The sequence below is a fragment of the Rhizobium esperanzae genome, from assembly GCF_002204185.1.
In the GTDB taxonomy this organism is placed as follows: domain Bacteria; phylum Pseudomonadota; class Alphaproteobacteria; order Rhizobiales; family Rhizobiaceae; genus Rhizobium; species Rhizobium esperanzae.
In genome coordinates, this window is sequence record NZ_MXPU01000013.1 from 111815 (window position 1) to 168663 (window position 56849).

Genomic DNA, 56849 nt, shown 5'->3' on the forward strand with positions numbered 1-56849 from the left:
GCGGCTTGGCGCCGAGATGGGCGAGCCCGGCCGTCACCTTCTTCCATTGCCGGTCGATCCAGGGCTGGTGAACCTTTTCTTCCTCGCGGAAGCGGCGCTCGTAGACGATCGTCAGCAGGCAGTCGCAGATACCGTCGCAGAGCGCTTCGAGAACTTCCGCATCCGTGCGCTTGCCCTTTTTGGAGGGGTAGAGCCGGCCCTTCGTCAGCCTGTCGAAATAATGCATGATCGCGACGCTGTCGAAGATCGAGGCTCCGTCATCGGTCAGAAGCGTCGGAATCTTGCCGAGCGGATTGTTGTCCACCAGGATCGCCGGTCCGGTATTGGTATCGACCCGGATGGCGTCGATCTCGATATCCAGAAAGTGCGCGGCCATCCGCACCTTGCTGGAATAGGGCGAGGCGGGTGAGCAGAGGAGCTTCATGGGACACCTGGTGAGGCTGTGGGGCTGTGGGACGGACTATCCCCGATGCGGATAACCCGGTCAATCGCCCTTGACCGTCTTGTTCTCGCCGCGCAGCCAGAAGGCGCGGTGCGAGGCGAAGCGGTCCTGGGCGAGATGGTCCTTCAGCGCCGGAAGCATCTGGTGCAACTCGTCCTTTAATGTGAAAGGCGGATTGACGACGACGAGGCCGGAGCCGGTCAGTCCGGTCATGCCGCGATCGCTGCGCACGGTGAGTTCGGCGCAAAGCATCTTCGGGATGTCGAGCGCCTGCAGAGCCTCGTGGAATTCCTTGATCGGCGCGCCCTTCTTCAGCGGGTACCAAAGGCAATAGGTGCCGCCGGGAAAGCGGCGATAGGCCTTTTCCAGTCCTTTGGCCAGGCGTTCATACTCGTCCTCTTCCTCGAAAGGCGGATCGACGAGGACGATGCCGCGCTTCTCCTTCGGTGGCAGGTGCGCGCCGAGCGCCAGCCAGCCGTCGAGCTCGGTGATGCGGGCATGGTGATCGCCCTCGAACAGTCGGTGCAGCCGGGCGTAATCCTCCGGATGCAGTTCCATGGCCGACAGCCGGTCTTGCGGCCGGAACAGCATGCGCGCAAGTTTCGGCGATCCGGGATAGAAACGGATGCCACCCTCGGGATTGAGTTCACGGACTGCCGAGAGGTAGGGCTCCAGCAGCTCGGAGACCTGAGGCCCCAGTTCGGCCTCCATCAATTTGCCGATGCCAGCCTGCCACTCACCGGTTTTCTGCGCTTCCTCGGAGGAGAGGTCATAGAGGCCGATGCCGGCATGCGTGTCGAGCACGCGGAAGGCACCCTCCTTCTTCTGCATGTAGCGGATCAGCCGCGCCAGCACGGCATGTTTCAGCACATCGGCAAAATTGCCCGCGTGGTAGATATGGCGGTAGTTCATTTTCGCTGATGTCCGTATGAATTCGTATCATGGGGAGTTTTTCTGGCTTTTGGCCATGCAGGCCTTGGCATATACAAATGCCATGAATATTGCGACCCCCATCGACGCCAAATCCTCGAAGCTGGACAGCAAGATCGGCCACACGGCCTGTCCGCACGACTGCCCCTCCACTTGCGCGCTGGAGGTTGAGATATCGGACAACGGCCGCATCGGCCGCGTGCGCGGCGCCGGCGACCATTCCTATACGTCGGGCGTCATCTGCGCCAAGGTCGCACGGTATGCCGAGCGGCTCTACCATCCCGACCGCCTGATGCACCCCTTGCGCCGCGCCGGCTCCAAGGGGGCAGGGCAATGGCAGCAGATTTCCTGGGACGATGCGCTGGATGAAATTGCCGAAGCCTTCATAAAGGCCGAGGCGAGGGACGGCAGCGAGGCGGTCTGGCCCTATTTCTATGCCGGCACCATGGGCTGGGTGCAGCGCGATTCCATCGATCGCCTGCGTCACGCCAAGCGCTATTCCGGCTTTTTCTCGTCGATCTGCACCAACCCGGCCTGGACCGGCTTCACCATGGCGACCGGCGTGCTCCGCGGGCCTGATCCGCGTGAGATGGGCCGCACCGATTGCGTCGTCATCTGGGGCACCAATGCGGTCTCGACCCAGGTCAATGTGATGACCCATGCCATCAGGTCGCGCAAGGAACGCGGCGCCAAGATCGTCGTCATCGATATCTACGACAATCCGACGATGAAGCAGGCCGATATGGCGCTGATCGTCAGGCCTGGCACCGACGCTGCACTCGCCTGCGCCACCATGCACATCGCCTTCCGCGACGGCTATGCCGACCGCGACTATATGGCGAGATATGCGGATGATCCGGGCGGTCTCGAAGCGCACCTGAAGACGAAGACGCCGCAATGGGCCGCTGCCATCACCGGCCTTTCGGTCGAGGAGATCGAGGCCTTTGCCCGCCTCGTCGGCACGACGAAGAAGACCTTCTTCCGCCTCGGTTACGGTTTCACCCGCCAGCGCAACGGCGCGGTCGCCATGCATGCGGCCGCCTCGATTGCCACCGTTCTCGGCTCCTGGCAATATGAGGGCGGCGGCGCCTTCCATTCGAACAGCGATATCTTCCGCATGAATAATGCGGAATTGACCGGCCGATCGATGAAGGATGGCGATATCCGCATGCTCGACCAATCGCAGATCGGTCGCGTGCTGACCGGAGATCCGGTGGCGCTGCGCCATCGCGGTCCGGTGACGGCGATGCTGATCCAGAACACCAATCCGGCCAACATCGCTCCCGAACAGCGCCTCGTCAGACGCGGCTTTGCCCGCGACGACCTTTTCGTCGCCGTCCATGAGCAGTTCATGACCGAAACGGCGGAGATTGCCGACATCGTGCTGCCTGCGACCATGTTCGTCGAGCATGATGATATTTATCGCGCCGGCGGCCAGAATCACATTCTGCTGGGACCGAAGCTGGTCGAGCCGCCACCGACCGTGCGCACCAATCTGTTCGTGATCGAGGAACTGGCAAAACGCCTCGGCGTCGCCGATCGCCCCGGTTTCGGCTTTACCGCCCGCGAGATGATCGACCGCATCCTCCTATCGAGCGACCTGCCGGACTACGACCATTTCCTCGAACATAAATGGTTCGATCGTCAGCCGCCTTTCGAGGAGGCGCATTTTCTGAACGGTTTTGCCCATCCGGACGGCAAGTTCCACTTCCGGCCGGACTGGATCAACCAGCCGGCGCCGAACAAGCCGCCGGCCGCCATCGGCGCGCTCGGCCCGCATGCCGAACTGCCGGCCTTCCCCGATCAGGTCGATGTCATCGAAGTTGCCGATCCAGAGCATCCCTTCCGTCTCGCCACGTCGCCGGCGCGCAACTTCCTGAATTCCAGTTTTTCCGAGACCAAGACCTCGCGTCAAAAGGAAGGTCGCCCGGAGGTGATGATCAATCCTGTTGATGCCGAGGCCAATGGCATTGCGCATGGCGAGCTCATTCGCATCGGCAATAGCCGCGGCGATCTGCGCATCCATGCCCGCATCACCATCGAGGTCAGGCCGGGCGTGCTGATCGCCGAGGGCCTCTGGCCGAACAAGGCGCATGTGGACGGCGAGGGCATCAACGTTCTGACCGGCGCCGATCCGGTCGCGCCTTATGGCGGCGCGGCCGTGCACGACAACAAGGTCTGGCTTCGCAAGGAAACGGTATGATGCAGCCGAAATCGCGGGTGAAGATCGTCGGCCAGGAAATCCTGTCGAATGGGTGGACGCGGCTGAGCAGCTATCTGCTCGACTATATCGACCGAAAGGGCGCGACACAGCGGCTGAAGCGGGAGGTCTACCACCGCACGCCGGCCGCTTGCATCCTGCTTTATGATCCGAAACGCGATCTCGTCGTTCTCGTCCGCCAGTTCCGTCTCGCCGTTCATCTGAACGGCGATCCCGCATGGATGATCGAGGTGCCGGCCGGCCTTCTTGACGACGACCATCCCGAACAGGCGATCCGCCGTGAGGCGATGGAAGAAACTGGTTACCACCTGCGCGACGCGCGTTTCCTCTTCAAGTGCTACCCGTCGCCCGGCGCCATCACCGAAGTCGTCCACTTCTTCGTCTCGCTGATCGACATAACCGACCGCGTGGCGGAAGGCGGCGGCCTGGACGAGGAGCATGAGGATATCGAGGTTCTCGAAGTCCCCCTCGATGAGGCCGCCCAAATGATCGAAAACGGCGAGATCTTCGATGCCAAGACGATCATGCTGCTGCAATGGGCTCTGTTGAACAGGAATAAACTTCGATAGCGGATGAGTGGTCTCGAGCAACCCGCCGGGTTGGACTCAAGGTTTCATTATCGCGGTTATGGCGTTCGGAAATTCATACGTTTGTCACGAAGCGGTTCTATCCGCTGCGGTCTGTCAATCATCGATGCGGTCAGGAGAAAGCCCATGTGGCTCAGCAATTTCACCCTCGTTCTCCCGAACGAGGTGGTGAGCGAAGGTTCCGTGCGCGTTGAGGACGGCGCCATCGCCGAAATCCGGCCGGAGCCGGTCGCCGGCGCCGCCATCGATGGTGGCGGGCGGCTGCTGATGCCGGGATTCGTCGATCTGCATGGCGACATGATCGAGCGCGAGATCGCGCCGCGGCCGAATGCGACCATGCCGATCGACTTCGGCATCCACGAACTCGACAAGAAACTTGCCGCAGCCGGTGTCACCACCGCCTTTGCCGCCGTCTCGTTCGCCACCGAAAGCGTCTACGGCCATGTGCGCTCGCTGGAGACGACATCGGCGGTGATCGAGGGCATCAACCGCCTGCGCGACAATCTGCTGATCGACCACCGCGTCCATGCCCGCTACGAAATCACCAATGTCGGCGCCGCGCCGGCGCTCGAGCGCTTACTCAATGCCGACCAGATCGACATGGTGTCGCTGACCGACCACACGCCCGGCCAGGGTCAGTACAACAATCTGCAGAGCTACATCCTCAGCATTTCCGAGCGCCGCGCCATCTCCGAGGAAATGGCCGCCGAGATCGTCGCCAAGCGCATCGCCATGCGCAGCAATCCTGAGATCGAGGCCAAGCTGAGGGAGATCGTCGCGCTGTCGCTGAAGCACAAGCTGTCGCTCGCCTCGCATGACGACGACAGCATCGAGAAGGTCGCCGAAATGCACGATCTTGGCGTCACCATCAGCGAGTTTCCGGTCACCGGACCCGCGGCCGAAGAAGCGCGACGCCGCGGCCTCTGGACGCTGATGGGCGCGCCGAACGCCCTGCGCGGCCAGTCGATGTCGGGCAATCTCAGCGCGCTCGATGCCGCAAAGGCCGGCCTGCTCAGCGTTATCGCCGCCGATTATCACCCGGCTGCCTTCGTACCCGGCATCTTCAAGCTCGCCGACGCGGTAGAAGGCGGCCTGCCGGCCGCCGTCGCTATGGCGACCGGCAATGCCGCCCGCTCCGCCGGCCTGTCGGACCGCGGCGAAATCGCCATCGGCCAGCGCGCCGATCTGCTGGCGGTCGAGCCGGGCGACATCAATCGCATCCGCGCCACCTTCCGCGCCGGCCGCTTCGTCTACAGCGACGGCACGCTGCATCCGCTGCGGGCGTTGGCGGCTTAGGCGCGGTCGCCGATCAGCGAAATCAGTTGGGCCTTGGGCACAGCGGCCAAAGCCTCAGCACCGATCGCCTTGCCGCCTTCCATCGTCACCCGGCCTTCGGCAAGGAGCCGCAGCGCCTGCGGATAGATCTGGTGTTCAACGGTGAGCACCCGGGCGGCCAGGCTTTCGGCGGTGTCGCCGGAAAGGATCGGAACGGCGGCCTGCCCGATCGTCGGCCCCTCATCCATGGCTTCGGTGACGAAATGCACGGTGCAGCCGGCGATGCGCATGCCGGCGTCGATGGCGCGCTGATGCGTATGCAGGCCGGGAAACAGCGGCAGCAGGGAAGGGTGGATGTTGAGCATCCGGCCTTCGTAACGCTGGATGAAGGTCGCCGTCAGCAGCCGCATGTAGCCGGCGAGACAGAGGATATCGGGCGAAAGCGTGTCGAGCGCGGAAAAGATCGCCGCCTCATGCGCATCCTTGCTGGCGTAATCCTTGCGCGGGAAAGCGAAGGTGGCGATACCTTCGGCGGCGGCCTTGGCAAGCCCGCCGGCGTCCGGCTTGTCGGAAATGACGCCGACGATTGCGGCCGGATAGTCGGCGGCCTTCGCCGCTGCGATCAGCGCCATCATGTTGGAGCCGCTGCCTGATATGAAGACGACGACGCGTTTGCGCGGCGTGCTCATAGGGCAAGCGTGCCCTTATAGACCGTGCCGGCAGCACCTTCGTCGCGGGCAATCATCCGGCCGAGCGTGATGACCTTTTCGCCTTCGGCTTCCAGTGCTGCGGAAACCGCCGCGACATTCTCTTCAGCGACGACGACGATCATGCCGATGCCACAGTTGAAGGTGCGCAGCATTTCTTTGGCCTCGACGCCGCCGGATTTGGCGAGCCATGAGAAGACCGGCGGCGCCTTGACGGCGTCAAGATCGATCTCGGCCGCCAGATGTTTCGGCAGCACGCGCGGAATATTCTCCGGGAAGCCGCCGCCTGTGATATGCGCCAGCGCCTTCAGCGCACCGGTCTCGCGGATCGCCTTCAGAAGCGGCTTCACATAGATGCGGGTCGGTTCGAGCAGCGCTTCGCCGAGCTTCCTGCCTTCGGCGAAGGGCGCCGGCGCATCCCAGCCGAGGCCGGAGAGTTCGACGATCTTGCGCACCAGCGAGAAGCCGTTGGAATGGACGCCGGAGGAGGCGAGGCCGAGGATCACGTCGCCCTCGGCGATATCGCCTGACGGCAGCAGCTTGCCGCGTTCGGCCGCACCGACGGCAAAGCCGGCGAGATCGTAATCGCCGGAGGAATACATGCCGGGCATCTCGGCGGTCTCGCCGCCGATCAGCGCGCAGCCGGCCTGCCGGCAGCCCGTTGCGATGCCGCCGACGATCGCCGCACCCTGGTCGGGATCGAGTTTGCCGGTCGCGAAATAATCGAGGAAGAACAGCGGCTCGGCGCCCTGGACCACGAGGTCGTTGACGCACATGGCGACCAGGTCGATGCCGACAGTGTCGTGGTAATCCGCGTCGATGGCGATCTTCAGCTTGGTGCCGACGCCGTCATTGGCGGCGACGAGGACCGGATCGGTAAAGCCTGCGGCCTTGAGATCGAAGAGCCCGCCGAAGCCGCCGATCTCGCCGTCGGCGCCGGGACGCCTGGTCGAGCGCACCGCCGGTTTGATCTTCTCGACGAGGAGGTTGCCGGCATCGATGTCGACGCCCGCGTCGCTGTAGGTCAGGCCGTTTTTCCCAGACTGGCTCATGCTGGTCTCCGATGGCTATTTCAGGCGGCAGATGCGCCGCGTCATCTGCCGGTCGCAATTGCATGACAGGGGCGTTTATGCAAGCGCTGCATGGGAAAAGCCCCCAATTTCCCGTGTCTTTAACCGGCCTTTCGGGGATTTGGCGTGACAGGGTTGACCATCTTTGCGCCTGCATCCTATGTGCTGAATGGCCGCGTCGGACAAGAGGCGGCGTTCGGCGGCGGCGAACGAAACGGGGAAGCAATGCCACAGCATGTCAGCGGCAACAGTCTGAAGCGCCAGATCTTCTTCTGGCTGGCCGTGCTCGTCTTCTTCATCGCCTTTCTCTATGTCTTCAGCTCGATCCTCCTGCCATTCATCGCCGGCATGGCGATCGCCTATTTCCTCGATCCCGTCGCCGACCGGCTGGAGCGCCTGGGCCTCAGCCGCATGATGGCGACGGTCGGCATTCTGATCGCCTTTGTCATCGTCTTTGCGCTGGCGCTGATGATCCTCATTCCCGTGCTGATCAGCCAGTTCAACGATTTCGCCGAGCGCCTGCCGAGTTATATCAGCCAGTTGCAGAAATTCATCGCCCAGTCGCAGCATTCGCTGCTGCCGCCGTGGATCAGGAGCCAAGTCGGCACGATCAAGGATAATTTCTCCGGCATCCTCTCCGAAGGCATGGGCTTTCTGACCGGGCTCTTCGCGCAGATCTGGAATTCCGGCAAGGCGATCGTCGACGTCATCTCGCTGCTCATCGTCACCCCCGTCGTCGCTTTCTATATCCTGCTCGATTGGGACCGCATGGTCGCCAAGGTCGATCAATGGATTCCGCGCGATTACGTGAATGATGTTCGCCAGATCGCCAGCGAGATCGATCAGGCAATCGCGGGCTTCATCCGCGGCCAGGGCTCGCTCTGCCTCATTCTCGGCATTTATTATGCCGCCGGCCTTTCCCTCGTCGGGCTGAACTTCGGCCTGCTGATCGGCCTCTTCGCCGGTATGATCAGCTTCATTCCCTATGTCGGCTCGCTTGTCGGCCTCGTTCTCGCCGTCGGCGTGGCGATCGTGCAGTTCTGGCCGGATTATCCCTGGATCGGCCTGGTGCTGGTCGTCTTCTTCAGCGGCCAGTTCCTCGAAGGCAATATCCTGCAGCCGAAGCTCGTCGGCTCCAGCGTCGGCCTGCATCCGGTCTGGCTGATGTTTGCGCTGTTTGCTTTTGGCGCGCTCTTCGGCTTCGTCGGTCTTCTGGTCGCCGTGCCGGCTGCCGCCGCCGTCGGTGTCCTTGTTCGCTTCGCGCTTTCGCGCTACCTTCAGAGCGATCTTTATTTTGGCGGGTCGCCGAGCGCCCGTGCTCAGAAGACGAAATCAGTTCCCAATGAGTGACGTGAAGAACGCTGATCCGAAGCGCAAGGCCGGAGAGCAGTTGCCATTGGCCTTTTCGCACGATGCCGCAAGCGGCCGCGACGATCTTCTGATTTCGGAGCGCCTGGCCGCCGCCGTGTCGATCGTCGATGCCTGGCCGGCATGGCCGTCGCCGGTCGTCGTGCTTGCCGGTCCGGTCGGCTCGGGAAAATCGCATCTCGCCCGCATCTGGCGGGAATTGAGCGGCGCCGTCAGCATTCACCCCGAGCTTGGCTCGGATGCCGCTGTCGCCGCCGCCGCCGGCCCGGTGCTGTTCGAGGATGCCGACCGCCTCGGCTTTGACGACAACGCGCTTTTCCACGTCATTAACAGCGTTCGCGAACATGGCACCAGCCTGTTAATGACCAGCCGTCTCTGGCCGATCTCCTGGCCGGTTTCGCTGCCCGATCTGCGCTCGCGTCTGAAAGCTGCGACCGTCGTCGAGATCGGCGAACCCGACGAGGCCTTGCTGTCGCAGGTGATCGTCAAGCTCTTCGCCGACCGGCAGCTTTATATAGATGACAAACTCGTGCTCTATATCGTCAACCGGATGGAGCGGTCGCTGAACGCGGCCCAGATGATCGTCGAAAGGCTCGACCGGCTGGCCCTGTCGCGGGGCACGAAAATCACCCGAGCTCTTGCTGCCGAAGTATTGAATGAATTGGGAAATTCGGAACCGGCCGATTGACTGTCACAGTTCCGTCGTGAAACTGATATAATTGCCGTCGCGATTGAAAACGGGGTAAGCCGACCATGGACAGCGCAGTCGCAGAACATCAGGAACTCACTCCGGAAACCAACGACAACGTGCCCCCGCTGGAAGAGTTGCTGGCAAGCCCCGAGCGCTTCATCAACCGCGAATTCTCCTGGCTGCAGTTCAACCGCCGTGTCCTGGAAGAGACGCTGAATACCGAACATCCGCTGCTCGAGCGCGTCCGCTTCCTGTCGATTTCGGCCGCCAACCTCGACGAGTTCTTCATGGTACGCGTCGCCGGCCTCGAAGGTCAGGTGCGCCAGAACATCGCCATCCGCAGCCCCGACGGCAAGACACCGGCCGAACAGCTCGATTCGATCCTGCAGGAGATCGACCATCTGCAGATGGAGCAGCAGGCTTCGCTCGCCGTGCTGCAGCAGTATCTCGCCAAGGAAGACATTCTGATCGTGCGCCCGGGCGCCTTAAGCGATGCAGACCGCCAATGGCTCGCCGCCGAATTCGAACAGGCGATCTTCCCGGTGCTGACGCCGCTGTCCATCGATCCGGCCCATCCGTTCCCCTTTATTCCCAATCTCGGTTTTTCGATCGGGCTGCAGCTCGTCAGCAAGAATGGCCGCGAACCGATGACGGCGCTGCTGCGCCTGCCGCCGGCGCTCGACCGCTTCGTCCGCCTGCCGGATGACGCGAACACAATCCGCTACATCACGCTGGAAGATGTCGCCAACATCTTCATCCACCGTCTCTATCCGGGCTACGAGGTGCAGGGTTCCGGTACGTTCCGCGTCATACGCGACAGTGATATCGAAGTCGAGGAAGAGGCCGAGGATCTCGTGCGCTTTTTCGAGACGGCACTGAAGCGGCGCCGCCGCGGCAAAGTCATCCGCATCGAGACCGATTCGGAAATGCCGGCCTCGCTACGTCAGTTCGTCGTGCAGGCACTCAGCATCCCCGACAATCGCGTCGCCGTTCTGCCGGGGCTCCTGGCGCTGAACACTCTGTCGGAGATCACCAAGGCGCCGCGCGACGATCTCAGGTTTCAGCCCTACAATGCGCGATTTCCCGAGCGCGTCCGCGAACATGCCGGCGACTGCTTCGCCGCCATCCGCGAGAAGGACATGGTCGTCCATCACCCCTACGAATCCTTCGACGTGGTGGTCCAGTTCCTTCTCCAGGCTGCGCGCGATCCTGACGTTCTGGCGATAAAGCAGACGCTTTACCGCACCTCGAACGACAGCCCGATCGTGCGTGCATTGATCGACGCCGCTGAAGCCGGCAAGTCGGTGACGGCGTTGGTGGAGCTCAAGGCCCGCTTCGACGAAGAGGCGAATATCCGCTGGGCGCGCGATCTCGAACGCGCCGGCGTGCAGGTCGTATTCGGTTTCATCGAGCTCAAGACCCACGCCAAGATGTCGATGGTCGTCCGCCGCGAGGAAGGGAAGCTCAGGACCTATTGTCACCTGGGAACCGGCAACTACCACCCGATCACCGCCAAGATCTATACGGATCTCTCCTATTTCACCTGCAATCCCGTCATCGCCCACGACATGGCGAATATCTTCAACTTCATCACCGGCTATGGCGAACCTGAAGAGGGCATGCAGCTCGCCGTCTCGCCCTATACGTTGCGCTCGCGTATCCTGCGTCACATCGAGGAAGAGATTCAGCATGCCAGGAACGGCACGCCGGCGGCGATCTGGATGAAGATGAACTCGCTTGTCGACCCCGACATCATCGATGCGCTCTATCGCGCCAGCCATGCCGGTGTCGAAATCGATCTCGTTGTGCGCGGCATCTGCTGCCTGCGTCCGCAGGTGCCCGGTCTCTCGGAGAAGATCCGCGTCAAGTCGATCGTCGGCCGCTTCCTCGAACACAGCCGCATCTTCTGCTTCGGCAACGGCCATGGCCTGCCGTCGGATAAGGCGCTGGTCTATATCGGCTCGGCCGACATGATGCCGAGAAATCTCGACCGCCGCGTCGAGACCATGGTTCCGCTGACGAATCCGACTGTTCATGAGCAGGTCTTGTCACAGATTATGCTCGGCAACGTGATTGACAATCAACAAAGCTACGAGATATTGCCCGACGGTACGTCGCGGCGCATGGAAGTGCGCAGGGGCGAGGAACCGTTCAATGCGCAGCAGTATTTCATGACCAATCCGAGCCTGTCGGGCCGTGGTGAAGCTCTGAAATCAAGCGCGCCGAAACTGATCGCCGGTCTGCTCGAAGGCCGCAACAACAAGTAAAACTGGACCATATGGTTGAATCTGAAGCCCAGGGGCGCCTTCCAGGGATCGCCCCGGTCTCCGTCGTCGACATCGGATCGAATTCCATTCGTCTTGTCGTCTACGAAGGCCTGTCCCGTTCGCCTACGATCCTCTTTAACGAAAAGGTCCTCTGCGGCCTCGGCAAAGGCATAGCCGTCACCGGCAAGATGGATGAAGAGAGCGTCGCCCGGGCTCTGGCGGCGCTGCACCGTTTCAAGGCCCTGTCCGATCAGGCGCGGGCCGCCACCATGTATGTGCTGGCGACTGCCGCCGCCCGCGAGGCGAGCAACGGTCCCAACTTCATCCATCAGGCGGAGACGATCCTGCAGCGCCACGTCCGGGTGCTTTCAGGTGAGGAGGAGGCTCGCTTCGCCTCGCTCGGCATCATTAGCGGCTTCTTCAATCCTGACGGCATTGCCGGCGACCTCGGCGGCGGTTCCCTTGAACTGATCGACATCAAGGGCAAGGAAGTCGGCAAGGGCATCACCCTGCCGCTCGGCGGTTTGCGCTTGTCGGAATATTCCGGCGGCTCGCTCTCCAAGGCACGCACCTTTGCCCGCAAGCAGGTGAAGACGGCAAAGCTCCTGGCGAAAGGTGAGGGGCGCACCTTCTATGCCGTCGGCGGCACCTGGCGAAACATCGCCAAGCTGCACATGGAGATTACCAATTATCCGCTGCATATGATGCAGGGCTATGAGGTATCGCTCGAAGCGATGATGCTGTTCCTCGATCAGGTGGCCACCGCGCGCGATTCCAAGGAGCCGGCCCTTCAGGCCGTCTCCAAGCATCGCCGTTCGCTGCTGCCTTTCGGCGCCATCGCCATGAAGGAAGTCTTGAGCGTCATGAAGCCGTCGGTGATTTCCTTCTCGGCACAGGGCGTGCGCGAAGGGTATCTCTACTCACTGCTGTCGGAAGGTGAGCGCCGCCTCGATCCGTTGCTGGCGGCTGCCGGTGAATTGGCGATTCTGCGTGCCCGTTCGCCCGAGCATGCCCGCGAACTGGCGGAATGGACTGGTCGGATGATGCCCTTGTTCGGCGTCCAGGAAACCGAAGAGGAAAGCCGCTATCGTCAGGCCGCCTGTCTGCTTGCCGATATCAGTTGGCGCGCCCATCCCGACTATCGTGGCCTGCAGGCGCTGAACGTCATCGCCCACTCCTCCTTCGTCGGCATCAGCCATCCCGGCCGCGCCTTCATCGCGCTCACCAACTACTACCGTTTCGAGGGCCTGCACGACGACGGCGCCACCGGTCCGCTGGCGCAGATCGCCACCCCTCAGTTCATCGACCGCGCCAAACTGCTCGGCGGCATGCTGCGGGTCGTCTATCTCTTCTCGGCCTCCATGCCCGGCATCGTCAAGAACCTGACCTTCCGCAAATCGTCAAACCCGGACTTCGACCTCGAATTCGTGGTGCCGCCGGAATACCGGGACTTCGCCGGCGAGCGCCTGGACGGCCGCCTGCAGCAGTTGTCGCGGTTGACGAACAAGAGGCTGGCGTTTCGGTTCGAGTAGGTTGATTTGCGGCGGTTGTGCCATGGGGCACCCCCTCTGCCCTGCCGGGTACCTCCCCGCAAGGGTGGAGATTGGCAGGAGGTGATCGCTCGGTCCCTTTCCAGCAATCTACTGATGCTAAGCAGTATAGTTTGGCGGAATCGTTGTGCCCAGCCAATCTCCCCACCTGTGGGGGATGCCCGGCAGGGCAGAGGGGGGCCCGCACGGCACAACCGCCGCAACAAGGGCGGCACTGACGCACCGCCCTCTCAATCTCACACTAGAACCCCCAATTACTTCGCGTTCAAAAACTCGCCAACCTCGAGCAGGCTAAACTCGTTGTCATCAGCCTTGTCGACAGAGCGGCCGGCCGAGAAGGGCAGATTATTGTCGTTACCGATGATGATGTGCGTGGCATCGACGCGGTCGACGTTTTCGATGGTGACGAACGGCATGTCATAGACGCCATCCCTGCTGCCCGCCTTCTTTTTGTTGTCGGGGTCCTGAATATCAAGGAGGTCGATATAACCGATCTTGCGGACCGCCTTGCCGACATTGGCATCGTTGAATTCGATCTTGTAGACGCGCTTCAGCACGGCCGGCGCTTCGAAGCAATCCGGCTTCGGCTGCTTCGGGTCGGCGCAGGCCTTGTCGCTGGTGCCGGCGCCGCTGTCGCGCTCGATGACGAGAGCGGTGGTGTCGTCGAGCATGTTGAAATCGCCGATCGACACGCCCTTGTCCTCGAACGGATAAAGCCAGCTGCGGCCGGTCCACTTCTTCGCGGCGGCGTCGAATTCGATGACGCGGATGGCGGTGTGGCCGTCGGCTGTTTCCATCATGCCGTCATCCCCGTAGATGGCGCCCTCCAGCAGGCCGTAGAGCTTGGATCCGTCCTTCGACATGGCAAGGCCTTCGAAGCCGCCGGAGCGCTTCAGGTTGAAGACCGGCATCTTGGCGGCCGGATTGCCCGGCAGCTGGATCAGCGGATTGTCGGGCGAGAGCACCGGCTTGCCGTCGAGCGTGGTCGGGATCACGTCCGTCAGGCGACCTTCGGTATCGACCTTGAGGATATAGGGACCGAATTCATCGCCGAGCCAGAAGCCGTCGGCAACCGGCTGAATCGACTCGATGTCGAAGTCGGCGCCGGTGAGGTAGCGCGTATCCGTGCCTTCGAGCACGATCGGGAAGGGTGCGATCTTGTTCGGATCGGAGAGGAAGAGGTTCTTGACGACCTCAGCCTTGTTGGCAGTCCAATCGAACTTCATCTGGTGCAGGAACAGCATGGAGTCGGACGAGTTGGCCTTGGAACCGAAGCCATTATCGGAGAGCGTCCAGAAGGTGCCATCGGCCATCGTCTTGATGCCCGAGAAACCCTGGATCGGTTGGCCGTCGAACGGAAGCTTCAGATCGGTCACGCGGGCGCCGTCTTTGCCGGGAACGGTGCCGAGAGCTTCGGTGCGCTTGCGGTCCGGCGTCGTGAACTTGCCGGAATGCTTGAGGAAGTCAGGCGCGTCGGCCGGAGCCGGCACCATGGTGCTGGCAGGCAGGATCGCCTGGCCGGCGAGCTTGGCCGGGAATCGCTGCTGATCGGCCGAAACGGGGCCGGCAATCAGGATGAAAAGCGATACGGACGCAAAAAGGAGGTTCTTCATAATATCCCCATGAAACGGATGCGAATGGCTTCCGCTTAACAGGGCTTCCGTATCAGCGAATTGACGGTTGGGTGAAGCTTTAGTGACGCGGTGGTAAGAGCGTTGCTCAGCCGTGCAGAACGACCGCGGGCGTGTTCAGCACCGTCACCGCACGCGAGGAAAGTGCCATGACGCCGAGTGCCTGGCCGCGTCCCTTGACGGCATGGATCCCGAGATCTTCGCAGGAAATGTCGTCGGGAAAAGTCATGCGCCGGGCCAGCTCCGCGGAAATCAGCACCTGCCGGTTCAGACTGCGGCAGAGCGTCTCCAGCCGGGCGGTCGTATTCACCGTATCGCCGAAATAGCTGATCTTGTGGTGGTCGACGCCGACTTCCGCCGTGATGATCTCGCCGCCATGAAGGGCAACGCGAAGCTTCGGCACCTGGCCGTAATTTTTTCGCCAGCCGGCGGCATTGGCTTCGATATCGGCGAGGATATCGAAGATGCAGCGAACGCAGCGCGCATCCTTGACGCCGCGGGCAAGTGGCCAGGTAATGATCGCCGCATCGCCGACATAGTCGTTGATCATGCCCTTGTGGCGCCGGACTGGTTCCGCGAAGGTCGCAAACAGTGAGCTCAGCAGCTGCTGTGCTCTGAGGTCGCCATGATTTTCGGCGAAAGCTGTCGAATCGACGAGATCGATGAAGAGGAAGACACGCTCTTCCTTGACCGGATTGCGATAGCGGCTGATGAGCATGCTGACGAATACTTCGCGGCCAAGCAATTCCCGTACGCGCAGGATGAAGATCAGTGCCGAGCAGACGGCAAGCGCATAGAGGAAGACCTCGAACGGCATGATGACGAGGTCGAGGAACGACGACGGCTTCAGCATGCCGAGCGACCAGAGCAGGAGGCCGGCGCAAGCGAAGCCGATGCTCATCAGGATCTCGTAGACCACCAGTTCCGTGATGATGAACACGAAGGTCGGCAGCCTCTGGATGCGTCTGTAGAGGGTGCGAAACAGAACTTTGCGCTCGAAGGCGAGAATCGGCATGCCGATGAAGAGCGCGAAGATCGCCCCGATGACGGGCGTCTGATTGGAGTAGAACATCAGATCGTAAACGACGCCGCTGGCAGCCAGCACGATCGCGATCAAGATCCAGTTCTGCGTTGGAGATATTTCCCGCATGCCGCCTCTTCGCCTGAGGTTTCCTCCAGTCATTGTTTCAGCTGGGAAAAAAGCGTCAAGCGAATTCGATTTGGTTTCAGAGGCTGACGGTTTCAACCTTTCGGCCGGCGAAACGCAGCCCGATCTGGCCCTGGATCAGCTGGAGCGCCGGCTCGCCGAAAAGATCACGCCGCCAGCCGTGCAGGGCAGCGACGTCGGCCTTCTCGCCATCGGCGGCAATCTTATCGAGATCCTCGCTGTTGGCGATCACTTTCGGCGCCACGCCATGTTTCTCCGAGATCAGCTTCAGCAGCACCTTCAAGAGTTCGACGGCGGCAGCTGCGCCTTCCGGGGCCTGTGCCTGACGAGGCACATGCGGCATCTCGGCTTTCGGAAGGGCGAGCGCCGCATTGACCGCCTCGACGACCGCCGTCCCGGCGGCCGAACGTTCCCAGCCTTTCGGAATGGTGCGCAAGCGGCCCAGCGCTTCGGCATCCTTCGGCTGCTGCTGGGCGAGCTCGTAGATCGCATCGTCCTTCAATACGCGCGAACGCGGCACATTGCGCGCCCGCGCTTCGCGCTCACGCCAGGCGGCGACATATTTCAGGATTGCAAGCTCCTGCGGCTTGCGCAGACGCATCTTCAGCCGCTGCCAGGCGTCGTCAGGATGCATGTCATAGGTTTCACGCGCTTCGAGAATGTCCATTTCCTCGCGCAGCCACGATGTGCGGCCTTCACGATCGAGTTCGGCCTTCAGCGACAGATAGACATCGCGCAGATGCGTGACGTCGGCCAGCGCATATTCCAGCTGCTTTTCGGAGAGTGGCCGGCGGCTCCAGTCGGTGAAGCGCGACGACTTGTCGATATGGACGTTCTTGATGCGGCCGACCAGCTGGTCATAGGAGACGCTGTCGCCGAAACCGCAGACCATGGCTGCGACCTGCGTGTCGAAGATCGGATGCGGAATGAGATTGCCGCGATTGAATATGATTTCGATGTCCTGGCGCGCCGCGTGAAAGACCTTCAACACCTTCGTGTCGGCCATCAGCTCGAAGAAGGGGGCGAGGTCGATGCCCTTGGCCAGTGGATCGACGAGAACTTCCAGTGTCGGGCTTGCCATCTGGATCAGGCAGAGCTCCGGCCAGAAGGTCGTCTCACGCAGGAATTCGGTGTCGATGGTAATGAAGTCGGACTTGGCCAGCTCTTTGCAGGCGGCCGCCAAATCGGCGGTGGTTTCGATCATATCAATTCATTCGCAAGGAAAAGGTTGGTTGAACCTTCCTTCTCCTTTCGCTTCGATATGTCAATACAACAGCACAGGCTTCGCGCATTGCTGAAGAAGAATCACGTCCAAACTGAGGCAAGGCGAGTGCTTCAGCTCACTCTGATATAGCTGGTCATTCCCGTCTTCTGATGTTCGATGATATGGCAATGCAGCACCCAGTCGCCGGGATTGTCGGCGACAAGGGCCAATTGTACCTTCTCATCCGGTTGGACGAGGTAGGTGTCGGACACCAGCGGCATCACCTCGCGCGTCGAGGAGGAGATCACCGTAAAGCTCATTCCGTGCAGGTGGATCGGATGCGCGTGTGGCGTGGTGTTCTCGAGGTTGAAGACATAGCTCTTGCCGAGCTTCAGTTCCGCCAGCGGCGCCGTCGGATCGGGGGTGTCTCCGGGCCACGGCACCTTGTTGATGGCCCAGAAGCTGTAGCCGAGCGTGCCGCAGATACTTTCCACGGCGGCATTTTCCGCTGTGGCGCTCAACACGAGCGGGATCTGTTCGGCAGCGGAAAGATCGGCCTTCGGAACAGGATTTCGGCCAAGAGGTCCGAGATCGCCGATATGCCGCTTCAGCGATGCTCCGACCGCACGCAGGCTGGCGATCGTCTTCGGCGCCGTGCCGCGAATGTCTTCCAGCGTCGCGACGGCGCCTTCGCCATCCGGCATGCGTACGGCAAGATCGAGCCGCTGGCCCGGCCCGATCTGCAGGAGGTCGAGGGGGAAGCGTTTGGGCACCGGATTGCCGTCGATTGCGATGACGGTCGCATCGGCTCCCGCCATCTTCAGCGAGAAGATGCGCGTCACGTCGGTGATGGCAATGCGCAGCCGCACCAGCCCGCCGGCCGGCGCATCATATTGCGGCTCCTGGCGCCAGTTGGCCGTGCGCACCGTGCCGTAGGTACCGCTCTTGGCAGCGTCGCGCGGCCGGAAGGGCGCGATGAACTGCCCGTCGCCGCCAAGGCGCCAGTCGCGCAGGTTCAGCAGCACCTCGGCATCGAATTCCGGATCGGCCGGATCCTCGACGACGAGCATGCCGGTCATGCCGTGTCCCATCTGCGTGAGCGTGTTGCAATGCGGATGATACCAGAAGGTGCCGGCATCGGGCGGCGTGAAGGCATAATCGAAGCTGTCGCCGGTATAGATATAGGGCTGCGTCACGAAGGGCACGCCATCCATGCGGTTGTCGATGCGAAGCCCGTGCCAATGGATCGTCGTCGGCTCATCGAGCCCGTTTTTCAGCCTTGCCGCGTAGGGCCGCCCCTTGGTCATCCTCAGAACCGGCGGCATGCCGTCATGGCCCCAGCTCATGACATCCCTGGTCGGACCCGCCTCGATCAGCAAGGCCTCGGTTTTCACAGCAGTCAGCAGCTGCGGCTCCGGCGCCGCCTCGGCAAGCCCGAATTTGCCGGCAACGGCGATGCCGGCGCCATAGGCGCCGGCGACGGCGGATGCCTTCAGAAGGTTGCGGCGGGTCAGCAAAGGCATGCAGAGGCTCCAGGACGAGAATGTCGATCCTTTTAAAGTTGAGCCGCATCTTCATCAATATGGGAAACGCGGCCAAACTGCCGCAGCCTGGGGTCGCAGCCTCGCCATAAACGCATGCCAAACCCAGGGGCGGGGCGCGCTAAGCCTTGACAAATCGGAGCGTCCATGCGCTTTTCCGCCCGATTTTCTTGTCGGCGCGGGAGGGTCTTCGAACCCCTGCTGCCGTCTTCAGCCACATGCCAGGATTTGAGATCATGCATCGCTACCGCAGCCACACATGTGCCGCCCTCCGCAAGACGGATGTCGGCTCGACCGTCCGCATCGCCGGCTGGGTCCATCGCGTTCGCGATCATGGTGGCGTTCTTTTCATCGACCTTCGCGACCATTACGGCATCACCCAGGTCGTCGCCGACCCGGATAGCCCCGCCTTCAGGACGGCGGAGACCGTGCGTGGCGAATGGGTCATCCGCATCGACGGCCTCGTCAAGGCCCGTACCGAAGACACCGTCAACAAGACCATGGCGACCGGCGAGATCGAGCTCTATGCGCAGGAGATCGAAGTGCTCTCCGCCGCCAAGGAATTGCCGCTGCCGGTCTTCGGCGAGCCCGATTATCCGGAAGACGTTCGCCTCAAGTATCGCTTCCTCGATCTTCGCCGCGAGACCCTGCACAAGAACATCGTCAAGCGCACCCAGGTGATTTCGGCCATGCGCCGTGAAATGGGCGGCGCGGGCTTCACCGAGTATAGCACGCCGATCCTGACGGCCTCCTCGCCGGAAGGCGCGCGCGACTTCCTCGTGCCGAGCCGTATTCATCCCGGCACCTTCTACGCTCTGCCGCAGGCGCCGCAGCAATACAAGCAGCTCTTGATGGTCGCAGGTTTCGACCGTTACTTCCAGATTGCGCCGTGCTTCCGTGACGAAGACCCGCGCGCCGATCGCCTGCCGGGCGAATTCTACCAGCTCGACCTCGAAATGAGCTTCGTCACCCAGGAAGACGTCTGGAACACGATGGGTCCGCTGATGACCAAGGTGTTCGAGGAGTTTGCCGAAGGCAAGCCGGTCACCAAGGAATGGCCGCGCATCCCCTATGACGAGGCGATCCGCAAATATGGTACGGACAAGCCGGATCTGCGCAACCCGATCGTCATGGAAGCGGTGACCGAGCATTTCGCCGGTTCCGGCTTCAAGGTCTTCGCCGGCATGATCGCCTCCAACCCGAAGGTCCAGATCTGGGCGATCCCGGCCAAAACCGGCGGCTCGCGCGCTTTCTGCGACCGCATGAACGCCTGGGCGCAGAGCCAGGGCCAGCCGGGCCTCGGCTACATCTTCTGGCGCAATGAAGGTGAGAAGGTCGAAGGCGCCGGACCGCTTGCCAAGAACATCGGCGAGGAGCGCACCGATGCGATCCGGACCCAGCTCGGTCTCGGTGACGGCGACGCCTGCTTCTTCGTCGCCGGCGAGCCGGAAAAGTTCTACAAGTTTGCCGGTGAGGCCCGCACCAAGGCCGGCGAAGAACTGAACCTCGTCGACCGCGATCGCTTCGAACTCTGCTGGATCGTCGATTTCCCCTTCTTCGAATGGAACGACGAGGAGAAGAAAGTCGATTTCGCCCACAACCCGTTCTCGATGCCGCAGGGTGGTCTCGACGCGCTGCAGAACCAGGATCCTTTGACGATCAAGGCCTTCCAGTATGACGCCGTCTGCAACGGCTTCGAGATCGCCTCCGGTTCGATCCGTAACCAGTCGCCGGAAACCATGGTTGCCGCCTTCGAGAAGATCGGCCTCAGCCAGCAGGACGTCGAGGACCGCTTCGGCGGCCTCTACCGCGCCTTCCAGTATGGCGCGCCCCCGCATGGCGGCGCTGCCTTTGGCATCGACCGCATCATCATGCTGCTCGTCGGCGCGAAGAACCTGCGCGAAATCTCGCTCTTCCCGATGAACCAGCAGGCTCAGGACTTGCTGATGGGCGCACCGAGCCCGGCAACGCCGACGCAGTTGCGCGAACTCGCGATCCGGCCGATCCCGCCGGTCAAGAAGGACTGAGTTCGGTTCGTTTTTCGAATGAGAAAGCCCGGCGATCGCAATCGCCGGGCTTTTCATTTGTGCCGATGCCTGCACATTCCTAAGGCTCGGCGGCGGAACTGCCGAGCCTGCTCTCGTGAAGAAAGCCAGGCGATCAGTCGTTGGCCGAAACCTTGACGCCGAGCACCTGCGGCAGCGTGTTCGGAGCGCCCATGGCAGCACCGACAATCGTTGGGAACGGCACCGGCTTTTCGGGAGCGGCCTTGACGGTCAGGCTCTTCGGGTCGTCGAGGAAGGTGTTGACCGCGGCCGAAACGGCGTTCTGCAGTTCCGGGATATTGAGCTGCGCCAGCATGATCGGCGTCATCGCCTTCAGCGAATCCGCCATCTGCTTGCCGGACATGTTCTGCTGCGAACCGGCGTAATCAAGCGCGCGCTTGGTGATCGACGCATCTTCGAAACGCACCTGTGCGGCCTCGAAGGACAGCTGCTGCATCAGGCCGAGCATGGCAAGGCCGAGCGCCTGCTGCGACTGTTCCTTGTTCGGATTGGCTTCGGATTCCTTCATGGCGTCCTGCATCGATTTCATGAAGGCCATCGTGTAACCCGAGATCTTGAAGCCAAGATTCAGCTTGCCGATATTGGTGAAGTCGAAGGCGAATTCCGAAATATCGATCGTGCCGGGCGCGAGTTCCCAGGCGCCCTTCATTGTAATGTCGCCCTGGACGTGCTGCAGGGCGAGCTTCTCGATCGCGTCCTTGCTCTGCGCGTCTTCGGCCTTGCTGAGATCGGCCTTCATGCTTTTGAAGGCGCCCTCGAAATCGAAGCCGGATTCGTCTTCGCGCAGCGTCAGGTTCATGTCGGTTTGCAGCAGCGAGAACACTTCCGCACCGTCCTTGACCACCTTCAGCGGGCCGGTATGGGCGGTTTCGTAGAGCATCATCGTATCGAGCGAGTCGCCGCCAGCCGTTGCCGGCACGGAGATGCCGCCGAGCGTCAGTTCCTGCGCCGTCACAGTCACGCCGTCTTGGGTCTTGTTGATGTCGGGGAAGGCAGCTTCTTCGATGTAATAGCCGCCGTCCTCGTCTTCTTCGACGCCGGAAAGGGTGATTTCGCCGATGGGCAGGCTTTCGCCGCCGGTCGGCTTGAGGGTGACATTCTTCAACGTCACGGTCGTGCCGTCGATGTCGATGTTCTCAGCTGCAATCGTCCCGCCCTGTGCGGCATAAGCGGCATTGATCTTGTTCAGCAGATCGGTGCCATCGAGAGCGAAGGCCGAGCCGGCGAGCGAGAAAAAGGCTGCGCTCGACAGCATCAGCCGCGTTGTCCGGTAAAAGTTCATGGGGTGATTCCTCTGGTGGCGTGTGGCGGTTCTAAAATCTGCAGTTACGCTACTACGGATTGGGCCCGCTTTATATTTACGGACTTCTAAATTTCTGTTGAAAGGAACGGCAAACGAAGTCCAAATTGCGGTGGAACGTTTGTCTCATCCTTTGATGTCGGTGCCAAGACTTCATCCACAGCTGCAATGGCCCGGATTCCTTGCCCGCCGGCCACTTCTGGGCTAGTCAGGACCCATGGGACAAGAGATTTTGCCGCCTTCCGGCGGAGACGACGACAACATCCAGCCGGTCGACCTCAAGGCGGCGCTCGAGCAGCGCTATCTCGCTTATGCGCTGTCGACCATCATGCATCGCGCCTTGCCTGACGTGCGCGACGGGCTGAAGCCCGTCCATCGCCGCATCGTCTATGCCATGAACGAGATGGGTCTGAGGCCGACTTCAGCCTTCAGAAAATGCGCCAAGATCGTCGGCGAGGTGATGGGTAACTACCATCCGCACGGCGACCAGTCGATCTATGACGCGCTTGCCCGTCTCGCCCAGGATTTCTCGCAGCGCTACACGCTGGTCAACGGCCAGGGCAATTTCGGCAATATCGACGGCGACAGCCCCGCCGCCATGCGTTACACCGAATCGAAGATGACGGCGGTGTCCGAACTGCTGCTCGAAGGCATCGATCAGGACGCCGTCGATTTCCGCGACACCTATGACGAATCGAATTCCGAGCCGGTTGTCCTTCCCGGCGCCTTCCCGAACCTGCTTGCCAACGGCTCCTCCGGCATCGCCGTCGGCATGGCGACCTCGATCCCGTCGCACAATGCCCACGAGCTTTGCGACGCCGCCCTGCATCTGATCAAGCATCCCGATGCGACCGTCGAAAAGCTCGTCGAATTCATTCCCGGCCCGGATTTCCCCACAGGCGGCATCATCATCGACAGCCGCGACAGCATCATCGAGAGCTATCGCACCGGCCGCGGTGGTTTCCGCGTGCGGGCGAAATGGCAGACGGAGGATTTGGGCCGTGGCGGTTACCAGATCGTCGTCACCGAAATTCCTTTCCAGGTGCAGAAATCGCGGCTGATCGAAAAGATCGCTGAACTGCTGATCGCCCGCAAGCTGCCGCTGTTGGAAGACATCCGCGATGAATCGGCCGAGGACATCCGCATCGTCTTGGTGCCAAAGTCCCGCAGCGTCGATCCGACGATCCTAATGGAATCGATGTTCAAGCTGACGGAGCTCGAAAGCCGCTTCCCGCTCAACATGAACGTCCTGTCCATGGGGCGCATTCCCAAGGTCATGGCGCTGAACGAGGTGCTGAAGGAGTGGCTGGACCACCGTCGCGAGGTCTTGCAGCGCCGGTCACGCTTCCGTTTGGCCGCAATCGACAAGCGTCTCGAAATCCTCGGCGGTCTTCTGATCGCCTACCTCAACATCGATGAGGTGATCCGGATCATCCGCGAGGAAGACGAGCCGAAGCCCGTGATGATGGCGCGATGGGATCTGACTGATAACCAGGTCGAAGCGATCCTCAACATGCGGCTGCGCGCCCTGCGCAAGCTGGAAGAATTCGAGATCCGCAAGGAGTTCGACGAACTCACCAAGGAAAAGAGCGAGATCGAGGCGCTGCTTGCCTCCGACGACAAGCAGTGGCAGACGGTCGCCTGGGAAATCGGCGAAGTGAAGAAGAAATTCGCCAAGGCGACCGAGGTCGGCCGCCGCCGCACCGAGTTCGCCGAAGCGCCTGAGGCCGATGAAGAGGCGATCCAGCAGGCGATGATCGAGAAGGAGCCGATCACCGTCGTCATATCAGAAAAGGGTTGGATCCGCGCCCTGAAGGGCCACATCTCTGACACGGCGACGCTGACCTTCAAGGAAGGGGACGGCTTGAAAGTGGCCTTCCCGGCGCAGACGACGGACAAGATCCTGATCGTCACGACAGGCGGCAAGGCCTTCACACTCGGCGGCGATAAGCTGCCGGGCGGTCGCGGCCACGGCGAACCATTGCGCATTATGGTCGACATGGACAACGACCAGGCGGTGCTGACCGCCTTTGTCCACGATCCCACGCGCAAGCAGCTGATCGTCTCGACGGCGGGCAACGGCTTCGTCGTTCCAGAGGCGGAGCTGGTCGCCAATACGCGCAAAGGCAAGCAGATCATGAATGTCGCGCTGCCGGAGGAAACGCAACTGCTGGTGCCCGTCAGCGGCGACCATGTCGCCGTCGTCGGCGAAAACCGCAAGCTGCTGGTATTTCCGCTCGCGCAGGTGCCGGAAATGTCGCGCGGCAAGGGTGTGCGCCTGCAGCGCTACAAGGATGGTGGCATTTCCGACGTCCGCTGCTTCGCGATATCGGACGGCCTCGTCTGGGAAGACAGCGCCGGCCGCACCTTCACGAAGAACAAGGACGAGCTCGCCGAATGGCTGGGCGACCGCGCCAGCGCTGGCCGCACCGTGCCAAAGGGTTTTCCGCGCAGCGGCAAATTCGCTGGCTGAGTTCATACTGCCGCGTTCACCTGAGGTGCGGGGTTGTAACTCATTATTTCAGGCGGAAATAAATTCTGCGCTCGGCTCTTGGCGGGCGCGGCAACGTCTCTATCTCATTCCTGTTAACAAAAAGAAGAGAAGGCCGGTTGCGTGGGCGGACGGAACGGCTGTGGTTCGTTGCGCTTCGGGAAGGCGCGCGTGCCCCTACCGGAGGAAAATCGATGCCCGCCAGCACCATCAAATTGCATGTCAGCCAGACCTACAAGGCCCCGCCCGCTGTGGTCTACGACGCCTGGCTCAACCCCGAAATTGCCCGCCGCTTCCTGTTTGCAACCGATGATGGTCACGTCATCCGTGCCGACATCGATCCGCGCGTCGGTGGACGTTTCTTCGTCGTCGACCGCCGCCCGACCGGCGACGCCTTTCATCAGGGCGTCTTCCTGGAATTGAAGCGCCCGCAACGCATGGTCTTCAGCTTTTCCGTCGAGGAGCACGACCACAATTGCGATCGCGTCGAAATCGACATCGAGCCTCTCGGCGGCGGCAGCCGCCTTACGTTGACCCATGAAATGTGCGCCGAATGGGCCGCACACGAGGAGAAAACACGGAAAGGCTGGGCGCATGTCGTCGAAGCGCTCGGCAGGGAACTGGAACAGCAGCAGTTGAAGGCTACCGGTTGAGCGGCACGCTGAAGTCACGCAGAAAGCGCGTCGCACCTTCCTCGTCAATCTCGCCGGCGGCGATGGCAAGGACGAAAGCGTAGAGATTGGCGTCGGTGGTCTCGATCTCATAGCCATTTTCGAGAAGGAATACACCGGCGGTGACGATCGCGATGCGTTTGTTGCCGTCGACGAATGCGTGGTTGCGGGCAAGGCCGAAAAGATGCGCTGCGGCGAGTCCGATGACATCGTCGCAGCCGTAATTGGCCTTATGCATCGGCCGGCCGAGGGAAGGTGCCTGCGTCGAGCAGGCGACAAGGTCACATCAAGAGACTTGCCTGACGCTCTGGCGTCGGGCCATCCAGAGGGAATGCACGGCGATCGTTGCCGTCAGGATGCCGCCGCCGACGAGTGTCATCGTCGCGGGCATTTCGGCAAAGATCAGCCAGACCCAGATCGGCGCGAGCACGGTTTCCAGCAGATAGAACATGCCGACTTCAGGCGCGGACAGATAACGTGGCCCGGTCGCCAGGCACCAGAAGGCGACCGGCATCACGATGGCGCCGTTGAAGAGGATCCAGCCGGGATGGGCGATAGCAAGCCCTGAGGACAGAGCCTGTGTGAGGCCGAGTACAGCCGGCAGGATGGCGGCTAGCAGCGGCACGAAGCCCATTTGCCGGCGCGAGGCACGCCCGACCGTAATGGCTGCGGCAAGAATGAGCGCACTGAGAAGCGCCATGGCGTCGCCAAAAACATGGCCGCTGGAAAGTCCTTCGCTCACGATCAATCCGACGCCTGATATCATGAACAGCATGGCGATCAGCGTTGCGGCCGGGGGCTTCTCTTTGAGGAAAATCCAGGAAAGAAGAGCCCCGAACATCGGGTTGAAGGCCACGATGAAGACGACATTGGCTGTGGCCGTGTTGAAGACGGCCAGCACGAAGGTGAGGGAGGAAAGACCGTAGAGCAGACCGGCGATCAGACCCGGTCGCCCTGGAACGAGCACCGGCGACTTGCCCGAAACAAGGCGCATTGCTCCGAGGATGACGAGTGTGGCGACAACCGTTGCCGCGCTCCGCATTCCGAGAATTGACCAGATGTCACCGTCGCCAAGACGGACGAGCGGGATATCCATGGAAAGCGCCAGCCCGCCGATCGCCGTCAGCAGCAGGCCTTTCCGATGATCGGAAAGAGCGGTGGGGAACATTCAGTCGTGGGTGCTTTCGGGCATGGAGGAGGGGTCGAAACGCTCCCAGCCGCGCGGGGTCAGATGCTCCTGCGGCTGGAAACGGGTCTTATAGTCCATTTTCCGTGATCCCTGAACCCAATAGCCGAGGTAGACATGCGGCAGGCCGAGCGCTTTCGTGCGCCTGACATGGTCGAGAATCATGAATGTGCCGAGCGAACGCCGCTCGAGCGCCGGATTGAAGTAGGAATAGACCATCGACAGCCCATCGCTCATCGTATCGGTCAGCGCGGCGGCAAGCAGCTCGCCCTTCGGCCGCTCCTCCAGCCCGGAGCCTTCCTCGCGCCGGCGGTATTCGATGATTCGCGTGTTCACATGCGTGTCTTCCACCATGATCGCATAATCAAGCACGGTCATGTCGGACATGCCGCCCTGCTGGTGGCGGAAATCGAGATAGCGCCGGAACAGTGAATATTGCTCGCTGGAAGGCTGGGCTGCGAATTCGGTGGCTATGACGTCGGAATTGGCGGCAAGCGCCCGTTTCATCGATTTCGTCGGTTCGAATTCCTGAGCGAGAATCCGCACGGAAACGCAGGCGCGACAGGATTCGCAGGCCGGACGGTAAGCGATGTTCTGCGAGCGGCGGAACCCGCCCTGGGTGAGGATGTCGTTCATTTCGGCGGCCCGCGGGCCGACCAGATGGGTGAAGACCTTGCGCTCCATCTCATGCGGCAGATACGGACACGCAGCCGGAGCCGTCAGATAAAACTGCGGGGATGGCGTCGTCTGCGTATTCATGTGTCGCGGAAATTTCCTTGTCGAGACAGTGCCGTTTTCTGACAGCATGACCTAAGAATAGAAAACGTCAACAGCGCGGCGGCCTTCGCTGTACATTTCAGCCTTCTAATCTTGGATATGGAGCGTCGTCACCCCCGGTACAGGGGAAGGCGGAGACTTTTTCGTCTCCGCCAGGATCTCAGGCAGGCAGGTTTCAGGCAGTGCGCACCGTCACCGTGCCGACCAGGAGGTCGTGGATGAGACGGCTGCGCTCGATAAACAGGCCGGCAAGCAGGATGAGCGGCGTCAGCACCGAGTTGAGGATCCAGAACAGCGCCAGATGCACGATCGCCGTCAGGAAATCCATCGGCCGTCCATCGACGCGCACGATCGCGATCCCAATTGCCCGCATGCCGAGCGAAGCCTGGCTCGGCCCGCCGACTGTCAGGCCGAAGTAAAGGCCGGCGACGATGACGAAGAGGGCAGGGTAAAGGAAGAAGCCGAGGCCGAGCGTGACGATCGACAGGAAGAACAGAACGATCGCGGCGGGAATGCAGAGCAGCGCCACGATGAGGTAATCGAGGATGAAGGCAAAGACACGGCGGCTCAACACGCCGCTATAGGCGCGCCAGTCCTCCGGTGCGGCATAAAGCGGATTGGGGTTGTAGCTCATCTCAATCTCCTCTCGCAACGCGACACCGCTGATATGGTGTTGGCGGGGCGAAATACAATCATTCGCCCCGAAATCACTTCTTTGCGAGAATTTTCGCCACCTCGACCGCGAAATAGGTGAGGATGCCGTCGCATCCCGCCCGCTTGAACGACAGTAGCGTTTCGAGCATCGCGCGCTCGCCGTCGATCCAGCCGTTCATCGCCGCTGCCTTGATCTGCGAATATTCGCCGGACACCTGGTAGGCGAAGGTCGGCAGGCCGAAGGCCTCCTTCATCCGCCAGCAGATATCGAGATAGGGCAGGCCGGGCTTTACCATCAGCATGTCGGCGCCTTCTTCGACGTCGAGGGCCGCATCGCGGATCGCCTCGGTGCCGTTGGCGGGGTCGATATAATAGGTCTTCTTGTCGCCTTTCAGCAGCCCGCCCGTGGAGATCGCCTCGCGATAGGGACCGTAGAAGGCGGACGCGAATTTCGTCGCATAGCTCATGATGCCGACGCCCTGGTGGCCGGCCGCATCGAGCGCCATGCGGATGGCGCCGATGCGCCCGTCCATCATCTCCGATGGTGCGATGATGTCGGCGCCGGCATCGGCCTGCATCACGGCGGCGCGGGACACCTGATCGACCGTCTCGTCGTTGACGATCTCGCCGTCTCTCAGAATGCCGTCATGGCCATGGCTGGTGAAGGGGTCGAGCGCGACGTCGGTGATGACGCCAATATTGGGCACCGCCTTCTTGATCGCCACTGTTGCCTGATTGATCAGATTGTTGGCCTCGAGGCTGTTCGAGCCGGTCTCGTCGCGCAACTCCATCTCGATGTTGGGAAAGGTCGCCAGCGCCGGTATGCCGAGGTCGGCCGCTTCACGCGCGGCCTCGACGGCTTTGTCGATGCTCATGCGGTTGACGCCGGGCATGGCGGGGATCGGATCAATGATACCGGAGCCCGGCACGATGAAGATCGGCCAGATCAGGTCGTCGACCGTCAGCCGGTTCTCCTGCACCAGCCGGCGCGTCCAGTCTGCCTTGCGATTGCGCCGCATGCGGCGATGGCCGGTGATGTCGTCGACGAGATGCGTCTTATCCTGCATGATATCTATCCCTGGCCCATTCCATTTATCGGAGCGCTCATTATCATGGCGCCCGGAAAATCCAAACCGGACGATTGGCCGCGGCGGAAAGACTGCTTGTAACGATCCGATCCCGAACCGATGTTTGCGCCATGGAAACCGATTCCCCGACAATACCGAAACGCACTCTGGCGGATCTTCTCTTCATCCTCTTCCTGAGGTTGGTGGCCGTATCCTGCTTCTGGTTCGGGCTGCAATATTGGGCGATGCTCGTCGGCTATTCCTTGGTCGGCGCCGGCCGCTTCGATCTATTGAGCCTGCCGTGGAAGGTGGCGAGCACCAGCCTTGCCGTGCTTTTTCCCGTCGCCTCGCTCGGCCTCTGGCTCACCGTCTCCTGGGGGCCGGTTATCTGGGTGCTGGCCGCAGGCGGGCAGATCCTGATGTATGGTCTGCTGCCTGACATTTTCGGGCCCAACAAGCTGATCATCCTGCTGCATCTCATGGTCGCCGCGGTCTACTGCATTTTCCGCCTGTTGCTGTGGCTGGAAAAGCGCCGGCACCGCCGCCAGGTAAGTGTTGATTTACCCTGAGACAACGTGGAGTTACCGGTAAGGCTCCATTAAGCCTGCGGTTTAAGTCGAATTTTATATGTATTCGATAGGGTCTCACTCAAGGCGGGAAGAAAACGACACCGCCAAACAAACAGTGAGGCAGTCAATATGAACACGAAAATCAAGCCGCAGGCGGTATCCAACTTCCGTGACCAACAGGATCAGGGCATCCGTGATCTTTACATGGAATCCCTTCATCTTGTCGAACGTCTTCACCGCCGTCTTCTCGACGTCATCAAGGACGAGTTCGACCGTCAGGGTCGCAGCGACGTCAACGCCATCCAGGCGCTGCTCCTTTTCAACATCGGCAATTCCGAGCTGACCGCCGGCGAGCTGCGCTCCCGCGGCTACTATCTCGGCTCCAACGTTTCCTACAACGTCAAGAAGCTGGTCGATCTCGGCTTCATCAACCACCAGCGCTCCCGCATCGACCGCCGTTCCGTCCGCATCAGCCTGACCGAAACCGGCCAGGACATCGCCGAAACGGTCGCCAAGCTCTACGAACGCCACATCGCCTCGATCGACAAGGTCGGCGGCATCGGCACCGACGAGTTCACCCAGATGAACAAGCTGCTCCAGCGCCTGGATCGCTTCTGGAACGACTCGATCATGTATCGCCTCTAAGACCCTCGACCTCCTTTCAGGGTTGAAGAAAACCGGATGCGTTCCCTGCGCGTCCGGTTTTGCCGTTTGCGCTCCGCGTGGCATCTTTGCAACGCACGGCGGCCAAGCGTAAGGGCCGGTATTCAAGCCGTTTTTTAGCCGTTATTAACCGGCACGATTTACCTCGTCACATGGTTCGTTGCGTGATGACTCGGCCATAGGCTGACATCTGCGGTCTAGGCAACACGAATTGGCCATATTGGTGTGGCAGCGGAAGGTTAGCAACCGGCGCTTTCAATGGACCAGGAACGTTCAGACTTTCGCATCGCAATCTTGTGATGCGACGGGCGGAATATTCCGATGTGCCGGGAGAACGAATGGATAGGGATCTGCGTTACGGCGCAGTGATATCGCAAAGCGCCGCGCTTCCTTGCATGCGGCATTCAGTGGTTGGGACTATGTCGAAGAAAAACGGAAATGAAGCTCTCTCGCGCCGCGCTTTCCTTGCGTCCGCGGCAACGATTGGCGCCAGCGCGATGGCCGCGCCGGCATTGGCGCAGTCGGCGCTCGATACGCTGATCAACGCGCCGCGCCGCGGCAACTGGGACGACCAGTTCGATGCCAAGGCGGCTTCGCGCACGGCGACCGCCGTCGTTTCCAACACGCCGATCCTCGGTCCCCAGTCGGTCGCGAGTGCCCAGCAGGCGATCATGCAGTATCAGCAGATTGCGGCCGCCGGCGGCTGGCCTGAAGTCAATCCCGGTGATCAGCGCCTGCAGCTCGGCGTTTCCTCTCCCGCCGTCCAGGCGCTGCGCCAGCGCCTTGCGATCACCGGCGACCTACCGCGCGAGGCAGGCATGTCGAACGCCTTCGATTCTTATGTCGACGGCGCTGTCAAGCGCTTCCAGGCGCGTCACGGCCTGCCGTCCGACGGCGTTCTCGGCGAGTTCACGCTGAAGGCGATGAACATTCCGGCCGATGTCCGCCTGCAGCAGCTCAACACCAACCTGGTCCGCCTGCAGACCTTCCCGGAAGATCTCGGCCGCCGCCATCTGATGGTCAACATTCCGGCCGCCTATGTCGAGGCTGTCGAAGACGGCAGCGTTGCCACCCGCCACACCGCGGTCGTCGGCCGTCTGAGCCGCCCGACGCATCTCGTCAACTCGAAGATCTACGAAGTCATCCTCAACCCATACTGGACCGCGCCGCGCTCGATCGTCGAAAAGGACATCATGCCGCTGATGCGCAAGGATCCGACCTATCTCGAAAAGAACGCGATCCGCCTGATCGACGGCAAGGGCAACGAGGTTTCTCCGGAGACTGTCGACTGGAACGGCGAGGCGCCGAACCTGATGTTCCGCCAGGACCCGGGCAAGATCAACGCCATGGCGTCGACGAAGATCAACTTCTACAACAAGAACGGCGAATACATGCACGACACGCCGCAGCAGGGCTTGTTCAACAAGCTCATGCGTTTCGAGTCGTCGGGCTGCGTCCGCGTTCAGAACGTGCGCGACCTGTCGACCTGGCTGTTGCGCGAGACGCCGGGCTGGAGCCGCCAGCAGATGGAGCAGGTGATCGCAAGCGGCGTCAACACGCCAATCAAGCTCGCCACCGAAGTTCCGGTCTATTTCGTCTACATCTCCGCCTGGGGCATGCCCGACGGCATCGTCCAGTTCCGCGACGACATCTATCAGATGGATGGCAATGCCGAATTGGCGCTCGATACCACGGCTGGCATGGAACAGCCGGTGCAATAAGCGGCGACCTCTGCATCGCACCCTCGAACCGCGCCCTCCCGGCGCGGTTTTTTTATATCGGCGGGGGCGCTCGTCCCGTCGCCATCGTTCACTCGGCGCCGCGCTGTCGCAAAATGACTGGAGCGCGCGCTTTGCTCAGCAAATGTCGTTCTTCGTATTGCCCTTGCCACAGCGGAAGGCTAATACCTCAGCGCATTCCAGTTGAGGAGCCCGCCCATGACCAATGCTTCCACCGAATCCTTCTTCAATCGCTCGCTTGCGGACGTCGATCCGGAAATCTTCGGCGCGATCGGAAAGGAACTCGGTCGCCAACGGCACGAGATCGAACTGATCGCTTCCGAGAACATCGTCTCCCGCGCCGTGCTGGAAGCCCAGGGCTCCATCATGACCAACAAATATGCCGAGGGTTACCCCGGCAAGCGTTATTACGGCGGCTGCCAGTTCGTCGACATTGCCGAGGAACTGGCGATCGAGCGCGCCAAGAAGCTGTTCGGCGTCAATTTCGCCAACGTTCAGCCGAATTCCGGCTCGCAGATGAACCAGGCCGTGTTCCTGGCGCTGCTGCAGCCGGGCGACACCTTCATGGGTCTCGACCTGAATTCGGGCGGCCACCTCACGCATGGTTCGCCGGTCAACATGTCCGGCAAGTGGTTCAACGTCGTTTCCTACGGCGTGCGTGAAGGCGACAACCTGCTCGACATGGATGAAGTCGCCCGCAAAGCCGAAGAGCACAAGCCGAAGCTGATCATCGCCGGCGGCACCGCCTATTCCCGCATCTGGGACTGGAAGCGCTTCCGCGAGATCGCCGACTCGGTCGGCGCCTATCTGATGGTCGACATGGCCCACATCGCCGGTCTTGTCGCCGGCGGCCAGCATCCGTCGCCGTTCCCGCACTGCCATGTCGCAACGACGACAACCCACAAGTCTCTGCGCGGCCCACGCGGCGGCGTCATCCTCACCAATGAAGAGGATCTGGCCAAGAAGTTCAATTCGGCCGTCTTCCCGGGCCTCCAGGGTGGTCCGCTGATGCACATCATCGCTGCGAAGGCCGTCGCCTTCGGCGAGGCGCTGCAGCCGGAATTCAAGGATTACGCTGCTCAGATCGTCAAGAACGCCCGGGCGTTGGCCGAAACGCTGATCGCAGGCGGCCTCGACGTCGTCTCCGGCGGCACCGACAACCATCTCATGCTGGTCGACCTGCGCAAGAAGAATGCCACCGGCAAGCGCGCAGAGGCAGCGCTCGGCCGCGCCTATATCACCTGCAACAAGAACGGCATTCCCTTCGACCCGGAAAAGCCCTTCGTCACCTCGGGCGTGCGCTTGGGTGCACCGGCTGGCACGACGCGCGGCTTCAAGGAGGCCGAATTCCGCGAAATCGGAAACCTGATCGTCGAAGTGCTCGACGGCCTCAAGGTCGCCAATTCCGATGACGGCAACGCTGCCGTCGAAGCCGCCGTGCGCGGCAAGGTGGTCAACCTCACAGACCGCTTCCCCATGTATGACTACATGGGGTAAGGAGTAGCGATGCGCTGCCCCTATTGCGGTTCGGAAGATACCCAGGTCAAGGATTCGCGTCCGGCGGAGGACAATACGTCCATCCGCCGGCGGCGTATCTGTCCGGATTGCGGCGGCCGCTTCACCACCTTCGAGCGTGTGCAACTGCGCGAGCTGATGGTCATCAAGAAGACCGGCCGCAAGGTGCCCTTCGATCGCGACAAACTGGTGCGCTCCTTCGAAGTGGCGCTGCGCAAGCGCCCCGTTGAGCGGGATCGTATTGAGCGCGCCGTCTCCGGTATCGTCCGCCGGCTCGAAAGCTCCGGCGAGACGGAAATCTCCTCCGAGCAGATCGGCCTGCAGGTGCTTGAAGCCATGAAGAGCCTCGACGATGTCGGCTTCGTGCGCTACGCCTCGGTCTACCGGGATTTCTCGCTTGCCGAGGATTTCGAGAAGGTCATTTCCGAAATCAACGCCAAGATCGCCCGCGACCCGCTGGACAGATGAGCCATGAGCGTCACGCCGGATGACGAAGGTTTCATGGCGGAAGCGATCCGCCTGTCGCGCCGGCATCTCGGCCGCACCGGCACGAACCCATCCGTCGGCTGCCTGATCGTCAAAGATGGTGTCGTCGTCGGTCAAGCTGTGACCGCGCTTGGCGGCCGTCCGCATGCCGAGCCGCAGGCGCTCGCCGAGGCCGGCGATCTCGCCTGCGGCGCCACTGCCTATGTCACGCTCGAACCCTGCTCGCATCACGGCAAGACGCCGCCCTGCGCCGAGGCGCTGATCGCCTATGGCGTGGCCCGCGTCGTCATCAGCGTCACCGATCCCGATCCGCGCGTCTCCGGCCGCGGCATCGCCATGCTGCGCCAAGCCGGCATCGAGGTGGATGCCGGCGTATTGGAGACGGAGGGCCGGCGTTCGCTGGCCGCCTATCTCACCCGCCAAACGAAGAACCGCCCCTATGTGACTCTCAAGCTTGCCGTTTCCGCCGATGGCATGATCGGCCGTGAGGGGGGCGGGCAGGTGGCGATCACCGGTCCGGAGGCTCGCGCCGAGGTGCAGGCGCTGCGCGCCGAAACCGATGCGATCCTGGTCGGCATCGGCACCGCTGTAGCAGATGACCCGCTGCTGACGGTGCGGACCCCGGGGCTCGAAGCCCAGTCGCCGATCCGCATCTTGCTCGATCCCGCGCTGGCATTGCCCCTGACGAGCAAGCTGGTTCAGACGGCGCGGGAGGTGCCGGTCATCGTGGTGGCGAGCGAGGAAGTTTCGCCGTTGGCGGCGGATGCGGAGGGATTACCCCCCTCTGTCCTGCCGGACATCTCCCCCACAAAGGGGGAGATTGGCAAGGAGCGCGATTCGACGTCCCAAGCAGATTCATCATCACCAGCAACAGAAGATGTAGGGCAGGGAGCTAACCCCCAGCCAATCTGCCCCCTTGTGGGGGAGATGCCCGGCAGGGCAGAGGGGGGCATCCCACCCACTGACCCCTCCGACATAAACTCCCGCCGCGCTGCGCTCGAAGCCGCCGGTGTCGAAATCGTCTACTGCAATCCCTATCACCCCGAGGTCCTGCTGCCGGCGCTTGCCACGCGCGGCATTTCCTCGCTTCTGGTCGAGGGCGGCGCCAAGACTGCCCGGCTTTTCCTTGACGCCGGCCTTGTCGACCGCATCCAGCTTTACCAGTCACCTATCGTCATCGGTAAGGGCGGTATTGAATCCCCGTTGCAGGCAACCGACATACCATCCGGTTTCATGCATATGGACACGCGAACGTTTGGCGACGATCGCCTGGACGAATACGAGAGAGAGCTTTGATGTTCACCGGAATAGTCACCGATGTCGGCACAGTCGAATCCGTTTCCCCGCTGAAGGAGGGCATCAAGCTCCGCATCGCAACAAGTTACGATCCTGCGACCATCGATATGGGCGCGTCCATCTCCCATTCCGGCATCTGCCTCACCGTGACCGGCCTGCCTGATGAAGGCAGCAATGGCCGTTGGTTCGAGGTGGAAGCCTGGGAAGAGGCGCTGCGGTTGACGACGATCGGCACTTGGCGGGAAGGCAGCCGCATCAATCTCGAACGGTCGTTGAAGATCGGCGACGAACTCGGCGGCCACATCGTTTCCGGCCATGTCGACGGCAAGGCGGAAATCCTCTCGGTGACATCGGAGGGTGACGCCACCCGCTATCGCCTGCGTGCGCCCGAACATCTGGCGAAATTCGTCGCCCCCAAGGGGTCGATCGCACTCGACGGCACTTCGCTGACCGTCAACGCGGTCGACGACTCCGATTTCGACGTCCTGCTCATCCGCCATACGCTCGACGTCACCACCTGGGGTGAGCGCAAGGCCGGCGATTTCGTCAATTTCGAAGTTGACACCATGGCGCGTTACGCTGCCCGGCTGGCGGAATTTCCTAACGGGAAAACTGAATGACCTCGCCATTATACTGCGTGCGCACCATCTCGCGGAAACCGAGTTTGGCTGCGACCCGCAGCGAGGCGTGGTTCTCGGGACAGATGATGCAGCTCATCGGCGTTCCCGGAAAATGCGCTTCCGCCCAGCCGATCAGAGCCGTCAGCGCCTCTGTGGCATAACCGCGACCATGGGCTGCGGGCATCAGCGCCCAGCCGATCTCCATCGTTCCTTCGATCGACGGTTCCATATCGCGCCGGGCTTCGAGAAAACCAGCTTCGCCGATGAACCTGCCGCTTTCCCTTTCCACGATCGCCAGAAAGCCGAAACCCATATGGTGCCACATGCCGGCGATGCGCAGCATGCGGCTCCAGCTCTGCTCGCGCGTCGACGGCGCACCGGTAATGAAGCGAACGACGGTTTCATCCGCCCACAGCGCCGCATGCGCCTCGAAATCGTCGAGGCGGTGAGGGCGAAGCGTCAGCCGCTCCGTTTCTAGGGTGGGTATGTCGATCACGATGGGTCCTTGTGGAAGTCGCGTTCAGGCGCCGGGCTCGCCGTCCCAGTAGTCAAGATCGCCTTCGGTCCTTCCGATATGGCGGAAGCGACCGGTTGCTGTCGCGTCCCTGTTGGTCTTGGCGAGGAATTTTCCGGAATCGGGATATTCGACGATCTCGGTCTTCGCCGTCGTCGAAATGCCGAGATAGACGAGCGTGGTTGTACCGGTATTGATGAGCTGGTGCGCCGTTTCCGGCCCGCCCGCCGGTGCGCCGAGCACGTCACCGGCCCGGACCGGATGGCGCTCGCTGCCGAAGCGGTATTCGCCGGTGCCTGCGATCACGTAGAATAGCTCGTCTTCGACGTGGTGATTGTGGAAGGGGCAGCTCGATTTGCCCGATGGCACCTCATTGTAGCTGATGCCGAGGCCCGCAAGACCGAGCAGCACGCCGAACGAGACGTCAGCGCCTTCGTAGAACTCGCCCTGTTTCCAGTGGTCGAGCTTGAGATCAGTGATATTGATGACCGCTTTCGATTCCGCCGCCATGGTGTCCTCCTGTTGCAGGAAGAGAAGCTATCATCTTGCCGGAAAATTCAATGGCGATGGCGCGTTGACCCGGGAAAATCCTCGGCATGGGCGGAGAGGAGACACCGCCCATGCCTCGAACGCCGCGCTTCGGATGGACGCGCCGGACGCTCTGTTGCTTGCAGCAGGTTGTGACCTCAGCGGACGTAGAAGGTCAGGCTTCCATCCGCCGCCTGTTCGGCATTGACGATATTGCGGACATCGACGCCCTCATTGTTCAGACGGTGTGCAAGTGATCTGTTGGCGTCGATCGAGGCCTGGATGCCGCGTATCGCCTGGCTGGAGCGTTCCGGGGCCGAGCGCGGACCTGTCTTTTCGTCGTCGAGATTGTGCCAGTTGCGAACCTGCTCGACATTGAAGTCATTGCCCCGGAAGGTCCTGAGCGTCTGCTCGATGCCCTGGGCGGAGTTCATTCCGAAGCTCTCGGCCCGGCTGACGCCGGCAAATGCGAGGGAGGAGAGGGCTGCGGCGATGGTGATTGTGACAATGCGGTTCATGATTTAATCCTTTCATCTGCTTTGACGGTCGGCTGTCGTGCAGGGGATCGTCTGCGTCACGATAAGGAATTGGCGGTGCCGTTTTCGCCATTCAATAGGTTAAGCCACTGAAAACGCATTAAAAATTCTTCATGAAAACAGCCTTCGAATTGCCGTTTTCCGCGCTTCCGGAAAAGCGGATTTCGAAGGCTTCGCCGGCTCGGCAGTGATGTTTCGGCTATCCCCTTGTCGATATTTCCTCTTTCGCATTTGCGGCACCGGCCGAAAGTGCTTGCCATTCCGATGAAGGCATGTTTTGACCGCGGGCTGTCGAGTGGAAAAAGTCCCGCAAACCGAAGGTAAACAATGTCGAGAGAGACCGCTCCCCATATTTTGATCGTCGAGGCCCGCTTCTATGACGACATGGCCGACGCGCTGCTCGAAGGCGCGACCTTTGCGCTCGAGCAAGCCGGGGCCACCTATGAGGTCGTCACCGTTCCCGGCGCGTTGGAAATTCCGGCAGCGATTGCCATGGCACTCGATGGGGACGACAATGGCGGCACGCATTATGACGGCTATGTCGCTCTCGGCATGGTCATTCGCGGCGAGACCTACCATTTCGATATCGTATCGAACGAATCCTCGCGCGCTCTGATGGATCTGGCAGTCAGCGAATCCCTTGCCATCGGCAACGGCATCCTGACCGTGGAAAATGACGAACAGGCTTGGGCGCGCGCCCGCCGTTCGGACAAGGACAAGGGCGGGTTTGCCGCTCGCGCGGCTCTGACGATGATCGCGCTGAAGCAGAAACTGGGTGCATAACGAATGAACGACGACAAGACGGAACGGCCGGTCAAAACTGCGAACCAGCGGGGCGCTGCCCGCCTGGCGGCCGTTCAGGCGCTTTATCAGATGGATGTCGGCGGCACCGGCGTTCTGGAAATCGTCGCCGAATACGAGGCGCACCGCCTCGGCCAGGAAATCGACGGCGCGACCTATCTGAAGGCCGATGCCGCCTGGTTCCGCTCCATCGTCTCCGGCGTCGTGCGTGATCAAGTCCGCCTCGATCCGCTGATTGCCGCAGCGCTGCAGGATGATTGGGCGCTGTCGCGCCTCGATAGCACGGTGCGCGCCATCCTGCGTGCCGGCGTATTCGAACTCCTCGATCGCAAAGACGTCCCGGTGGCGGTCATCGTCACCGAATATGTCGAGATCGCTCGAGCCTTTTTCGATGACGACGAGCCGAAGCTCGTCAATGCCGTGCTCGACCGCATCGCCAAGCAGGTCCGCGGCGAGGCGAAGAAGTAACCCTTTAGCCGCCGAACAATCTCCCTACGTCTTTCTTCGTACCGCAATGGTTTTCGGCCTTTGCGGGCTTGACGCCACGTGATCGACCACGCAATCTCCGCACCGCTTAGCTGTGCACTTCTGTGGAGAGGAAGGCGAGTCGGCGGCGTATCTGCCGGAGAAGGAGTGAGCTCCGGCCTATGGGAGGAAAGAGCGAAATGACCATTCTTTTATGCGTAATCGCATGCGGTCTGCTCTCGGTGGTCTATGCCGCCTGGGCAACCCGGTCGGTGCTTGCCGCCGATCAGGGCAATAGCCGGATGCAGGAGATCGCGGGTTATATCCGCGAAGGCGCTCAGGCCTATCTGACCCGCCAGTACAGAACCATTGCGCTTGTCGGCGTCGTTGTTTTCATCGCTGCCTGGCTGCTTCTCTCCGCCACCGCCGCCATCGGTTTCCTGATCGGCGCCGTACTATCAGGTGCTGCCGGTTTCATCGGCATGCACGTCTCCGTCCGCGCCAATGTGCGCACTGCCCAGGCGGCGTCCGCCAGCCTTTCCGCCGGCCTCGACATCGCCTTCAAGTCGGGTGCGATCACCGGCATGCTGGTGGCGGGCCTCGCGCTGCTCGGCGTCTCCATCTACTACACGATATTGACCATCGGGCTCGGACATGAGAGCGGCTCGCGCGAAGTCATCGACGCGCTGGTGGCGCTCGGCTTCGGCGCCTCGCTGATCTCGATCTTCGCCCGTCTCGGCGGCGGCATCTTCACAAAGGGCGCCGATGTCGGCGGCGACCTCGTCGGCAAGGTGGAAGCCGGTATCCCCGAAGACGATCCGCGCAACCCGGCGACGATCGCCGATAACGTCGGCGACAATGTCGGCGACTGCGCCGGCATGGCCGCCGACCTTTTCGAGACCTATGCGGTCTCCGTCGTCGCCACCATGGTTCTCGCAGCGATCTTCTTTGCCGGCGCGCCGATCCTCCAGTCTGCGATGATCTATCCGCTGGCGATCTGCGGCGCCTGCATCATCACCTCAATCATCGGCACCTTCTTCGTCAAGCTCGGCTCGAACGGCTCGATCATGGGCGCTCTCTACAAGGGCCTGATCGTCACCGGCCTGCTGTCGATTGTCGGTCTTGGCGCCGCCACCTCGCTGACCGTCGGCTGGGGCTCGCTCGGCACGGTTGCGGGCGCCGACGTCACCGGTACGAACCTATTCGTCTGCGGTCTCGTCGGCCTCGTCGTTACCGCGCTGATCGTCGTCATTACCGAATACTATACCGGCACCGGCAAACGTCCGGTCGTTTCGATCGCCCAGTCTTCGGTGACCGGCCACGGCACCAACGTCATCCAGGGACTTGCGGTCTCGCTGGAATCGACCGCCCTGCCGGCCATCGTCATCGTCGGCGGCATTCTCGCCACCTATCAACTCGGCGGCCTCTTCGGCACCGGCATCGCCGTCACCGCCATGCTCGGCCTTGCCGGCATGATCGTTGCGCTGGATGCTTTCGGCCCGGTCACCGACAATGCCGGCGGCATCGCCGAAATGTCGCATCTGCCGCCCGAGGTGCGCAAGTCGACCGATGCGCTCGACGCCGTCGGCAACACCACCAAAGCGGTCACCAAGGGTTACGCGATCGGTTCTGCCGGTCTCGGCGCGCTGGTGCTCTTTGCCGCCTATGCCAACGACCTGCAGTATTTTGCGGCGCACGGCGACCAATATCCCTACTTCGCCAATATCGGCACGATCTCGTTCGAGCTGTCGAACCCTTATGTTGTCGCCGGCCTGCTTTTCGGCGGCCTGATTCCCTATCTGTTCGGCGGCATCGCCATGACAGCCGTCGGCCGCGCCGCCGGCTCGATCGTCGAGGAGGTTCGCCGGCAGTTCAAGATGAAGCCCGGCATCATGCAGGGCACGGAAAAGCCGGATTACGGCAAGGCCGTCGACCTGCTGACCAAGGCCGCCATCCGCGAGATGATCGTGCCTTCGCTGCTGCCGGTGCTTGCCCCCGTCGTCGTCTATTTCGGCGTGCTTCTGATCTCCGGGTCCAAGGCCTCGGCCTTTGCAGCCCTCGGCGCCTCGCTGCTCGGCGTCATCATCAACGGCCTCTTCGTCGCCATCTCGATGACCTCGGGCGGCGGCGCCTGGGACAATGCCAAGAAGAGCTTCGAGGACGGTTTCGTCGACAAGGACGGCGTGCGTCACATGAAGGGCTCGGATGCGCACAAGGCCTCCGTCACCGGTGATACCGTCGGCGATCCCTACAAGGATACCGCCGGCCCGGCCGTCAACCCGGCGATCAAGATTACCAACATTGTCGCGCTGCTGCTACTCGCAGTCCTCGCCGGTTGATGGTTGCAACAGCTGGCAGCCTCTCATCCTAACCCTCTCCCCGTAAGAACGGGGAGAGGGGACGTGCCATGCGAGACGTTGGTAAGGGACGGAAAGAGTGCGACTATCGCCCTTCACCCCGTTTACGGGGGTCCGAAGGACGGGTCGAGACCCGTGGCTCGACCCCGGTCGGTGCCGGCAGGCGGATGAGGGGCCGGTGTCGGCAACCTCCTTGGCGGGATACCGGGTAAAAAACGAGGTTTATCAACAAAAAACCCGCCGGATCGCTCCGGCGGGTTTTTCGTTGAATGCATGTCCCAATCAGCGCAGGCTGCTCGGATTTTGCGGTGTGCCGCCGGCACCGCCGCCGAACAGGCTGCGGGCAGCACTTGCCGCGCTGCCGCCGGAGAGCATCTGCTGCAGGAAGGTGAGTTCCTTGCCGCCGGTCGGCGTGACGCGCGAGATCGTATCGAAGACCTTGCCGTCCTGCAGTGTGTAGTTGGCGCGGCGGGTGACGACGCCGTCCTTGTCGAAATAGATGGCCAGAACGCTCTGGTCGACGACCTTCAGCTTCTGGAATGCGACGGCGCGCGTGCGCCGCTGCGAGATATAATAGAAGACCTCGCCGTCGAAGGTCGCCGTCGTCGATGGCGTGCCGAGCGAAAGCAGGACCTGTTCGCGGCTGGAACCTTCCGGAACGAGATTGAGCGACTGCTGATCGACGACATAGCCGCCGTTGAGCACGGTGCCGGTCTGGCACCCTGAAAGAGCTGATGTGGAGGCGATTATGAAGGCAATGGCCGCGCTGCTGAAGAATTTCATGTCAGACTTGAAATACCGTTTCTTCAACGACATCTACTCCCTTGGGTGTCGATAGCAGCCATTTTGGGCCTTGCACGCTTTCCTCCTGCAAAACCATTGTGGCCATTCCGGGTCGAGTTTCCCGAATTCGCTTCGCTGGCGCCTCGAAGGGCGTCGTCCCAAAGCTGGCCACGAACGGCATTGCAATTCGCGCCTGCTTCGGTAAACCAGCTTTCGAAATCATGCAACAAGGCCGGACGCCAGCCGGCGTGAAGAATGAGGCATTTCCGGAAAAAACAATGATCCTCGGGCTCTTCCGCAAGAAAAACAACAATCAGGTGATCGTCGACAGGCAATATGCGGCGCTGACCGCAGCCGCGCGCATGCCCGATCTCTACGAGCGCCTCAATGTACCGGATACGGTCATGGGCCGCTTCGAAATGCTGTCGATCGTGATGATTCTGTTTTTTCGCCGCACGCGCGCCTCGGCCGTCAGCGGCCAGGAGATTGCCCAGGAGATCGTCGATGCCTTCTTTCAGGATATCGACTACTCGATCCGCGAGCTCGGCATCGGCGACAACAGCGTGCCGAAACGCATGAAGAAGCTCGCCGGCATGTTCTACGGCCGGCTCGAAACCTATTCGAAGGCGATGGACGCCGCAGATGGCGAAGCGCTGGCGCTTGCATTAACGCGCAACATCCACCCGGAAACCGAGACACCGGCCGATATGTCCGGCCTGGCCAGCTGGATGATGGCCGCAGAATCCCATCTGTCCGCCGTTCCGGAAGAGCTGATCGCCAGCGGTTCGGCAACGCTGCCGCCGGTTGCCTGAAGGAGAAAACGATGAAGAACGATCGGGATGTTCCCTTCTCCTATCACGTCAAGGTCGGCCACATCTCGGCCAATCCCGTCGAGGTCCATATCGAGGCCGATGCCAGCGAGTTGAAGGCGCTTGCCGAGGCCTGGAGCGTCGTCTCCGTCGACGATCTCAGCGCCGATCTGCAGATCGCCCGCTGGAAACGCGACGGCGTGCGTGTCAAGGGCCGCGTACAGGCGAAGATCGTCCAGTACTGCGTCGTGACGCTGGAACCGGTCGAAGCCGTGATCGACGAAAGCTTCGAGCAGATCTTCGTGCCTGAGGGTTCCAAGCTTGCCCGCCAGCCGGGTAACGACGCCGGCGAGATGCTGCTCGATCCCGATGGTCCTGATCTGCCCGAGACCTTTGTCGGCGACACGATCGATGCCGGCGAGGTGGTTGCCGAATTCGCTGCTCTCGCGATCGATCCCTATCCCCGCAAGGAGGGTGTCGAGTTCAAGGGCCATATCGAGGATAGCGGCGAGAACGACAAAAAGCCCTCCGCTTTCGCGGTCCTCAAGGACTGGAAAAAGGACTGAAGCACCTCTGGCATTTGACATAATTCAGTTGTATGCGACGCCAAAACCGGTATTTTGGCCGAAATTTCGCCCCTCGGCGAAAAGAAGGATCAGGGACGCGTGATCAGAATATCTCTCGACCTCATGGGTGGCGACTTTGGTCCCCAGGTTGTCATCCCCGGCGCCGCCAAGGCGCTGGACCGGCATCCGGATATTTCCTTCGTTTTCTACGGTCTTAAGGAACAGTGCGATCCCGTTCTTGCCAAATTCCCGAAACTCAAGGAAAAATCGGTCTTTCACGACTGTGAGCTTGCTGTCAGCATGGAAGAGAAGCCGAGCCAGGCGCTGCGCCGCGGCCGCTATGTATCCACCATGTGGCGCTCGATCGAGGCGGTGAAGACGGGCGATGCCGATGTCGCCGTCTCGGCTGGCAACACCGGCGCGCTGATGGCGATGGCGAAATTCTGTCTTCGCACGATGGCCAATATCGAGCGCCCGGCGATCGCGGCGATCTGGCCGACGCTGAAGGGCGAGAGCATCGTGCTCGATGTCGGCGCGACGATCGGCGCCGATGCGCAGCAACTGATGGATTTTGCCCTGATGGGCGGCGCCATGGCGCGCGCGCTCTTCGAAATCGAACGCCCGACGATCGGCCTTCTGAATGTCGGTGTCGAAGAGGTGAAAGGCCAGGAAGAGGTCAAGGAGGCCGGCCGCCTGTTGCGCGAGGCGAATATCGATTCGCTGGAATATTCTGGCTTCGTCGAGGGCAACGATCTCGGCAAGGGCACGGTCGACGTCGTCGTCACCGAAGGTTTCTCCGGCAATATCGCGCTGAAGACTGCCGAAGGCACCGCCAAGCAGATCGCCGAATATCTGCGTGCCGCCATGTCACGCACGCTGCTCGCCCGTATCGGCTATCTCTTCGCCAAGAGCGCCTTCGATATGCTTCGCGAGAAGCTCGATCCAAGCAAGGTCAATGGCGGCGTGTTTCTCGGCCTGAATGGCATCGTCATCAAGAGCCATGGCGGCGCCAATGCCGAAGGCATCGCTGCTGCCATCGAGGTCGGCTACGACATGGCTAAGAACGGCCTCAATCAGAAAATAGAAAACGATCTTAAGAAATATCATGCCAAGCGGCTGCCTCCCATAGGCCCGGAAGCGGCATGAGTTATGGGGTTCAATCGAATATGATCCGTTCAGTGGTTCGCGGATTCGGAGCCGCACTTCCGAAGCGCGTGATGACCAATCGTGATATGGAGGCCATCGTCGACACGTCGGACGAATGGATCGTCCAGCGCACCGGCATCCGCCAGCGGCACGTGGCCGGCGATGACGAGACGACAGCTTCGCTCGGCGAGGCAGCCGCGCGTGCGGCGCTTGCCAATGGCGGCCTGACGCCCGCCGATATCGATCTCATCATCTGTGCCACCTCGACGCCGGACAACACCTTTCCGGCAACCTCGGTCAACATCCAGAACCGTCTCGGCATGAGCCACGGTTTCGCCTTCGACGTCCAGGCCGTCTGCACCGGCTTCGTCTATGCGGTCACGACCGCCGACGCCTATATCCGCGGCGGCCTTGCAAAGCGCGTTCTCGTCATCGGCGCCGAAACTTTTTCGCGCATTCTCGATTGGAACGATCGCACCACCTGCGTGCTTTTCGGCGATGGCGCCGGCGCGATCGTGCTCGAGGCGGCAGAAGGTGAGGGGACGTCTGCCGATCGCGGCGTGCTGACCGCGCATCTGCGCTCCGACGGTTCGCACAAGGACAAGCTTTATGTCGATGGCGGACCGTCGACGACGGGCAGCGTCGGCAAGCTGCGCATGGAAGGCCGCGAAGTCTTCAAATATGCCGTCGGCATGATTACCGATGTCATTCAGGCCGCTTTCGATTCGACCGGGACAACTGCCGAAGACCTTGACTGGCTGGTGCCGCACCAGGCCAATCGACGCATTATCGACGGTTCGGCGAAGAAGCTGAACATCGATGCGGACAAGGTCGTCGTCACCGTCGACCTGCACGGCAATACCTCGGCCGCCTCGATCCCGCTCGCGCTTGCGACCGCTGCCGGCGACGGCCGCATCAAGAAGGGCGACCTCGTGATGCTCGAAGCGATGGGCGGCGGCTTCACCTGGGGCGCTGTTCTCTTGCGCTGGTAAGCACGAATCCAAAAAAAACGGCGGCGAACAAGAGCTTGACCGTGAGGCGCAAGACAAATACTCTTCGTTCGCTTTCAAAAAATATTTTGTAATGGGCGGGGAAACCATGACGGGAAAAACAGTGACGCGAGCAGATCTGGCGGAATCCGTTTTCCGCAAGGTTGGTCTTTCCCGGACCGAATCCGCTGAACTTGTGGAAACCGTCATCGACGAAATCTGCAACGCCATTGTGCGTGGCGAAACCGTCAAGCTTTCCTCCTTCGCGACCTTCCAGGTTCGCGACAAGAACGAGCGGATCGGCCGCAATCCGAAGACCGGCGAGGAGGTTCCGATCTCTCCCCGCCGGGTGATGACCTTCAAGGCTTCGAACGTGCTGAAGACGCGCATCCTCAAGGCGCATGTCGCCCGCAAGATCAAGCTGAAGCCGCAGAACCCGGCTCCCTGATATCGGGCTTCCTCCCCTTCGAAGCGACATTTTTTCCTGGCACTGGTCGATCCCCTGTGCGCAACGTCGAGACATGACTTGAATTGTCGACGCCAAACCTTTGAAATATGGTGAGTCGCCGTTGGATCGAGCCTGCGAGGTTGCGTAGCATATGACGTTGGACAAGAGCCCCGATGCCTTTCGCACCATCAGCGAAGTCGCAGACGATCTTGATCTGCCGCAGCATGTGCTGCGCTTTTGGGAGACACGGTTTCCCCAGATAAAGCCCATGAAGCGCGGCGGTGGCCGTCGCTACTACCGGCCGGAGGACGTCGACCTCCTCAAGGGCATCCGGCATTTGCTCTATGATCACGGCTATACGATCAAGGGCGTGCAGAAGCTTCTGAAGACCAACGGCAACAAGTTTGTCATCTCGGTCGGCCATGGCGATCTCGCCAGCGTCGAGGCGCTTGCCTCGGGTGCGCAGGAGGCGGGCGCCGGGGAACCGCGTGTCGCCATGGCGGAGGAGGATCAGATTGTCGGCCGTGCCAAGCCGCCGATCACCCGCCGGTTCTTCAATTTCGTCGCCGGAGACGACGAGCAGCCGGAAGTCTCGATCGGCAAATCGAGCGTCGGCAAGGAAGACAGGGCGTTGCTTCAGGAGGCCCTCTACGACCTCCTGGAATGCAAGCGTCTGCTCGATCAGGTGCGCTGATTAGATTCCGCAAAGCTGCTTCATCGCCTGTTCGAGCTCGCTGAGCTGGAACGGCTTTCGCAGCACCGGGAGCGCGCTGGGGCTGCTGCCTTCCGGGGCGCTGCCATATCCCGTTGCATAGAGATAGGGCTTGCCGCGTCCGTCGAGCAGCTTTGCGACCGGCAGCGAGCTCCGGCCGGCGAGGGACACGTCGAGGATTGCAGCGTCGAATTCCGCGTCCCTGGCGGTTGCGAGCGCTCTTTCCAGATCCGGCGCGCTCGCACAAACCCGATAGCCGAGATCGCTGAGCATGTCCTCCAGCAACATGGCGATCAGCGCATCGTCCTCGACGATGAATATGTCTTTCATGATCCCGTCCACCACCCATTCCCCTGCCGGGCACGAAGATTTATGTGGACCGCTTGCGAAGCTCGTCAAGACGCCACGCGCAGCGGTGGTAAAACTTGTCGCTCAAAACAGTGCCGCGGTTTTGAGACGCCAATATGTGTAAACATAAAAGCCTAAGGCGCGGCAAGCGAATCTGAAAGATCGCGCCGCGCTTTGGAAACAGCATATTGCCCGGCGAAATTCGATGTGCAAAAGCTGAGGTGCCGTTTCCGCGACGGCCGAGAAGGGGAGTGGAATGGATTTGTTGAGTGCCACGGATTGGCTGCGTCACAGGCCGGGCTATACCTATCCGCTGGCCGTTGCCTTCGTCGGTCTGACCTTTCTTCTAAGACTGGCCGCCAGTGATTATCTCTCCGGATTTCCCTTCCTGAGCTTCCTTCCGGCGATCTTGCTCGCAAGTTTCATGGGCGGCGCCGGGCCGGGCCTCGTGGCGGCCATGCTCGCCGGTTTCCTCGTCCAGCAGTTTTTCGTCGAGCCGCACGATGCCTTCTGGCCGGTGAGCGCCGGCCAATGGATCGGCCTTGCGACCTTTCTCATCAATGCGGCGATCATCATCGGTCTGATGGAGACGATTATTGTCGCCCATCGCAGGCAGAGCCGCCTTCGCAGCGAACTCAACAGCTTTAATGCGCGCCTTGAAGAAACGGTGGTGCAGCGCACTGCCGAACTCAGGCATGAGATGGAAGAGAATGCCGCGGCCCAGGCGCAGGTGCGCCAGCTGCAGAAGATGGAGACGATCGGTCAGCTCACTGGCGGCGTCGCCCATGACTTCAACAATATGCTGGCAATCATCATCGGCAATCTCGATCTCGCCCAGCGGCGGATGACCGGACGCGAGGATCCCCGCCTGCTGAACTCCCTTCAGAATGCCAGAGACGGAGCCCAGCGAGCCGCGGTATTGACCGCACGTCTTCTCGCTTTCTCTCGTCAGCAGCCGTTGGCCCCGGAGGTGATTGACGTCAACAAGCTGGTCGGCGGCATGTCGGAGTTGCTGCGGCGCACGCTCGGCGAACATATCCGAATCGAGACCGTGCTTGCCGGTGGCCTCTGGCCGACTTTCGCCGATCTCAGCCAACTCGAAAACGCGATGCTGAACCTTGCCGTCAATGCGCGCGACGCCATGCCCGGCGGTGGTCATCTGACGATCGAGACCGCCAATACCGAACTTGACGAGCGATATTCGCGCATGCATTCGGAGGTCGAGGCGGGCCAGTATGTGATGATCAGCATCACTGACACCGGCATCGGCATGTCGCCCGATGTAATCGACCGCGCCTTCGATCCGTTTTACACCACCAAAGGACCCGGCAAGGGAACCGGTCTTGGGCTGAGCCAAGTCTATGGCTACATCAAACAGAGCGGCGGCCATATCAAGATCTATTCGGAGATCGACCGGGGAACGACGGTCAAGATCTATCTGCCGCGTCATGTTGGCAAGGCGGATGCCCGGCTGGCCGCCGCCGGCGCCCTGCCGATTCCTCAGGGAAGCGTCAACGATACTATCCTGGTGGTAGAGGACGATGAACATGTCCGCACCATGACTGCCGAAAGCCTCCACGAACTCGGCTACAGCGTGTTGCAGGCGGCAAGCGGCGTGGAGGCGCTTCTCCTTTTGGAGGAGAACCCCGACGTCGATCTGATCTTCACCGATATCGTGATGCCGCAGATGAGCGGACGTCAGCTTGCTGATGCCGTTCAAGAAAAATGGCCGGCGATCCGGATTCTTTACACCACGGGTTACACACGCAATGCCATCGTCCACAATGGCGTGCTCGACCACGGCGTCTCGCTGCTCGCCAAGCCATTCAGCCTGGAGCAACTCGCTCATAAGATCCGTGAACTCTTGAACGTGCCGGTGAGCGCGGGAGATGAGGGGACGTAAGTCGTACAGGCTCGCGTTTCCACCCCCCAATCCCTTATTCGAGAATCTGGATCACGCGGTGCGTCTTCGGCTCGACGATCACGCGCCGCTCGTTGACGACGGTGTAGGCATAGCCGTCGACATTGGGCACGGTATGGACTTCAATCGTATCCGGTAGCGTCGCGCCGACCGTGATTTCGCCATCATAGACGACGGATGGCGTGTTTTGCTCCATGACATAGGTGCGCACCTCGCCGGGCAGGACGACGGAGCCGGTTGGTGCGGGATCGGTGACAATCACCGTGCTCTGTGCGAAGGCGGCCGAGCAGATGGTCAGCATGGTGGCTGTAGCCAGCATGATCTTGCGCATGGGATGATCTCCTTTTTGAACTCTGGACATCAAGGCAACGCCGGCCATACCGCATAGTTCCGCTACCGCCTTGGCGTCGTGGGAGAGGCCGGCGCGCCGATTGTTTGTTGCTAAACCGGTATATGCACCATACGGTTGATCTGTCCGAATCACGTTCAACGCGAGTCGTCTGGTGGCATCAGGGTCGGGCTCTTTACTCTTCGTTAACCATGTCGGCGATTTATGTCAGGTGAACGGCCGGGTGGCTGTTGATTCGACGGTCCGTCGCGTTTCGGTCTGCGAATGGATATCTGGAAAGACGATTACGGCGGCTCGAGACATGCGCTTGGGGAAGACGATATCGCTGTTGGCCGTGGCGGGTCTGATGGCCGGCTGCACGTCGACAGGCGGTGTGCGACAGCCTTCCGGACCGGAGACGGTGGCGCCTGAAAAGGCGCTGGTCCTGCCGCCGCCGGGCGGACCGTCGATTGTCAACGTCGTCGAGCGCAAGCGCGGCAATGGCGTCGAGCAGACGATCTCGCTGTTCACCTCATCTTCCGTACCCGGCCAGAATTTTCTGAAAGCCGAGTTCTTCGGCGCTTCCGGGGCCAATCCCGGGATGGGCAATGCCAGCTTCAGGATGATCAACGAGAGCGGCATTGCCCGCGAGGTGGCCCGTTCGGCTCCCGGCGTGCCGATGGCGACATCGGCGACCTTCCTGCAGAACGCCTATGGCCCCTTCGGCTATGCTTCCGGCCGCAGCCGCGCCGGCGATACCTGCATCTATGCCTGGCAGCAGATCCGCTCGAGCGCGGCCGCCAATACCCAGGCGCGCAATTTCGGCATGATCCAGGTGCGCCTGCGCCTGTGCGATGCCCGCACCACCGAGCGCCAACTGCTTGGCATCGTCTACGGCTATACCATCACCGGCACCTTCGACGGCCCGACCTGGAATCCGTACGGTAACCCTCCCCCCGCCAGCGCGGCGCTCGGTCGTACCGGTGAACCGATCTATCCCGATGAGAGCGGATATCGCGCCAGCCCGATGCCGATCGGCTACGAGCCGGCGCCTGCCATAGTCCGCCTGCCGCGGACAGCTCCGGTTCGCAGCGCCCCAAGCCAGCAACCGGCGCAGGGCGCCGCGCCCTTGCCGACGCCCATCGGCCCGCGCGTGCCGCTGCCGAGCGAGGCGCCACAGACGAGTGCCGCGCCGGATCCGGCCGCGGCGCCGTTGGAACAATCGGCAAGAGCGATCGGCGTCAAGGTGCCCTCGCCGGACTGCATAGGCGACGCGGCCATGACGGCCGTCTGCCGGAGATAGAGTATGCCCCGGGGTAACAGACGGTGCCCCGGCGCAATTTCGAAGGAACGTCGATGCGCAAAGCCCGCAGTGTCTTCATATGGGCCGTTGTTTCGCTCTGCATGATCGTGCTGATCACTCTGCCGGTTAATCTGCAGACCCAGCTCATCACCAGCATTACGGTCGTCACGGTGATGGCGCTCATTAAGATTCTGAAGGGCGAGGGGACATGGCGCCTGGTGGCGCTTGCCTTCGGAACGTCGATCGTGCTGCGCTACGTCTATTGGCGCACCACCAACACCCTGCCGCCGCTGAACCAGCCTGAGAATTTCATTCCCGGCTTGCTGCTCTATCTTGCCGAAATGTACAGCGTCGCGATGCTGGCGCTCAGCCTTTTCATCGTTGCCACACCGCTTCCGTCGCGCCCATCGCGAGCCGCCAATCCCGGGCGCTTGCCCCATGTCGACGTGTTCGTGCCATCCTATAACGAGGATGCCGGCCTTCTCGGAAACACGCTGGCTGCCGCCAAGGCGATGGACTATCCGGCCGACAAGCTGCATGTCTGGCTGCTCGACGACGGCGGCACCCTGCAGAAGCGCAATTCCGGCAAGTTGCTCGAGGCCCAGGCGGCGGCGGCCCGCCATATTGAGCTCAAGCAGCTCTGCCAGGATCTTGACGTCACCTATCTCACGCGCGACCGCAACGAGCATGCCAAGGCCGGCAATCTCAACAATGGCATGAAACATTCGACCGGCGAACTCATTGCCGTCTTCGACGCGGACCACGCGCCGGCTCGCGATTTCCTGCTCGAGACGGTCGGCTACTTCGAAGACGACCCGAAGCTCTTTCTCGTCCAGACCCCGCATTTCTTCATCAATCCCGATCCGCTCGAACGCAATCTTCGCACTTTCGAAAAAATGCCTAGCGAGAATGAGATGTTCTACGGCATCATCCAGCGCGGCCTCGACAAATGGAACGCCGCCTTCTTCTGCGGCTCGGCTGCAGTCTTGAGCCGCAAGGCGCTCGAATCCCAGAACGGCTTTTCCGGTATCAGCATTACCGAGGATTGCGAGACGGCGCTGGCTCTCCATGGCAGCGGCTGGAACAGCATCTATGTCGACAAGCCGCTGATCGCGGGGCTGCAACCGGCCACTTTCGCAAGCTTCATTGGCCAGCGCAGCCGCTGGGCGCAGGGCATGATGCAGATCCTGCGCTTCCGCTTCCCGCTTCTGAAGCGCGGCCTATCGATCCCGCAGCGCCTGTGCTACATGTCATCCACGCTTTTCTGGCTCTTCCCGTTCCCGCGCACGATCTTCCTGTTTGCGCCGCTCTTCTACCTGTTCTTCGACCTGGAAATCTTCACGGCCTCCGGTGGCGAATTCCTTGCTTATACGCTTGCCTATATGCTCGTGAATCTGATGATGCAGAACTACCTCTACGGATCCTTCCGCTGGCCCTGGATTTCCGAGCTTTACGAATATGTCCAGACCGTGCATCTGCTGCCGGCCGTCGTCTCGGTCATGCTCAACCCGAGGAAGCCGACGTTCAAGGTCACCGCCAAGGACGAATCGATCGCCGTCAGCCGCCTGTCTGAGATCAGCCGTCCCTTCTTCGTGATCTTTGCGGTACAGATCATCGCGCTCCTCATCACTTTCTACAGGATTTATGCCGAGCCCTATAAGGCCGACGTCACACTTGTCGTCGGCGGGTGGAACATCATCAACCTGATTATGGCCGGCTGCGCGCTCGGCGTCGTGTCGGAACGTGGCGAGCGCGCTTTGTCCCGCCGCGTCCGCGTCAACCGGCGCTGCGAGTTTTACGCCAACGGCAAGTGGTATGCGGCCTCGATCGAGGACGTCTCCGTCCACGGTGCAAGGCTGCATATCTTCAACAAGCATCTCGATGAACTGCTCGTCGGCGCCCCCGGAGAGATGCGCTTCCGGCCTTATAGCGGCGCAGATCTGGAAACCCTGCCGCTGATCGTTCGCAACATCGAGCCATCAGGCGATATCAGTAATGTCGGCTGCCAATACGTGCCGAAAAGCGCGCTTGATCATCGCCTGATCGCCGATCTGATGTTTGCCAATTCCGATCAGTGGACCCAGTTCCAGGAATCGCGCCGCCGCAATCCGGGCCTCATCCGCGGCACCATCTGGTTTCTTGGCCTGTCGTTCTATCAGACCAGCCGCGGCCTGGTTTACCTCTTCCGCAGCATGCGGCCGGAGCGGGAGGCGCAGCAGCGGGCGGCAAAGGTCAATGCCGGATGAGAAAGATCGTCGCCGCCGCGCTTCTCCTGTTGCATGCCCCCGCTGTCACCCAGGCGCAGACGGCGCCCTTCGATATGTCCGGCGAGCGGCCGCCCGGCGCGTCCACCGCCCCGAGATTGACGCCGCCCGCTCCGCCCGCAGCGACGGCGCCGGTACCTGTCACGCCACCCATTTCCGTAACGCCCACGCCCGTTCCTGCGCCGATCACTGCCGTGCCGCAACCGACGACGCCGGCGCCTCAGCCTGGCGCGGCGGCGAATGCCGCTTCGCAGCCGCGCCACCGCGATATGAGGCGGTATCTAGTGCCCTTTTCGAAATTCAGCCTCAGCGGCGAACACGACCGCCGGTCATGGTCTGTCTATCTGACTTCCGAGCAGGCGGCCGCCAAGGCGAGTTTCACCTTCGCCTATCAGAATTCGATCGTCGTCGCGCCGGAAGCCTCCGCGCTGACCGTCTATCTCAACAATCGTCCGATCGGTCAGCAGCGGGTCAGCTCGGCGGACGGCGTTTCCGCCGTCACTTTCGAAGTTCCCTCCGGCCTGCTGCAGCCGGGCGCCAATCTTGTGACCTTCCAGGCAGAGCAACGCCATCGCACCGATTGCAGCATCCAGTCCACCTATGAATTGTGGTCGAATATCGATCCGGCCGGAACCTTTCTGAGCTTTGCCGGCGGCAATGCCGCGGAGCTTTCGAGTGCCGACGCGATCCGCGCCATCGGCGTCGATGGCGCCGGCAGGACGGAGTTCGATATCGTCGTCCCGGCGCTGGAGCAGCCGGGGACGACCAAGCCGTTGTTGCGACTGGCACAGGGTCTGTCGGTGCTGAGCAGCATGCCGAACCAGATATTTGCCTTCAGCACTGCCTCCCTCCCAGCCGCCGGTCCTGGCAAGCTCGGGGTGCTCGTCGGGACTGCCACGGAGCTGCGGCCGTTCTTTCCCGGCCTGCCGCCCGCGGCCGAAAGCGCGCCGCTCGCGGCTTTCGTGACCGATCAGCGCAGCGGCTCGCCGGTGCTTCTGATCAGCGGCCCCTCCTGGCAAGCCGTGTCCTCGGCGATCGATACCATCGTTTCGCCGACGGACAGGTCCGCGGATGTCCGCCGCGATGCGCTGACCACCGAGCGCTGGAGTGCGCCGAATGCGCCGCTGGTCTTTTCCGACACCAGCATTGCCCTCTCGCAACTCGGCGTGAAGACCACGGAATTTTCCGGCCGACGGTTCCGCACCAGCTTCAATGTCGCCGTGCCGGCCGATTTTTATGCCAATGCCTATGGCGAGGCGAAGGTGCTGCTCGATGCCGCCTATACCGACAATGTGCTGCCGGGCAGCCATATCGATATTTACGTCAACGACAACATTGCCTCCACAGTGCCGCTTACCTCGACCACCGGAGGCATTCTCCGTCATCTGCCGATCCGCGTGACGATGCGCCACTTCAAACCGGGCCTCAATACGATTGGGATCGAGACGATCCTGATGACGAAGGACGATGCCGTTTGCGCTCCGGGTGCTACCGCCGCTGCCAATCCCCGTTTTGCCCTGTTCGATACCTCCGAAGTGCACATTCCGGATTTTGCCCGTGTTGGGCAGCGTCCGAACCTGGCCGCCATTTCCGGCACGGCCTATCCCTATGGCCGGGCGACGGAACCGACGCCGCTCTTCATCGATCGCGTCGATGCCGATACGCTTTCGGCCGCGGCTACGCTGCTCGGTCAGATGGCGGTGATGGCCGGCCATCCGATCGCCGTCGAAACCGTCGCTTCGCCGAATACGATCGGCGATCGGGACGCCATCTTCATCGGCTCGATTTCGCAGATGCCGGCAACCGCGCTGACGCAAGCCAATATCTCGACGGCGAGCCAAGCCTCGTGGCGTCCGGTGGCCGACACGGAGCAAGGTGTCGTCGATACCGGCACGGCCTTCGAGACGTGGAATTCCAAGGTCAGCGGCGGTATCTTGCGCAGCCGCATCACCGCCTTCCGTGAATGGCTGGGGCGCAATTTCGATATCACCCGCAGTTCGCTGCAGTTCATCCCCGGCGCCGAGACGGTCTTCACTCCCTCCAACGCCGACACGCTCATGGTTGCGCAAGGCTCCAGCCCCCTGGGAGAGGGTTCATGGACCGTGGTGGCGGCACCCTCGGCAAAGGATCTGCGCGAAGGGCTCGAGGTGCTGACGGTCAGCTGAACTGGCCGCAGATATCAGGCCATATCACCACCTATTCGAGCAAGACCGGCAAGATCGATACAGTGCCCGTGACCCGCTTCGATTTCGTTCCGTCCACGCCCTGGTCTATCGCCAATTACCGCTTGATCGCCGCCAACTGGTTGTCGACGAATATCCTCTCCTATGCTTCGCTACTCGTCGTCTTCGTGTTGCTGATCGGCGTCGCCACCTCGCGCATGCTCAAAACGCTGGGGCGGTCCAAATGAGGCGGTGGCGCGCGCTTCTGCTTGCGGCGATGGCTGCGTTTGCCCCGGCAAGCCCGTCCGCCGCCGCGCAGCCGGCGATGATCAATGCCGATGCGTGGTCCGCTTACAAGGCGAAATTTCTCGATGCGAGCGGCCGGATCATCGATAACGGCAACGGCAATATCAGCCATAGCGAAGGGCAGGGCTATGGCATGCTGCTCGCTTATCTCTCGGCGAGCCCTGCGGATTTCGAGCAGATCTGGTATTTTACCCGTACCGAACTGCTGTTGCGCGACGATGGCCTGGCCGTCTGGAAATGGGATCCCAACGTCAAGCCGCACGTGACCGACACTAATAATGCCACAGATGGCGACATGCTGATCGCCTATGCCCTGGCGCTAGCCGGCACCGCATGGAAGCGCAACGACTATATCCTCGCCGCCTCCCGCATGGCGCAGGCGCTGCTTGCGAAAGCCGTCGTCCGCTCGGCAGGCCGGACGCTGCTGATGCCGGGCAGCGAAGGTTTTGGCGCCGCCGATCGTGACGACGGCCCTGTCGTCAATCCTTCCTACTGGATTTACGAGGCAATGCCCGTCATGGCAGCGCTTGCTCCCTCCGATGCCTGGAAAAAGCTTTCGGACGACGGCGTGGCGCTGTTGAAGACGATGCAGTTCGGTCCGCGGAAGCTTCCTGCCGAATGGGTCAGCCTCAGCGGCCCCCCGCGACCGGCAGAGGGTTTCGACGCCGAATTTGCCTATAATGCTCTTCGCATCCCGCTTTATCTCGCGCGCGGCGGCATCAGAGACAAGGCGCTGTTGAACCGCCTGCGAACGGGCATGTCGCAGAATGGCATTCCGGCCACGATCGATCTGACCACCGGCCGGCCGAAGACCGTGTTGCCGGACCCGGGTTATAGAATTGTTAACGATGTTGTGGCCTGTGTAACCGACGGGACGAGGCTGCCGGTCTCGGCTCTGCAATTCGCACCCACGCTCTATTATCCGTCCACGCTTCAACTGCTGGGGCTGGCCTATATCGGGGAGAAGCATCCGGAGTGTCTGTGAAAGCTTCTCTCGTGGCGATGTCAGCGGCAGTCGTGGTGGCGACCCTCGTCACCGGACTGAAGGATCGTGCCGCTCTGCAGCAAAAGCTCGGCCTTGGCTCCGCAGACAGGCCGGCGCCGGAGCTGTTGATGATGGGCCGCATCAAGCCGGACGACGCTCCCGCGGGCAATTCCGCATTCAATGCCGAGACCGTCGCCGACAGGATCGAAGCGATCACTTCGTCGCCGCCACCGGCACGGAGCAGCGATGAGCCGAATGCCGCTGCAGAGCAGCCGGCAGCACCGCAATCCGATGCGCCGCAGACGGCTGCGGAGCCGGCCCCGGTCGCGCCGCCGATCGTTTCCGACCCGCCGGCGCCTCAAAAGGCCGCGGCGCCCGCGCCGCCTGCCGTCGATGAAAGCGCGCTTCGCTATTTTGCCAGCCGCGGCGACAAAGTGCGCCTGCAGGCCGAAATCTCCCGGCTTCAGGCGCTTTATCCAAACTGGGTTCCGCCGGCCGATCCACTCGCCGTTCCGCAAAACGGCGACAAGCAGCTCGAGGCCATGTGGAAGCTTTATTCCGATGGCCGCTATGCGGAGTTGCGCAAAGCGATCGCCGACCGTCAGGCCGCCGACGCCGGATGGCAGCCGCCGGCTGATCTGCTTGAGCGGCTTGGTGTCGCCGAGGCCCGCTCCCGCCTCATCAACGCTTCGGATCTCAAGCAATATGCGACCGTGGTCGATATCGCCGCCGCGACGCCGAGCCTGCTCACCTGCAGCGAGGTCGACGTGCTCTGGCGTGTCGCCGAGGCCTTCATCCGGACGGAGAGGGCGCAGCGCGGGCAGGA

The 56849-nt window shown here is 61.7% G+C and carries 50 protein-coding genes and 2 pseudogenes (2 of these 52 running past the window's edge); 32 read left to right on the top strand and 20 right to left on the bottom strand.

The genetic code is table 11. The features are described from left to right. Both B5E41_RS19880 and B5E41_RS19885 read right to left on the bottom strand, forming a co-directional pair. Positions 1-424: the 5' portion of a glutathione S-transferase gene (locus tag B5E41_RS19880; RefSeq protein WP_088395767.1), read on the bottom strand. Its footprint begins 173 nt before the window's first position; the window shows 424 of its 597 coding nt (coding positions 1-424); its start codon is at positions 422-424; its stop codon lies beyond the left edge, outside the window. 60 nt (positions 425-484) lie between these two features. Then, on the bottom strand, positions 485-1354 hold the full coding sequence (locus B5E41_RS19885) for a 23S rRNA (adenine(2030)-N(6))-methyltransferase RlmJ (protein WP_088395768.1): 870 nt from the start codon (positions 1352-1354) through the stop codon (positions 485-487). A 16-nt stretch (positions 1355-1370) separates the two neighbouring features. Here B5E41_RS19885 and B5E41_RS19890 point away from each other — a divergent pair, with 16 nt between their 5' ends. The 3 genes from B5E41_RS19890 to B5E41_RS19900 all read left to right on the top strand — a co-directional run bounded on the left by B5E41_RS19890 (position 1371) and on the right by B5E41_RS19900 (position 5476). Next, a complete protein-coding gene (locus B5E41_RS19890; RefSeq protein ID WP_088395769.1) occupies positions 1371-3575 on the top strand; it encodes a molybdopterin-containing oxidoreductase family protein in 2205 nt (734 codons plus the stop codon). Next, a complete protein-coding gene (locus B5E41_RS19895; protein WP_088395770.1) occupies positions 3572-4162 on the top strand; it encodes an NUDIX domain-containing protein in 591 nt (196 codons plus the stop codon). The genes B5E41_RS19890 and B5E41_RS19895 overlap by 4 nt, the downstream gene beginning before the upstream one ends. Positions 4163-4306: 144 nt before the next feature. After that, on the top strand, positions 4307-5476 hold the full coding sequence (locus B5E41_RS19900) for an alpha-D-ribose 1-methylphosphonate 5-triphosphate diphosphatase (protein ID WP_088395771.1): 1170 nt from the start codon (positions 4307-4309) through the stop codon (positions 5474-5476). Here B5E41_RS19900 and purN read toward each other — a convergent pair. Beyond that, a complete protein-coding gene (gene purN / locus B5E41_RS19905; protein WP_088395772.1) occupies positions 5473-6144 on the bottom strand; it encodes a phosphoribosylglycinamide formyltransferase in 672 nt (223 codons plus the stop codon). The genes B5E41_RS19900 and purN overlap by 4 nt on opposite strands. Beyond that, complete coding sequence (gene purM, locus B5E41_RS19910) at positions 6141-7214, bottom strand: phosphoribosylformylglycinamidine cyclo-ligase (RefSeq protein WP_088395773.1); 1074 nt, start codon at positions 7212-7214, stop codon at positions 6141-6143. Before purM ends, purN begins: the two co-directional genes overlap by 4 nt. Before the next feature lie 243 nt (positions 7215-7457). On the opposite strand from purM, the gene B5E41_RS19915 reads away from it, so the two are divergent. From B5E41_RS19915 to ppx, 4 genes are all read left to right on the top strand, one after another. Beyond that, positions 7458-8582 (top strand): AI-2E family transporter, encoded by a 1125-nt coding sequence (locus B5E41_RS19915; protein ID WP_088395834.1) that lies wholly within the window; start codon positions 7458-7460, stop codon positions 8580-8582. After that, a complete protein-coding gene (gene hdaA / locus B5E41_RS19920; RefSeq protein WP_088395774.1) occupies positions 8575-9288 on the top strand; it encodes a DnaA regulatory inactivator HdaA in 714 nt (237 codons plus the stop codon). Before B5E41_RS19915 ends, hdaA begins: the two co-directional genes overlap by 8 nt. A gap of 65 nt (positions 9289-9353) precedes the next feature. Further along, positions 9354-11558 (top strand): RNA degradosome polyphosphate kinase, encoded by a 2205-nt coding sequence (locus B5E41_RS19925; protein WP_088395775.1) that lies wholly within the window; start codon positions 9354-9356, stop codon positions 11556-11558. 11 nt (positions 11559-11569) lie between these two features. Then, complete coding sequence (gene ppx / locus B5E41_RS19930; protein ID WP_088395776.1) at positions 11570-13090, top strand: exopolyphosphatase; 1521 nt, start codon at positions 11570-11572, stop codon at positions 13088-13090. A gap of 272 nt (positions 13091-13362) precedes the next feature. Here ppx and B5E41_RS19935 read toward each other — a convergent pair whose 3' ends face one another. The 4 genes from B5E41_RS19935 to B5E41_RS19950 form a co-directional block, all read right to left on the bottom strand. Then, positions 13363-14721: an esterase-like activity of phytase family protein gene (locus tag B5E41_RS19935; protein WP_088395777.1), complete on the bottom strand. Its 1359-nt coding sequence runs from the start codon at positions 14719-14721 to the stop codon at positions 13363-13365. A 106-nt stretch (positions 14722-14827) separates the two neighbouring features. Further along, on the bottom strand, positions 14828-15889 hold the full coding sequence (locus B5E41_RS19940) for an adenylate/guanylate cyclase domain-containing protein (RefSeq protein WP_088395778.1): 1062 nt from the start codon (positions 15887-15889) through the stop codon (positions 14828-14830). Positions 15890-15965: 76 nt separating this feature from the next. Continuing rightward, positions 15966-17111 carry a ribonuclease D gene (rnd, locus tag B5E41_RS19945; protein ID WP_088395779.1) on the bottom strand — a complete coding sequence of 382 codons (1146 nt, stop codon included), beginning with the start codon at positions 17109-17111 and terminating at the stop codon, positions 15966-15968. A gap of 131 nt (positions 17112-17242) precedes the next feature. Further along, on the bottom strand, positions 17243-18634 hold the full coding sequence (locus tag B5E41_RS19950; RefSeq protein ID WP_088395780.1) for a multicopper oxidase family protein: 1392 nt from the start codon (positions 18632-18634) through the stop codon (positions 17243-17245). 254 nt (positions 18635-18888) lie between these two features. On the opposite strand from B5E41_RS19950, the gene aspS reads away from it, so the two are divergent. After that, complete coding sequence (gene aspS / locus B5E41_RS19960; protein WP_088395781.1) at positions 18889-20679, top strand: aspartate--tRNA ligase; 1791 nt, start codon at positions 18889-18891, stop codon at positions 20677-20679. 133 nt (positions 20680-20812) lie between these two features. Here aspS and B5E41_RS19965 read toward each other — a convergent pair whose 3' ends face one another. Continuing rightward, positions 20813-22000 (bottom strand): YdgA family protein, encoded by a 1188-nt coding sequence (locus tag B5E41_RS19965; RefSeq protein ID WP_088395782.1) that lies wholly within the window; start codon positions 21998-22000, stop codon positions 20813-20815. Positions 22001-22235: 235 nt separating this feature from the next. On the opposite strand from B5E41_RS19965, the gene parC reads away from it, so the two are divergent. Next, positions 22236-24491: a DNA topoisomerase IV subunit A gene (parC, locus tag B5E41_RS19970; protein WP_088395783.1), complete on the top strand. Its 2256-nt coding sequence runs from the start codon at positions 22236-22238 to the stop codon at positions 24489-24491. A 212-nt stretch (positions 24492-24703) separates the two neighbouring features. Continuing rightward, positions 24704-25162: an SRPBCC family protein gene (locus tag B5E41_RS19975; protein ID WP_064801682.1), complete on the top strand. Its 459-nt coding sequence runs from the start codon at positions 24704-24706 to the stop codon at positions 25160-25162. On the opposite strand, the pseudogene B5E41_RS19980 reads toward B5E41_RS19975, so the two are convergent. The 5 genes and pseudogenes from B5E41_RS19980 to hemB form a co-directional block, all read right to left on the bottom strand. Beyond that, positions 25152-25433 (bottom strand): annotated as a pseudogene (locus B5E41_RS19980) (type II toxin-antitoxin system death-on-curing family toxin); the annotation flags it as partial. The gene B5E41_RS19975 and the pseudogene B5E41_RS19980 overlap by 11 nt on opposite strands. Before the next feature lie 33 nt (positions 25434-25466). Next, complete coding sequence (locus tag B5E41_RS19985) at positions 25467-26348, bottom strand: DMT family transporter (RefSeq protein WP_088395784.1); 882 nt, start codon at positions 26346-26348, stop codon at positions 25467-25469. Beyond that, positions 26349-27125 carry an arginyltransferase gene (locus B5E41_RS19990; protein ID WP_088395785.1) on the bottom strand — a complete coding sequence of 259 codons (777 nt, stop codon included), beginning with the start codon at positions 27123-27125 and terminating at the stop codon, positions 26349-26351. It abuts the gene before it with no gap. Between the two features lie 193 nt (positions 27126-27318). Then, positions 27319-27777: an RDD family protein gene (locus tag B5E41_RS19995; RefSeq protein WP_088395786.1), complete on the bottom strand. Its 459-nt coding sequence runs from the start codon at positions 27775-27777 to the stop codon at positions 27319-27321. Between the two features lie 73 nt (positions 27778-27850). Next, the gene (gene hemB, locus B5E41_RS20000; protein ID WP_088395787.1) at positions 27851-28864 is read right to left on the bottom strand and encodes a porphobilinogen synthase; all 1014 of its coding nucleotides are present in this window, start codon (positions 28862-28864) and stop codon (positions 27851-27853) included. A gap of 131 nt (positions 28865-28995) precedes the next feature. Between hemB and B5E41_RS20005 the strand changes: the two genes are divergently transcribed. The 7 genes from B5E41_RS20005 (at position 28996) to B5E41_RS20035 (ending at position 35752) form a co-directional block, all read left to right on the top strand. Further along, positions 28996-29433 (top strand): DUF6163 family protein, encoded by a 438-nt coding sequence (locus B5E41_RS20005; RefSeq protein WP_064811669.1) that lies wholly within the window; start codon positions 28996-28998, stop codon positions 29431-29433. Positions 29434-29562: 129 nt separating this feature from the next. Next, on the top strand, positions 29563-30078 hold the full coding sequence (gene ldtR, locus B5E41_RS20010; RefSeq protein WP_004673822.1) for a transcriptional regulator LdtR: 516 nt from the start codon (positions 29563-29565) through the stop codon (positions 30076-30078). A gap of 437 nt (positions 30079-30515) precedes the next feature. After that, a complete protein-coding gene (locus B5E41_RS20015) occupies positions 30516-31817 on the top strand; it encodes a L,D-transpeptidase family protein (protein WP_064811670.1) in 1302 nt (433 codons plus the stop codon). A gap of 216 nt (positions 31818-32033) precedes the next feature. Continuing rightward, positions 32034-33332, top strand: a complete 1299-nt coding sequence (gene glyA / locus B5E41_RS20020; protein WP_088395788.1) for a serine hydroxymethyltransferase — start codon at positions 32034-32036, stop codon at positions 33330-33332. Between the two features lie 9 nt (positions 33333-33341). After that, complete coding sequence (gene nrdR, locus B5E41_RS20025; RefSeq protein WP_003547190.1) at positions 33342-33818, top strand: transcriptional regulator NrdR; 477 nt, start codon at positions 33342-33344, stop codon at positions 33816-33818. Between the two features lie 3 nt (positions 33819-33821). Next, the gene (gene ribD / locus B5E41_RS20030) at positions 33822-35132 is read left to right on the top strand and encodes a bifunctional diaminohydroxyphosphoribosylaminopyrimidine deaminase/5-amino-6-(5-phosphoribosylamino)uracil reductase RibD (protein WP_088395789.1); all 1311 of its coding nucleotides are present in this window, start codon (positions 33822-33824) and stop codon (positions 35130-35132) included. Beyond that, on the top strand, positions 35132-35752 hold the full coding sequence (locus tag B5E41_RS20035) for a riboflavin synthase (RefSeq protein WP_088395790.1): 621 nt from the start codon (positions 35132-35134) through the stop codon (positions 35750-35752). The genes ribD and B5E41_RS20035 overlap by 1 nt, the downstream gene beginning before the upstream one ends. Here the strand turns inward: B5E41_RS20035 and B5E41_RS20040 are convergent. The 3 genes from B5E41_RS20040 to B5E41_RS20050 all read right to left on the bottom strand — a co-directional run bounded on the left by B5E41_RS20040 (position 35733) and on the right by B5E41_RS20050 (position 37312). Continuing rightward, positions 35733-36248, bottom strand: a complete 516-nt coding sequence (locus tag B5E41_RS20040) for a GNAT family N-acetyltransferase (RefSeq protein WP_064810076.1) — start codon at positions 36246-36248, stop codon at positions 35733-35735. The two genes, B5E41_RS20035 and B5E41_RS20040, sit on opposite strands and share 20 nt — an antisense overlap. 24 nt (positions 36249-36272) lie before the next feature. Then, positions 36273-36776, bottom strand: a complete 504-nt coding sequence (locus B5E41_RS20045) for a cupin domain-containing protein (RefSeq protein ID WP_088395791.1) — start codon at positions 36774-36776, stop codon at positions 36273-36275. 176 nt (positions 36777-36952) lie between these two features. Then, positions 36953-37312 carry a hypothetical protein gene (locus tag B5E41_RS20050; protein WP_088395792.1) on the bottom strand — a complete coding sequence of 120 codons (360 nt, stop codon included), beginning with the start codon at positions 37310-37312 and terminating at the stop codon, positions 36953-36955. A 345-nt stretch (positions 37313-37657) separates the two neighbouring features. Between B5E41_RS20050 and B5E41_RS20055 the strand changes: the two genes are divergently transcribed. The 3 genes from B5E41_RS20055 to B5E41_RS20065 all read left to right on the top strand — a co-directional run bounded on the left by B5E41_RS20055 (position 37658) and on the right by B5E41_RS20065 (position 40935). Beyond that, on the top strand, positions 37658-38113 hold the full coding sequence (locus tag B5E41_RS20055) for a 6,7-dimethyl-8-ribityllumazine synthase (protein WP_011424856.1): 456 nt from the start codon (positions 37658-37660) through the stop codon (positions 38111-38113). Between the two features lie 3 nt (positions 38114-38116). Then, positions 38117-38599 (top strand): transcription antitermination factor NusB, encoded by a 483-nt coding sequence (gene nusB / locus B5E41_RS20060; protein WP_088395793.1) that lies wholly within the window; start codon positions 38117-38119, stop codon positions 38597-38599. Between the two features lie 197 nt (positions 38600-38796). After that, the gene (locus B5E41_RS20065) at positions 38797-40935 is read left to right on the top strand and encodes a sodium-translocating pyrophosphatase (protein ID WP_088395835.1); all 2139 of its coding nucleotides are present in this window, start codon (positions 38797-38799) and stop codon (positions 40933-40935) included. 300 nt (positions 40936-41235) lie between these two features. Here B5E41_RS20065 and B5E41_RS20070 read toward each other — a convergent pair whose 3' ends face one another. Next, positions 41236-41769 carry an outer membrane protein assembly factor BamE gene (locus tag B5E41_RS20070; protein ID WP_088395794.1) on the bottom strand — a complete coding sequence of 178 codons (534 nt, stop codon included), beginning with the start codon at positions 41767-41769 and terminating at the stop codon, positions 41236-41238. A 188-nt stretch (positions 41770-41957) separates the two neighbouring features. Between B5E41_RS20070 and B5E41_RS20075 the strand changes: the two genes are divergently transcribed. From B5E41_RS20075 to B5E41_RS20100, 6 genes are all read left to right on the top strand, one after another. After that, a complete protein-coding gene (locus B5E41_RS20075) occupies positions 41958-42548 on the top strand; it encodes a ubiquinol-cytochrome C chaperone family protein (RefSeq protein WP_088395836.1) in 591 nt (196 codons plus the stop codon). 11 nt (positions 42549-42559) lie between these two features. Continuing rightward, the gene (locus B5E41_RS20080) at positions 42560-43111 is read left to right on the top strand and encodes a YceD family protein (RefSeq protein ID WP_088395795.1); all 552 of its coding nucleotides are present in this window, start codon (positions 42560-42562) and stop codon (positions 43109-43111) included. Positions 43112-43210: 99 nt separating this feature from the next. Beyond that, a complete protein-coding gene (gene plsX / locus B5E41_RS20085; RefSeq protein WP_088395837.1) occupies positions 43211-44257 on the top strand; it encodes a phosphate acyltransferase PlsX in 1047 nt (348 codons plus the stop codon). A 20-nt stretch (positions 44258-44277) separates the two neighbouring features. Continuing rightward, a complete protein-coding gene (locus B5E41_RS20090) occupies positions 44278-45249 on the top strand; it encodes a beta-ketoacyl-ACP synthase III (RefSeq protein WP_064811671.1) in 972 nt (323 codons plus the stop codon). A 106-nt stretch (positions 45250-45355) separates the two neighbouring features. Then, the gene (locus tag B5E41_RS20095; RefSeq protein WP_047616420.1) at positions 45356-45694 is read left to right on the top strand and encodes an integration host factor subunit alpha; all 339 of its coding nucleotides are present in this window, start codon (positions 45356-45358) and stop codon (positions 45692-45694) included. A 151-nt stretch (positions 45695-45845) separates the two neighbouring features. Continuing rightward, entirely contained in the window at positions 45846-46388 is a 543-nt protein-coding gene (locus tag B5E41_RS20100) for a MerR family transcriptional regulator (RefSeq protein WP_064801706.1), read from the top strand. On the opposite strand, the gene B5E41_RS20105 is transcribed toward B5E41_RS20100, so the two are convergent. Then, positions 46389-46736 (bottom strand): response regulator, encoded by a 348-nt coding sequence (locus tag B5E41_RS20105; protein ID WP_088395838.1) that lies wholly within the window; start codon positions 46734-46736, stop codon positions 46389-46391. It lies immediately after the preceding gene. A gap of 274 nt (positions 46737-47010) precedes the next feature. Here B5E41_RS20105 and B5E41_RS20110 point away from each other — a divergent pair, with 274 nt between their 5' ends. After that, entirely contained in the window at positions 47011-48657 is a 1647-nt protein-coding gene (locus B5E41_RS20110; protein WP_088395796.1) for an ATP-binding protein, read from the top strand. Between the two features lie 34 nt (positions 48658-48691). Here B5E41_RS20110 and B5E41_RS20115 read toward each other — a convergent pair whose 3' ends face one another. After that, complete coding sequence (locus B5E41_RS20115) at positions 48692-49006, bottom strand: DUF1236 domain-containing protein (protein ID WP_088395797.1); 315 nt, start codon at positions 49004-49006, stop codon at positions 48692-48694. Between the two features lie 319 nt (positions 49007-49325). Here B5E41_RS20115 and bcsN point away from each other — a divergent pair, with 319 nt between their 5' ends. From bcsN to B5E41_RS20140, 5 genes and pseudogenes are all read left to right on the top strand, one after another. Continuing rightward, a complete protein-coding gene (gene bcsN / locus B5E41_RS20120) occupies positions 49326-50306 on the top strand; it encodes a cellulose biosynthesis protein BcsN (protein WP_088395798.1) in 981 nt (326 codons plus the stop codon). Positions 50307-50359: 53 nt separating this feature from the next. After that, the gene (gene bcsA, locus B5E41_RS20125; protein WP_088395799.1) at positions 50360-52552 is read left to right on the top strand and encodes a UDP-forming cellulose synthase catalytic subunit; all 2193 of its coding nucleotides are present in this window, start codon (positions 50360-50362) and stop codon (positions 52550-52552) included. After that, positions 52549-54980: pseudogene (locus B5E41_RS20130) on the top strand (cellulose biosynthesis cyclic di-GMP-binding regulatory protein BcsB). The gene bcsA and the pseudogene B5E41_RS20130 overlap by 4 nt, the downstream one beginning before the upstream one ends. Further along, positions 54977-56023 (top strand): family 8 glycosyl hydrolase, encoded by a 1047-nt coding sequence (locus tag B5E41_RS20135; protein ID WP_088395800.1) that lies wholly within the window; start codon positions 54977-54979, stop codon positions 56021-56023. Before B5E41_RS20130 ends, B5E41_RS20135 begins: the two are co-directional and overlap by 4 nt. Further along, a protein-coding gene (locus B5E41_RS20140; RefSeq protein ID WP_088395801.1) for a cellulose synthase crosses the window boundary here: on the top strand, positions 56020-56849 show its beginning. It continues 1540 nt past the right edge of the window; 830 of the gene's 2370 nt are visible here — the first part of the coding sequence; it begins with the start codon at positions 56020-56022; its stop codon lies off the right edge, out of view. The genes B5E41_RS20135 and B5E41_RS20140 overlap by 4 nt, the downstream gene beginning before the upstream one ends.

What these genes read in the sequence shown, in the direction of transcription:
- B5E41_RS19885 (WP_088395768.1), bottom strand. Translation starts at nt 1,354, where the DNA reads ATGAACTACCGCCATATCTACCACGCGGGCAATTTTGCCGATGTGCTG.
- B5E41_RS19890 (WP_088395769.1), top strand. Translation starts at nt 1,371, where the DNA reads ATGAATTCGTATCATGGGGAGTTTTTCTGGCTTTTGGCCATGCAGGCC.
- B5E41_RS19895 (WP_088395770.1), top strand. Translation starts at nt 3,572, where the DNA reads ATGATGCAGCCGAAATCGCGGGTGAAGATCGTCGGCCAGGAAATCCTG.
- B5E41_RS19900 (WP_088395771.1), top strand. Translation starts at nt 4,307, where the DNA reads ATGTGGCTCAGCAATTTCACCCTCGTTCTCCCGAACGAGGTGGTGAGC.
- purN (WP_088395772.1), bottom strand. Translation starts at nt 6,144, where the DNA reads ATGAGCACGCCGCGCAAACGCGTCGTCGTCTTCATATCAGGCAGCGGC.
- purM (WP_088395773.1), bottom strand. Translation starts at nt 7,214, where the DNA reads ATGAGCCAGTCTGGGAAAAACGGCCTGACCTACAGCGACGCGGGCGTC.
- B5E41_RS19915 (WP_088395834.1), top strand. Translation starts at nt 7,458, where the DNA reads ATGCCACAGCATGTCAGCGGCAACAGTCTGAAGCGCCAGATCTTCTTC.
- hdaA (WP_088395774.1), top strand. Translation starts at nt 8,575, where the DNA reads ATGAGTGACGTGAAGAACGCTGATCCGAAGCGCAAGGCCGGAGAGCAG.
- B5E41_RS19925 (WP_088395775.1), top strand. Translation starts at nt 9,354, where the DNA reads ATGGACAGCGCAGTCGCAGAACATCAGGAACTCACTCCGGAAACCAAC.
- ppx (WP_088395776.1), top strand. Translation starts at nt 11,570, where the DNA reads ATGGTTGAATCTGAAGCCCAGGGGCGCCTTCCAGGGATCGCCCCGGTC.
- B5E41_RS19935 (WP_088395777.1), bottom strand. Translation starts at nt 14,721, where the DNA reads ATGAAGAACCTCCTTTTTGCGTCCGTATCGCTTTTCATCCTGATTGCC.
- B5E41_RS19940 (WP_088395778.1), bottom strand. Translation starts at nt 15,889, where the DNA reads ATGCGGGAAATATCTCCAACGCAGAACTGGATCTTGATCGCGATCGTG.
- rnd (WP_088395779.1), bottom strand. Translation starts at nt 17,111, where the DNA reads ATGATCGAAACCACCGCCGATTTGGCGGCCGCCTGCAAAGAGCTGGCC.
- B5E41_RS19950 (WP_088395780.1), bottom strand. Translation starts at nt 18,634, where the DNA reads ATGCCTTTGCTGACCCGCCGCAACCTTCTGAAGGCATCCGCCGTCGCC.
- aspS (WP_088395781.1), top strand. Translation starts at nt 18,889, where the DNA reads ATGCATCGCTACCGCAGCCACACATGTGCCGCCCTCCGCAAGACGGAT.
- B5E41_RS19965 (WP_088395782.1), bottom strand. Translation starts at nt 22,000, where the DNA reads ATGAACTTTTACCGGACAACGCGGCTGATGCTGTCGAGCGCAGCCTTT.
- parC (WP_088395783.1), top strand. Translation starts at nt 22,236, where the DNA reads ATGGGACAAGAGATTTTGCCGCCTTCCGGCGGAGACGACGACAACATC.
- B5E41_RS19975 (WP_064801682.1), top strand. Translation starts at nt 24,704, where the DNA reads ATGCCCGCCAGCACCATCAAATTGCATGTCAGCCAGACCTACAAGGCC.
- B5E41_RS19985 (WP_088395784.1), bottom strand. Translation starts at nt 26,348, where the DNA reads ATGTTCCCCACCGCTCTTTCCGATCATCGGAAAGGCCTGCTGCTGACG.
- B5E41_RS19990 (WP_088395785.1), bottom strand. Translation starts at nt 27,125, where the DNA reads ATGAATACGCAGACGACGCCATCCCCGCAGTTTTATCTGACGGCTCCG.
- B5E41_RS19995 (WP_088395786.1), bottom strand. Translation starts at nt 27,777, where the DNA reads ATGAGCTACAACCCCAATCCGCTTTATGCCGCACCGGAGGACTGGCGC.
- hemB (WP_088395787.1), bottom strand. Translation starts at nt 28,864, where the DNA reads ATGCAGGATAAGACGCATCTCGTCGACGACATCACCGGCCATCGCCGC.
- B5E41_RS20005 (WP_064811669.1), top strand. Translation starts at nt 28,996, where the DNA reads ATGGAAACCGATTCCCCGACAATACCGAAACGCACTCTGGCGGATCTT.
- ldtR (WP_004673822.1), top strand. Translation starts at nt 29,563, where the DNA reads ATGAACACGAAAATCAAGCCGCAGGCGGTATCCAACTTCCGTGACCAA.
- B5E41_RS20015 (WP_064811670.1), top strand. Translation starts at nt 30,516, where the DNA reads ATGTCGAAGAAAAACGGAAATGAAGCTCTCTCGCGCCGCGCTTTCCTT.
- glyA (WP_088395788.1), top strand. Translation starts at nt 32,034, where the DNA reads ATGACCAATGCTTCCACCGAATCCTTCTTCAATCGCTCGCTTGCGGAC.
- nrdR (WP_003547190.1), top strand. Translation starts at nt 33,342, where the DNA reads ATGCGCTGCCCCTATTGCGGTTCGGAAGATACCCAGGTCAAGGATTCG.
- ribD (WP_088395789.1), top strand. Translation starts at nt 33,822, where the DNA reads ATGAGCGTCACGCCGGATGACGAAGGTTTCATGGCGGAAGCGATCCGC.
- B5E41_RS20035 (WP_088395790.1), top strand. Translation starts at nt 35,132, where the DNA reads ATGTTCACCGGAATAGTCACCGATGTCGGCACAGTCGAATCCGTTTCC.
- B5E41_RS20045 (WP_088395791.1), bottom strand. Translation starts at nt 36,776, where the DNA reads ATGGCGGCGGAATCGAAAGCGGTCATCAATATCACTGATCTCAAGCTC.
- B5E41_RS20050 (WP_088395792.1), bottom strand. Translation starts at nt 37,312, where the DNA reads ATGAACCGCATTGTCACAATCACCATCGCCGCAGCCCTCTCCTCCCTC.
- B5E41_RS20055 (WP_011424856.1), top strand. Translation starts at nt 37,658, where the DNA reads ATGTCGAGAGAGACCGCTCCCCATATTTTGATCGTCGAGGCCCGCTTC.
- nusB (WP_088395793.1), top strand. Translation starts at nt 38,117, where the DNA reads ATGAACGACGACAAGACGGAACGGCCGGTCAAAACTGCGAACCAGCGG.
- B5E41_RS20065 (WP_088395835.1), top strand. Translation starts at nt 38,797, where the DNA reads ATGACCATTCTTTTATGCGTAATCGCATGCGGTCTGCTCTCGGTGGTC.
- B5E41_RS20070 (WP_088395794.1), bottom strand. Translation starts at nt 41,769, where the DNA reads ATGTCGTTGAAGAAACGGTATTTCAAGTCTGACATGAAATTCTTCAGC.
- B5E41_RS20075 (WP_088395836.1), top strand. Translation starts at nt 41,958, where the DNA reads ATGCAACAAGGCCGGACGCCAGCCGGCGTGAAGAATGAGGCATTTCCG.
- B5E41_RS20080 (WP_088395795.1), top strand. Translation starts at nt 42,560, where the DNA reads ATGAAGAACGATCGGGATGTTCCCTTCTCCTATCACGTCAAGGTCGGC.
- B5E41_RS20090 (WP_064811671.1), top strand. Translation starts at nt 44,278, where the DNA reads ATGATCCGTTCAGTGGTTCGCGGATTCGGAGCCGCACTTCCGAAGCGC.
- B5E41_RS20095 (WP_047616420.1), top strand. Translation starts at nt 45,356, where the DNA reads ATGACGGGAAAAACAGTGACGCGAGCAGATCTGGCGGAATCCGTTTTC.
- B5E41_RS20100 (WP_064801706.1), top strand. Translation starts at nt 45,846, where the DNA reads ATGACGTTGGACAAGAGCCCCGATGCCTTTCGCACCATCAGCGAAGTC.
- B5E41_RS20105 (WP_088395838.1), bottom strand. Translation starts at nt 46,736, where the DNA reads ATGAAAGACATATTCATCGTCGAGGACGATGCGCTGATCGCCATGTTG.
- B5E41_RS20110 (WP_088395796.1), top strand. Translation starts at nt 47,011, where the DNA reads ATGGATTTGTTGAGTGCCACGGATTGGCTGCGTCACAGGCCGGGCTAT.
- B5E41_RS20115 (WP_088395797.1), bottom strand. Translation starts at nt 49,006, where the DNA reads ATGCGCAAGATCATGCTGGCTACAGCCACCATGCTGACCATCTGCTCG.
- bcsN (WP_088395798.1), top strand. Translation starts at nt 49,326, where the DNA reads ATGCGCTTGGGGAAGACGATATCGCTGTTGGCCGTGGCGGGTCTGATG.
- bcsA (WP_088395799.1), top strand. Translation starts at nt 50,360, where the DNA reads ATGCGCAAAGCCCGCAGTGTCTTCATATGGGCCGTTGTTTCGCTCTGC.
- B5E41_RS20135 (WP_088395800.1), top strand. Translation starts at nt 54,977, where the DNA reads ATGAGGCGGTGGCGCGCGCTTCTGCTTGCGGCGATGGCTGCGTTTGCC.